Source organism: Thauera aromatica (assembly GCF_023093595.1).
Taxonomy (GTDB): Bacteria; Pseudomonadota; Gammaproteobacteria; order Burkholderiales; family Rhodocyclaceae; genus Thauera; species Thauera aromatica_A.
This window is the reverse complement of record NZ_JALLIK010000100.1, coordinates 1-57,671: the sequence shown is the minus strand read 5'-3', so window position 1 is coordinate 57,671 and position 57,671 is coordinate 1. Positions and strand designations below refer to the sequence as shown.

At 68.3% G+C, this 57,671-nt stretch carries 50 protein-coding genes, 1 CRISPR repeat array and 1 riboswitch (1 of these 52 running past the window's edge); of the genes, 28 read left to right on the top strand and 22 right to left on the bottom strand.

Translation table 11 applies throughout. The features are described from left to right. A protein-coding gene (ggpS, locus tag MXC99_RS09005) for a glucosylglycerol-phosphate synthase (protein ID WP_247725124.1) crosses the window boundary here: on the top strand, positions 1–1,188 show its 3' portion. 1,110 nt of this gene lie to the left of the window's left edge; 1,188 of the gene's 2,298 nt are visible here — the last part of the coding sequence; its start codon lies off the left edge, out of view; its stop codon occupies positions 1,186–1,188. A 43-nt stretch (positions 1,189–1,231) separates the two neighbouring features. After that, positions 1,232–2,059, top strand: a complete 828-nt coding sequence (locus tag MXC99_RS09000; RefSeq protein WP_247725123.1) for a mechanosensitive ion channel family protein — start codon at positions 1,232–1,234, stop codon at positions 2,057–2,059. A gap of 21 nt (positions 2,060–2,080) precedes the next feature. Here MXC99_RS09000 and MXC99_RS08995 read toward each other — a convergent pair whose 3' ends face one another. Then, positions 2,081–4,285, bottom strand: coding sequence for a putative bifunctional diguanylate cyclase/phosphodiesterase (locus MXC99_RS08995; RefSeq protein ID WP_247725122.1), 2,205 nt, complete (start codon positions 4,283–4,285; stop codon positions 2,081–2,083). Between the two features lie 247 nt (positions 4,286–4,532). Between MXC99_RS08995 and MXC99_RS08990 the strand changes: the two genes are divergently transcribed. The 4 genes from MXC99_RS08990 (at position 4,533) to MXC99_RS08975 (ending at position 13,241) form a co-directional block, all read left to right on the top strand. Continuing rightward, positions 4,533–10,262, top strand: a complete 5,730-nt coding sequence (locus MXC99_RS08990; RefSeq protein ID WP_247725121.1) for an EAL domain-containing protein — start codon at positions 4,533–4,535, stop codon at positions 10,260–10,262. 148 nt (positions 10,263–10,410) lie between these two features. Further along, positions 10,411–11,031 (top strand): DOMON-like domain-containing protein, encoded by a 621-nt coding sequence (locus MXC99_RS08985; protein ID WP_107221968.1) that lies wholly within the window; start codon positions 10,411–10,413, stop codon positions 11,029–11,031. Positions 11,032–11,035: 4 nt separating this feature from the next. Beyond that, a complete protein-coding gene (locus MXC99_RS08980) occupies positions 11,036–12,256 on the top strand; it encodes an exo-beta-N-acetylmuramidase NamZ family protein (protein WP_247725120.1) in 1,221 nt (406 codons plus the stop codon). A 40-nt stretch (positions 12,257–12,296) separates the two neighbouring features. Then, positions 12,297–13,241, top strand: a complete 945-nt coding sequence (locus MXC99_RS08975) for a ribose-phosphate diphosphokinase (protein ID WP_247725119.1) — start codon at positions 12,297–12,299, stop codon at positions 13,239–13,241. 112 nt (positions 13,242–13,353) lie between these two features. Here MXC99_RS08975 and MXC99_RS08970 read toward each other — a convergent pair whose 3' ends face one another. Further along, positions 13,354–13,872, bottom strand: a complete 519-nt coding sequence (locus MXC99_RS08970; RefSeq protein WP_247725118.1) for an O-acetyl-ADP-ribose deacetylase — start codon at positions 13,870–13,872, stop codon at positions 13,354–13,356. A 684-nt stretch (positions 13,873–14,556) separates the two neighbouring features. On the opposite strand from MXC99_RS08970, the gene MXC99_RS16990 reads away from it, so the two are divergent. Continuing rightward, positions 14,557–14,805: an amidohydrolase family protein gene (locus tag MXC99_RS16990; protein ID WP_348772094.1), complete on the top strand. Its 249-nt coding sequence runs from the start codon at positions 14,557–14,559 to the stop codon at positions 14,803–14,805. Beyond that, the gene (locus tag MXC99_RS16935) at positions 14,687–15,214 is read left to right on the top strand and encodes an amidohydrolase family protein (RefSeq protein WP_282100142.1); all 528 of its coding nucleotides are present in this window, start codon (positions 14,687–14,689) and stop codon (positions 15,212–15,214) included. The genes MXC99_RS16990 and MXC99_RS16935 overlap by 119 nt, the downstream gene beginning before the upstream one ends. A 35-nt stretch (positions 15,215–15,249) precedes the next feature. Here MXC99_RS16935 and MXC99_RS08960 read toward each other — a convergent pair whose 3' ends face one another. The 16 genes from MXC99_RS08960 to MXC99_RS08885 all read right to left on the bottom strand — a co-directional run bounded on the left by MXC99_RS08960 (position 15,250) and on the right by MXC99_RS08885 (position 33,141). After that, the gene (locus MXC99_RS08960) at positions 15,250–16,458 is read right to left on the bottom strand and encodes an NAD(P)/FAD-dependent oxidoreductase (RefSeq protein WP_247725116.1); all 1,209 of its coding nucleotides are present in this window, start codon (positions 16,456–16,458) and stop codon (positions 15,250–15,252) included. Positions 16,459–16,588: 130 nt separating this feature from the next. Continuing rightward, on the bottom strand, positions 16,589–17,131 hold the full coding sequence (locus tag MXC99_RS08955; RefSeq protein WP_247725115.1) for an RrF2 family transcriptional regulator: 543 nt from the start codon (positions 17,129–17,131) through the stop codon (positions 16,589–16,591). Between the two features lie 59 nt (positions 17,132–17,190). Beyond that, a complete protein-coding gene (locus MXC99_RS08950; RefSeq protein ID WP_247725114.1) occupies positions 17,191–17,841 on the bottom strand; it encodes a YbhB/YbcL family Raf kinase inhibitor-like protein in 651 nt (216 codons plus the stop codon). A gap of 67 nt (positions 17,842–17,908) precedes the next feature. Then, on the bottom strand, positions 17,909–18,754 hold the full coding sequence (locus MXC99_RS08945; RefSeq protein ID WP_247725113.1) for an enoyl-CoA hydratase-related protein: 846 nt from the start codon (positions 18,752–18,754) through the stop codon (positions 17,909–17,911). A 128-nt stretch (positions 18,755–18,882) separates the two neighbouring features. After that, positions 18,883–19,800 (bottom strand): bestrophin family protein, encoded by a 918-nt coding sequence (locus tag MXC99_RS08940; protein ID WP_247725112.1) that lies wholly within the window; start codon positions 19,798–19,800, stop codon positions 18,883–18,885. Between the two features lie 13 nt (positions 19,801–19,813). Further along, a complete protein-coding gene (metH, locus tag MXC99_RS08935) occupies positions 19,814–23,587 on the bottom strand; it encodes a methionine synthase (protein ID WP_247725111.1) in 3,774 nt (1,257 codons plus the stop codon). Positions 23,588–23,662: 75 nt separating this feature from the next. After that, positions 23,663–23,737: riboswitch (S-adenosyl-L-homocysteine riboswitch) on the bottom strand. A gap of 108 nt (positions 23,738–23,845) precedes the next feature. After that, positions 23,846–24,493 carry a hypothetical protein gene (locus MXC99_RS08930; RefSeq protein WP_247725110.1) on the bottom strand — a complete coding sequence of 216 codons (648 nt, stop codon included), beginning with the start codon at positions 24,491–24,493 and terminating at the stop codon, positions 23,846–23,848. Between the two features lie 13 nt (positions 24,494–24,506). Beyond that, positions 24,507–24,998: an outer membrane protein assembly factor BamE domain-containing protein gene (bamE, locus tag MXC99_RS08925; protein ID WP_247725109.1), complete on the bottom strand. Its 492-nt coding sequence runs from the start codon at positions 24,996–24,998 to the stop codon at positions 24,507–24,509. Between the two features lie 173 nt (positions 24,999–25,171). Beyond that, a complete protein-coding gene (locus MXC99_RS08920) occupies positions 25,172–26,377 on the bottom strand; it encodes an ABC transporter substrate-binding protein (protein WP_247725108.1) in 1,206 nt (401 codons plus the stop codon). Positions 26,378–26,434: 57 nt separating this feature from the next. Next, positions 26,435–27,382, bottom strand: coding sequence for a branched-chain amino acid ABC transporter permease (locus MXC99_RS08915; RefSeq protein ID WP_247725107.1), 948 nt, complete (start codon positions 27,380–27,382; stop codon positions 26,435–26,437). After that, positions 27,382–28,251: a branched-chain amino acid ABC transporter permease gene (locus tag MXC99_RS08910; RefSeq protein WP_247725106.1), complete on the bottom strand. Its 870-nt coding sequence runs from the start codon at positions 28,249–28,251 to the stop codon at positions 27,382–27,384. The genes MXC99_RS08915 and MXC99_RS08910 overlap by 1 nt, the downstream gene beginning before the upstream one ends. 14 nt (positions 28,252–28,265) lie before the next feature. Further along, entirely contained in the window at positions 28,266–28,970 is a 705-nt protein-coding gene (locus MXC99_RS08905) for an ABC transporter ATP-binding protein (protein ID WP_107221998.1), read from the bottom strand. Continuing rightward, on the bottom strand, positions 28,970–29,809 hold the full coding sequence (locus MXC99_RS08900; RefSeq protein ID WP_247725105.1) for an ABC transporter ATP-binding protein: 840 nt from the start codon (positions 29,807–29,809) through the stop codon (positions 28,970–28,972). Before MXC99_RS08900 ends, MXC99_RS08905 begins: the two co-directional genes overlap by 1 nt. Before the next feature lie 145 nt (positions 29,810–29,954). Continuing rightward, positions 29,955–31,154 (bottom strand): multidrug effflux MFS transporter, encoded by a 1,200-nt coding sequence (locus MXC99_RS08895; protein ID WP_247725104.1) that lies wholly within the window; start codon positions 31,152–31,154, stop codon positions 29,955–29,957. 125 nt (positions 31,155–31,279) lie between these two features. Then, positions 31,280–32,782 carry a YifB family Mg chelatase-like AAA ATPase gene (locus tag MXC99_RS08890; protein ID WP_247725103.1) on the bottom strand — a complete coding sequence of 501 codons (1,503 nt, stop codon included), beginning with the start codon at positions 32,780–32,782 and terminating at the stop codon, positions 31,280–31,282. 101 nt (positions 32,783–32,883) lie between these two features. Then, positions 32,884–33,141, bottom strand: a complete 258-nt coding sequence (locus tag MXC99_RS08885) for an accessory factor UbiK family protein (protein WP_247725102.1) — start codon at positions 33,139–33,141, stop codon at positions 32,884–32,886. Positions 33,142–33,413: 272 nt separating this feature from the next. Here MXC99_RS08885 and MXC99_RS08880 point away from each other — a divergent pair, with 272 nt between their 5' ends. The 3 genes from MXC99_RS08880 (at position 33,414) to MXC99_RS08870 (ending at position 35,841) form a co-directional block, all read left to right on the top strand. Then, complete coding sequence (locus MXC99_RS08880; protein ID WP_247725101.1) at positions 33,414–34,124, top strand: TorF family putative porin; 711 nt, start codon at positions 33,414–33,416, stop codon at positions 34,122–34,124. A gap of 27 nt (positions 34,125–34,151) precedes the next feature. Beyond that, a complete protein-coding gene (glnK, locus tag MXC99_RS08875) occupies positions 34,152–34,490 on the top strand; it encodes a P-II family nitrogen regulator (RefSeq protein ID WP_075147733.1) in 339 nt (112 codons plus the stop codon). A gap of 124 nt (positions 34,491–34,614) precedes the next feature. Beyond that, complete coding sequence (locus MXC99_RS08870) at positions 34,615–35,841, top strand: ammonium transporter (RefSeq protein ID WP_282100143.1); 1,227 nt, start codon at positions 34,615–34,617, stop codon at positions 35,839–35,841. A gap of 72 nt (positions 35,842–35,913) precedes the next feature. On the opposite strand, the gene MXC99_RS08865 is transcribed toward MXC99_RS08870, so the two are convergent. From MXC99_RS08865 to MXC99_RS08850, 4 genes are all read right to left on the bottom strand, one after another. Next, positions 35,914–37,920 carry an MtrB/PioB family decaheme-associated outer membrane protein gene (locus MXC99_RS08865; protein ID WP_247725100.1) on the bottom strand — a complete coding sequence of 669 codons (2,007 nt, stop codon included), beginning with the start codon at positions 37,918–37,920 and terminating at the stop codon, positions 35,914–35,916. 16 nt (positions 37,921–37,936) lie between these two features. Continuing rightward, positions 37,937–38,878 (bottom strand): DmsE family decaheme c-type cytochrome, encoded by a 942-nt coding sequence (locus tag MXC99_RS08860; protein ID WP_247725099.1) that lies wholly within the window; start codon positions 38,876–38,878, stop codon positions 37,937–37,939. Between the two features lie 94 nt (positions 38,879–38,972). After that, positions 38,973–39,545: a NapC/NirT family cytochrome c gene (locus MXC99_RS08855; protein ID WP_247725098.1), complete on the bottom strand. Its 573-nt coding sequence runs from the start codon at positions 39,543–39,545 to the stop codon at positions 38,973–38,975. 39 nt (positions 39,546–39,584) lie between these two features. Further along, positions 39,585–39,902, bottom strand: coding sequence for a c-type cytochrome (locus tag MXC99_RS08850; protein WP_247725097.1), 318 nt, complete (start codon positions 39,900–39,902; stop codon positions 39,585–39,587). A gap of 389 nt (positions 39,903–40,291) precedes the next feature. Here MXC99_RS08850 and csm6 point away from each other — a divergent pair, with 389 nt between their 5' ends. The 17 genes from csm6 (at position 40,292) to cas2 (ending at position 56,105) form a co-directional block, all read left to right on the top strand. Continuing rightward, positions 40,292–41,437 (top strand): CRISPR-associated ring nuclease Csm6, encoded by a 1,146-nt coding sequence (gene csm6 / locus MXC99_RS08845; protein ID WP_247725096.1) that lies wholly within the window; start codon positions 40,292–40,294, stop codon positions 41,435–41,437. A gap of 117 nt (positions 41,438–41,554) precedes the next feature. Next, positions 41,555–42,643, top strand: coding sequence for a hypothetical protein (locus MXC99_RS08840; RefSeq protein ID WP_247725095.1), 1,089 nt, complete (start codon positions 41,555–41,557; stop codon positions 42,641–42,643). 12 nt (positions 42,644–42,655) lie between these two features. Next, the gene (gene cas10 / locus MXC99_RS08835; RefSeq protein WP_247725094.1) at positions 42,656–45,655 is read left to right on the top strand and encodes a type III-B CRISPR-associated protein Cas10/Cmr2; all 3,000 of its coding nucleotides are present in this window, start codon (positions 42,656–42,658) and stop codon (positions 45,653–45,655) included. A 2-nt stretch (positions 45,656–45,657) separates the two neighbouring features. Next, complete coding sequence (locus MXC99_RS08830; protein WP_247725093.1) at positions 45,658–46,806, top strand: type III-B CRISPR module-associated Cmr3 family protein; 1,149 nt, start codon at positions 45,658–45,660, stop codon at positions 46,804–46,806. A gap of 9 nt (positions 46,807–46,815) precedes the next feature. After that, positions 46,816–46,959 (top strand): hypothetical protein, encoded by a 144-nt coding sequence (locus MXC99_RS08825; protein ID WP_247725092.1) that lies wholly within the window; start codon positions 46,816–46,818, stop codon positions 46,957–46,959. A gap of 19 nt (positions 46,960–46,978) precedes the next feature. After that, positions 46,979–47,905, top strand: coding sequence for a type III-B CRISPR module RAMP protein Cmr4 (cmr4, locus tag MXC99_RS08820; RefSeq protein WP_247725091.1), 927 nt, complete (start codon positions 46,979–46,981; stop codon positions 47,903–47,905). Positions 47,906–47,918: 13 nt separating this feature from the next. Beyond that, on the top strand, positions 47,919–48,353 hold the full coding sequence (cmr5, locus tag MXC99_RS08815; RefSeq protein WP_247725090.1) for a type III-B CRISPR module-associated protein Cmr5: 435 nt from the start codon (positions 47,919–47,921) through the stop codon (positions 48,351–48,353). A 10-nt stretch (positions 48,354–48,363) separates the two neighbouring features. Next, a complete protein-coding gene (gene cmr6, locus MXC99_RS08810; RefSeq protein WP_247725089.1) occupies positions 48,364–49,569 on the top strand; it encodes a type III-B CRISPR module RAMP protein Cmr6 in 1,206 nt (401 codons plus the stop codon). A 5-nt stretch (positions 49,570–49,574) separates the two neighbouring features. After that, the gene (rhuM, locus tag MXC99_RS08805) at positions 49,575–50,549 is read left to right on the top strand and encodes a virulence protein RhuM/Fic/DOC family protein (RefSeq protein WP_247725088.1); all 975 of its coding nucleotides are present in this window, start codon (positions 49,575–49,577) and stop codon (positions 50,547–50,549) included. Then, positions 50,546–50,842, top strand: coding sequence for a CRISPR-associated protein Csx16 (csx16, locus tag MXC99_RS08800; RefSeq protein WP_247725087.1), 297 nt, complete (start codon positions 50,546–50,548; stop codon positions 50,840–50,842). Before rhuM ends, csx16 begins: the two co-directional genes overlap by 4 nt. A gap of 47 nt (positions 50,843–50,889) precedes the next feature. Then, positions 50,890–52,026, top strand: a complete 1,137-nt coding sequence (locus MXC99_RS08795; protein WP_247725086.1) for a Card1-like endonuclease domain-containing protein — start codon at positions 50,890–50,892, stop codon at positions 52,024–52,026. Between the two features lie 20 nt (positions 52,027–52,046). After that, a complete protein-coding gene (gene cas6, locus MXC99_RS08790) occupies positions 52,047–52,991 on the top strand; it encodes a CRISPR system precrRNA processing endoribonuclease RAMP protein Cas6 (RefSeq protein ID WP_247725085.1) in 945 nt (314 codons plus the stop codon). A 92-nt stretch (positions 52,992–53,083) separates the two neighbouring features. After that, a complete protein-coding gene (locus tag MXC99_RS08785; RefSeq protein ID WP_247725084.1) occupies positions 53,084–53,584 on the top strand; it encodes a hypothetical protein in 501 nt (166 codons plus the stop codon). Positions 53,585–53,704: 120 nt separating this feature from the next. Continuing rightward, the gene (locus MXC99_RS08780; protein ID WP_247725083.1) at positions 53,705–53,989 is read left to right on the top strand and encodes a CRISPR-associated endonuclease Cas2; all 285 of its coding nucleotides are present in this window, start codon (positions 53,705–53,707) and stop codon (positions 53,987–53,989) included. A 3-nt stretch (positions 53,990–53,992) separates the two neighbouring features. Then, a complete protein-coding gene (gene cas1 / locus MXC99_RS08775; RefSeq protein ID WP_247725082.1) occupies positions 53,993–54,979 on the top strand; it encodes a CRISPR-associated endonuclease Cas1 in 987 nt (328 codons plus the stop codon). Continuing rightward, complete coding sequence (locus MXC99_RS08770; RefSeq protein ID WP_247725081.1) at positions 54,979–55,785, top strand: CRISPR-associated endonuclease Cas1; 807 nt, start codon at positions 54,979–54,981, stop codon at positions 55,783–55,785. The genes cas1 and MXC99_RS08770 overlap by 1 nt, the downstream gene beginning before the upstream one ends. Further along, positions 55,776–56,105: a CRISPR-associated endonuclease Cas2 gene (gene cas2 / locus MXC99_RS08765; RefSeq protein WP_247725080.1), complete on the top strand. Its 330-nt coding sequence runs from the start codon at positions 55,776–55,778 to the stop codon at positions 56,103–56,105. Before MXC99_RS08770 ends, cas2 begins: the two co-directional genes overlap by 10 nt. A gap of 118 nt (positions 56,106–56,223) precedes the next feature. Next, positions 56,224–57,514: a CRISPR direct-repeat array (repeat unit 37 nt; unit sequence GTCCGGACCGATGCCCTGAATTCAAAGGGATTAAGAC). Positions 57,515–57,671: the final 157 nt, after the last annotated feature.

Sequence of the window (57,671 nt, the reverse complement as noted above, 5' to 3'; positions counted from 1 at the left end):
GTATTCCTCAAGGTCAACCGCCTGTTCGCCGAACGCACCGCAGCCGAAGCCGCCGAAGGCGCGGTAGTGTGGATCCACGATTACAACTTGTGGATGGTGCCGGCGACCCTGCGCGAGCTGCGCCCGGACCTGAAGATTGCCTTCTTCCACCATACCTACTTCCCTTCGGCCGATGTGTTCAACGTCCTGCCCTGGCGCCGCGACATCGTCGGCAGCCTGCTGCAGTGCGACTACATCGGCTTTCACATCCCGCGCCAGGCCGAGAACTTCGTCGATGTCGCGCGCGGCACAGGGCCGCTGAAAGTGCTCGAGACCCGGGCCTGCGCACCGCGCTACCTCACCTACGGCTGCGCCGTCGGGCTCGATGAAGTGAGCACCGTGATCGAAGCCGGCGGTCGCCGCATCGGCCTCGGCGCCCACCCGGTGGGGCTCGACGTCGAGCGCGTGCGCGCGGTGCTGGCAGCACCGCAGACCACCGCGCGGCTGGCCACGCTGCGCCGCGAGCTCGCCGGCACCCGCGTGATCCTGTCGGTCGAGCGCCTGGACTACACCAAGGGCACGCTGGAAAAGCTCGTCGCCTTCGAGCGCCTGCTCGAAGCCCACCCCGAGCTGTGCGGCAAGGTGTCGCTGCTCGCGGTCTGCGTGCCGGCAGCGAAGGAGATGACCGTCTACGACGAGCTCCAGACCCGCATCGAGCAGGCCGTGGGCAAGGTCAATGGCCGCTTCGCCCGCGTCGGCTGGACGCCGGTGCAGTTCTTCTTCCGCGCACTGCCGTTCGAAGAGGTCGTGGCCTGGTATGCGATGGCCGACGTGATGTGGATCACCCCGCTGCGCGACGGCCTCAATCTCGTCGCCAAGGAATACGCCGCCACCCAGGGCCTGATCGGCGGCCAGGGCGTGCTCGTGCTGTCCGAATTCGCCGGTGCGGCGGCGGAACTGCACGGCGCGGTGCTGACCAACCCGCACGATCTCCACGACCTCACCGCCAAGCTCTACTTCGCGATCGCGATGAACCGTGCCGAAGCCGAAGCGCGCCTGCGCGAGTTGTTCGAGATCGTCTGCCACAATGACATCCAGCGCTGGGGACAGGACTTCCTCGACGCGGTGAATGCGCAACCGGCACCGCCGGCATCGACGGCCGCCTCCGTGCCGCCGCAGCCCGCCCCGGACGAAGTGCTCGCCGCCTGAGCGATCCGGCCAGCCGACCGATCATCGACCGCAAGGAAAGCCCATGCTCGACACCCTCACCAAACTCGACTGGATCGACGCCTACGCCCTGCCCTGGGGCATCAACCTGCTGTTCGCCCTCGGCATCTTCGTGCTCGGGCGCTGGGTGTCGCGCGGCATCGTCGCCCTCGTGCGCAAGCTGCTCGTCCGCGCCCGGCTCGACGACATCCTGGTGAATTTCATCGTCTCGATCCTGCAAGGGGTGCTGCTCCTGGTGGTGATCATCGCCGCACTCGACCGCCTCGGCGTAGACACCACCTCGCTGGTGGCGCTGATCGGTGCCGCCGGCCTCGCGATCGGCCTCGCCTTGCAGGATTCGCTGAAGAACTTCGCCGCCGGAGTGATGCTGATCGTGTTCCGCCCGTTCAAGGCCGGCGACTTCGTCGAGGCCGCCGGCACCGCGGGGGTGGTCGAAAAGATCAACATCTTCAGCTCCACCTTCCGCACCGTGGACAACCGCGAAATCATCGTTCCCAACGGTGCGATCTACTCCGGCGTGATCACCAATTTTTCCGCCCGCGCCACCCGCCGCATCGATCTGACCTTCGGCATCAGCTACGACGACGACATCCGCAAGGTGAAGGCGATCATCGAACAGGTGCTGCGGGACGAACCCCGCCTGCTCGCCGATCCGCCCCCCTTCATCGGCGTCGCCGATCTCGCCGACAGCAGCGTCAACCTCCACGTCCGCCCCTGGGTGGCCACGGACGACTACTTCGCGACGATGTGCGACCTGAAGGAAAAGGTGAAGATCGCCTTCGACGAGAACGGCATCACCATCCCCTACCCGCAGGTGGACATGCACCAGCGCATGATCCCGGCCCCGCGCTGAACGCGGGCGGCAGCGCCAAGCCTATGCCGTGAACCAGGGCAGGCGCGCGAAGGCCTCGGCCGGCAGCGGCCGGCTGAACAGGTAACCCTGGCCGGCATGGCAGCCGAGCGCGCGCAGGATCGCCAGCTGTTCTTCGGTTTCCACCCCCTCGGCCAGGGTGGTGAAACCCAGGCTGCGCGCCATGGCGATGGTGGCGGACACGATCGCCCGGTCATCGTCGCGGGCACCGAGCCCGCGCACGAAGCTCTGGTCCACCTTCAGCTTGTCCAGCGGCAGGCGCTTCAGGTAGGCGAGCGAGGAATAGCCGGTACCGAAATCGTCGAGCGCGAGGCTGACGCCGAGCGCACGCAGCGCCGCCAGCTTGGCCACCGCCAGTTCGACTTCGCCGATCAGCGCCGATTCGGTGATTTCCAGTTCCAGGCAAGCGGCGGGCAGGCCGGTTTCGCATAGCACCGTTTCCACCAGGGCGACGAGGTCCTGGTGCTGGAACTGGCGCACCGACAGATTCACCGCGATCCGCCCGAAGGGCAGGCCGGCATCGAGCCAGGCGCGGGTCTGGCGGCAGGCTTCGCGCAGCACCCAGGCCCCGATCGGCACGATCAGGCCGGTCTCCTCCGCCAACGGGATGAAATCGGCCGGCGGGATCATCGCCTGGCCTTCAGGCTGCCAGCGCAACAAGGCCTCGGCGCCGACGAAACCGCCGTCGCCCAGGATCATCTGCGGCTGGTAGAACAGGCGCAGCTCGGCGCGCTCGAGGGCGCGGCGCAGACGCATTTCGAGCTGCAGGCGCGCGCTGGCGGAAGCCCCCCACTCGGCGGCATAGAAGCAATACGCGTTCCGCCCCTGCTTCTTGGCCTGGTTGAGCGCGGCATCGGCACGCTGGATGAGCAGCGTGCCGTTGTCCCCGTCGCGGGGAAACAGGCTGATGCCGATGCTCGCGCTCACCATCAGCTCCTGCCCGCCAGGCAGAGCGAACGGCTGCTGGACCAGGGCACGGATCTTCTGCGCCACGCCGACGGCATCATCGGGGGTCTGGAGGTTCTCGGCCAGCACCAGGAACTCGTCGCCGCCGAGGCGTGCGACGCGGTCGCTGCCTCCCAGCCCCTGCTCGAAACGACGGGCGATCGCGCACAGCAGTTCGTCGCCGGCCGGATGACCGAGGGATTCATTGACGTTCTTGAAGCGGTCGAGATCGAGCAGCAGCACCGCGACCATCCCGGAATGGCCGCCCCCTGCCCGCTCCAGGACGTGGCTCAGGCGGGCATGGGCGAGCAGGCGATTGGGCAGGGCGGTCAGCGGATCGTAGTGGGCAAGGCGCTCGAGCTGCCTTTCCGCACGCAGCTTCTGCACCGCCAGCGCCGACAGGCGGGTGAACACCTCCATGAACTCGAACTCGCTGCGCCCCAGCGCGCGCTGCACGCCGTAGTACAGCGTGAAGGTGCCGAGGACCTGCCCGCCGGCATCGGCGAACGGAATCGAGCAGCAGCTGCGGATGCCGGCCCGGCCGGCATATTCGCGCAGCGCTGCGCTCCATTCGGGCTGCGCCAGCGCATCCTCGGCGATCACCATCTCGCCCCGCGCGGCCGCCGCCCCCGAGCACCCGCCGCCTTCGCCGACCTCGACGCTCTCGATAAGCGCACGATACTCGCCGGGCAGGCTCGGCGCCGCCGCCACCGAAAAACGCCGCGACGCGGGATCGACCAGCAGCACCGCCACCCTGACCTCCGGCAGCAGCGCTTCGACATGCCGCGCCGCCAGCCCGAGGACGTCGCCCAGCGCATTTCCGGCAAGCACGCAGTTGAGGACGTCGGTGCGGGCGCGCTGCAGCATTTCCGCCTGCCTGCGGACGGTGACGTCGGTCCACGAGCCGAGCGCCTCGAGCGCCCCGGTGCGCTCGTCGCGCACCAGGTTGAGTTCGTCGTGAATCCAGATCATGCGCCCGTCGCGGCAGCGGAAGCGGTACTCGTGGACCAGCCGTCCGGCCGCGAACAGCTCGGCCTGGCGCGCCCCGATCTCGTCCTTCATGTCCGGATCGACGTTGTCCCACCACCACCCTGGCGCCAGCGCCTGAGCACTGCTGTAGCCGGTGAGACGGGCGACGTTGTCGCTGACCCAGGTAGCGGACAGGCGCCCGTCGCGTTCGCGAAGGCTGTACAGGATCGTCGGACTTGCGCTCAGCAGGCGCCGCAGACGCGCGCCGTCCGATTCATACGGTTCATCGACCATGGAGAACGGCAATCCGGTTTCGAGGAGGGCGGTTGCCGATTGTATGTCACCTTTTGATGATCGCGCAGCGGCGGAGCCGTTGCGGCCAGTCCACAGTGACATGGCCGCCGCCGACCGGAATACGCGCAATGCGTGCGCCGCCCCGCCGAACTCTCTATCATCGCGTCCTGTTGTTACAACTTTGTGCATCCATCCGGCGACAGCAACGATACCGGCACGGCCCAGGGAAACGAACAGGGAAGAACCCATGAACCAGCACCCCGGTGAGCGCGCCGGACACATCGACGCCGCGCCCGGCGGCTCCGGCCATGGACGCACCGTCCTCCTCATCCTGGCCCTGTCCGTCGCCTACGCGCTCGCCGCCCATGGCGGGCGGCTGATCGCAACGTCGTCCGCCTTTCCACCACCGCTGGCGCCGGCCGCCGGGGTGGCGCTGGCGGGCCTGCTCGTCTTCGGTCTGCGCTGCTGGCCGGGCGTGTGGCTGGGGGCGATGGCGGCGGCCGCGGGGTTCGGTGCGGGGCCGGTCGAACAGACATCCGCCGCCGCGCTCACCGCCACCGCGGCCACGCTGCAGGCCGTGCTCGGCGCCACGCTGACGCGAACGCTCTTCCTCCCCGGCCTGCCGTTGGCCCGGCCCTCCGCGGCGCTGCGCTTCCTGCTGCTGGCCGGACCGCTGAGCTGCCTGTTCTCGGCCGGCCTGCTCACCCTCGCCAGGGCCGGATTCGGGGTCTCGCCCGGCCCGCTGCCCGCGTTCGACCTGTGGCTGCTGCTGTGGTCCGGCGAGGCCCTGGGCGTCATGCTGTTTACCCCCTTGCTGCTGCTCGCCTGGCCCCGCATGAGCGCGGTCTGGCACGGCGTGCGCGCCCACGTCGCGTTGCCGCTGCTGGCCACCGCCGCGGTCCTGGCCACCGCCGCCGCCGTCGTTCAGCAGATGGCCGACGCCCAGCGCCAGGCCTACCTCGCCGACGTTGCCGAGTACGTTTCCCGCGACGCCCAGTACGCCCTCAACGCCGCCCACGAGCGGGTGCGCGGGGTGGAACGCTTCCTCGCCGCCAGCCCGGACGTGGACGCGGCCGATTTCGCCGCATTCACCGCCCCGCGCGGCAACGCCATCGACCTCAAGGGCATCGCCTGGGCGCCGCGCGTGGCCCCGCAGCAGCTCGCCGCCTTCGAGGCCGCAGCCCGCCAGCAGCTGGGCCTGCCCGGCTACCGGGTGTTCGAGCCCGACTACGAATGCCGCCCGGCGCCGGTCGCCCCCCGCGCCGAGCACTTCCCCCTGATCTATATCCAGCCCGATATCCGCTTCCGCAAGTTCGCCGGACTCGACCACGGTTTCGAGCCGGCACGGCGCGGGGCGATGGCCGAAGCACTCGACAGCGAGCGCGGCTTCGGCGTCGCGGTGGCGATGACCTGCCTCACCGGGGATGTCGAACTGCTGATCGACGTGCCCCACTTCGCCGCCGGCTTCGATCCGCGCAACGCCACCCCCGAAGCGCGCCGCGCCGCCCTCACCGGCTACGTCGTCGGCATCGTCGACACCGGCGCCCTGTTCACCACCCAGCTCGACGCCGTGCGCAAGAGCGGCCTGGCGCTGCGCGCCGCGCTGGTGCGCACGGCGGGAGAAAAAGCGCTGCGGCTGGTCGACAGCTTTCCCCCCGGCCATGCCCCGGAGTGGAGCACGGACATCGACAGCGCGCAATTCACGCTGCGCATCGAGCTTGCCGCACTCCATGCCCAGGGCATCCCTTATCCACTCCTTCCCGTCGCCGCCCTGCTCCTCGGGCTGTACGTCGTCGCCTTCAGCCTGATCACCGCCGGACGCCAGGCGCTCACCGAAGTCGAGGTCGCGGCACGCACCCGGGCGCTCGGCGACAGCGAATCGCGCCTGCGCAGCCTGGTGGACAACATGGCCGCCTTCGTCGGGGAAACGACGCCGGACGGCACCATCACCGAAGTCAACCGCGCCGTCCTCGCCGCCGGCGGATTGCAGCGTGAGGCCGTGATCGGCCAGCGCCTCGACACCCTCTTTTGCTTCGCTCACTCCCCCGAAGCCCAGGCCCGGATCCGCGCCGACATCGAGCGCGCGGCGCGCGGCGAGGCCGTCCACCACGACGCCGACCTGTGTGCCGCCGACGGCACGATCATTCCGATCGACTTCATGCTGACGCCGGTGCTCGATGCCGACGGGCGGGTCGCCAAGCTCATTCCGTCCGGCGTCGACATCCGCGAACGCAAGGCGGCGGAGAAGGCGCTGCAGTCACTGAACCAGAACCTCGAAGCCCAGGTGCAGGCACGCAGCGCCGCCCTCGCCGCCAGCGAAGGGCACCTGCGCACGGTCCTGCAGAACCTCAACGGCATGGTCTACCGCTGCCGCAACACCCCCGACTGGCCGATGGAGTTCATCAGCAACGGCGCCCGCGAGCTGCTCGGCCGGGATCCGGCGGAACTGCTCGCCGGGCACCCCTCCATCGCCACCCTGATCCACCCCGAGGATGCCGGGCGAGTCTGGCGGGAAACGCAGCAGGGGGTCGAGGCGCGCACCCCGTACCAGCTCGAATACCGCCTGCGCCATGCCGACGGCGGCTGGCGCTGGGTGATGGAAAAAGGCCATGGCTCATGGGACGAGCACGGCCGGCTGCAGTACCTGGACGGGTTCATCACCGACATCAGCGCGCGCAAGGCCGCCGAGCAGGCGCTGGAGGAAACCAACCGGGACCTCGAGCGGCGCGTCGCTGCCGGCACCGCGGAAGCGGTCCAGGCACGCCGCGAAGCCGAACAGGCGAACCAGGCCAAGTCGGCCTTCCTCGCCACCATGAGCCACGAGATCCGCACGCCGATGAACGGCGTGCTCGGGATGCTGGAAATCCTCGAACACAGCGAGCTGAACGAGCACCAGCGCGAGCAGGTGCAGATCATGCGCGACTCCGGCACCACCCTGCTCGCCCTGATCGACGACATTCTCGACTTTTCCAAGATCGAGGCCGGCCGGGTCGAACTCGAGCACGCCTCCGTCTGCATCGCCGAACTGGCCGAAGGCCTGTGCGGCTCGCTGCTGCCGGTGGCCCGGCGGCGCGGCTGCGCGCTGCGGGTGTTCGTCGCCCCCGAGGTCCCCGAGCGCGTGCTCGCCGACGACACCCGCCTGCGCCAGGTGCTCTACAACCTGCTCGGCAACGCGATCAAGTTTTCTTCCGGCAACCCCGACCAGCCGGGACGGGTATCGCTGCGGGTCACCATCGAGGAGTCGCAGCCGCTGCGCCTCGCCTTCCGGGTCGAAGACAACGGCATCGGGATGGGCGAGGCGACGCAGGCCCGCCTGTTTACCCCCTTCACCCAGGCCGACACCACCACCACCCGCCGTTTCGGCGGCACCGGCCTCGGCCTGGTGATCTGCAAGCGGCTGGTGGGCCTGATGGGCGGCGGCATCACCGTGGAAAGCCGCCCCGGCCTCGGCAGTATCTTTACCGTAAGCCTCCCGTTCGAAGCGGCCGCCGAACAGCCGGCCCGGGCGCAACCCGATCTGGCCGGACTGAACTGCTTCCTGCTCGAGCACCCGGAGCTCGATGCCGAAGCCTTCGCCCGCTACCTCGCGCACGCCGGCGCCACCGTACATCGCACCGCCGATCCGACCGAGGTGCTGCGCTTCGCCTTCGCCGCCGCCGCGCCGATCGTGCTCGTTCACACCGAAGCGCAGCACGGCCTCCTGCACGACGGGACGGCACCCGGCAGGTTGCGCCGCGTGCAGATCGGCCACGGCCGCCGCCGCCAAGCGCGGCAGGACACCGCCGACGGCGTCGTCATCGACGGCGACGCGCTGCGCCGGGAGGCCTTCCTCAACGCCGTCGCCGTCGCCTCCGGACGCGCTTCGCCGGAACGCCCCGGCGCCCGCGCGACCGACCTGGGGCCCGCCACGGCCCTGCCACCACCCACCGTCGCCCAGGCCCGCACCGACCGGCGCCTGATCCTCGTCGCCGAGGACGACAGCGTGAACCAGATGGTCATCCTGCAGCAGCTCGCCCTCCTCGGCTATGCCGCCGAAGTCGCCAACGACGGCGCCGAGGCCCTGGCCCACTGGCATTCGGGCGGGTTCGCGCTGTTGCTCACCGATCTGCACATGCCGAACATGGACGGCTACCGGCTGACCGAGGAGATCCGCCGCCAGGAGCACAGCGGGCAGCACCTGCCCATCATCGCCCTCACCGCCAACGCCCTGCGCGACGAAGCCAGCCGCGCCCGCGCCGCGGGCATGGACGACTACCTGACCAAGCCGGTGGCGCTGGCCAAGCTGCGCGCGGCGCTCGAGCACTGGCTCCCGCAGCGCGACGGCGGGAGCACCAGGCCCGAAGTGGCGCCGCCCAGGCAAGGCGGTGCGCTACCCGTGGCCCAGCCGGCGCCCGAAATAGCGCAGCCGGTGTTGGACGTCGCGGTGCTCGAGCGCCTGGTCGGCGAAGACATGGGCGCCGTGCGCGCCCTGCTCGCGAAATACGCCGGCACTGCCAGCGCGATCGCCGCCGAACTGGACGAGGCCGCCGGGGCGGGGGATTTCGCCCGCCTCGCCGCGACTGCCCACCGGCTCAAGTCGTCGTCACGCTCGGTCGGTGCGCTGGCGCTCGGCGACCGCTGCGCCGAACTGGAGCTCGCCGGCAAAGCCGCCGACGCGCAGGCGGTCGAACGCCACCTGGCGCAGTTCAGGATCCTGTTCGAGCGGGTCGACGCCGAACTGGCCGCAATGCTGAGGGCGGCCGACGCCCCCGCCGCCGAAGATCCGGAGCACGCCCTGCAGATCCTCCTCGTCGATGACGAAGCGTTCGCCCTGGAACTGCTCACCCGCCAGCTCGCCACGCTCGGCTTCAACCGGGTCACCGCCACCGGGGGCGCAGCCCAGGCCCTGGCGCGACTGGCCGACCGCAGCGTCCATTTCGACATCGTCTTCAGCGACCTGCAGATGCCGGGCATGGACGGCGTCGAATTCGTGCGCGCCCTGGCCCAGGCCGGCTTTACCGGAGAGTTGGTGCTGGTCAGCGGCGAGAACGAGCGCATCCTGCAAACCGCGAACCAGCTCGCCCGGGCCCACGGTTTGCGCGTCCTCGGCAGCCTGAGCAAGCCCGTCGCCCCGGAGCGCCTGCGCAGGCTGCTGGCGCGGCACACCGAGGCGTCGGCGCCGCAGCCGCGCAGCGAACGCAAGATCTACGCCCCGGAGGAACTGCAGCGGGCGATCGCCGGCGGCGAGTTGCTGTGCCATTGCCAGCCCAAAGTGAGCCTCGCCACCGGCGCGCTCACCGGAGTGGAGATCCTGGTGCGCTGGCAGCACCCCGAAGACGGGCTGGTGTTCCCCGACCGCTTCATCGGTGTGGCCGAAGAGCACGGCCTGATCGACGCGCTGACGCGCGCCGTGCTCCTCGCCGCGCTGCGCCAGGCGCGCATCTGGCACGAAGCCGGGCTCGACTGCCCGGTCGCGATCAACCTGTCGATGGACAATCTCGGCTATCCGGAATTCGCCGACTTCGTCGTCGACGCGCTGGCGCAGGCCGGCGTCCCCCCGGACAGTCTGGTGCTCGAAGTCACCGAGAGCCGGCTGATGAAGGACGCCCGCACCGCACTCGACGTCCTCGCCCGCCTGCGCCTCAAGCGCATCGAGCTGTCGATCGACGATTTCGGCACCGGGCACTCCTCGCTCGCCCAGCTGCGCGACCTGCCGTTCAACGAGCTCAAGCTCGACCGCGGCTTCGTGCACGGCGCCGGCCGCGACCCCAACCTGGCGGCGATCCTCGCCTCCAGCCTGGACATGGCGCGGCGGCTGGGAATGCGCACGGTGGCCGAAGGCATCGAAGACCGCGACGACTGGAACTTCCTGCGCGAAAGCGGCTGCGATGCCGCGCAAGGCTACTTCATCGCCCGCCCGATGCCGCTCACGGCGCTGGCCGGCTGGCTGCCGCAATGGGAAGAGCGCCGGCGCGAGCTGGGCCTGTCCGCGCCGTGACCGGCGCGCCCCCCGCGCCGTGATCGGCGCCCCTCCACGCCCGCCGTGACCGGCGCGACGTGCGCACGGCACCGTCGAACCGGCTACCATTGCGCCTGGCACGGCCTTCGGCCGGCCCCCTCCCGCCCCCGCTACCATCCCGATCACCGTGAGCCTTCCCCACCACGCCCCTCCCCGCGTTCCGACCATCACTGTCGGTCTGCGCCCCCACCCTTTCAGCCCGGATGCGGCCGCACCCGGCGGCGGTCCGGTCGGCCGCGTGCTGGCGACGATGTATGCCCCGGCCGAAGGCGGCGCGGTGTTCGAGTTCCGCCTCGAAGACTGCCGCGTCGACGCCTTGAAGATCCCCGCCGCGCAGCCGCCCGGCCCCGCCGACGGGCTGTGGCGCCACACCTGCTTCGAGGCCTTCCTCGGCATCCCCGGCGAAGACGGCTACCGCGAGTTCAACTTCTCGCCCTCCGGACAATGGGCGGCCTACGCCTTCCGCGCCTGGCGCGAGCGCATCGCCGATTTCCGCCCCGGCGCCGAACCGCAGCTTCGCTGCGCGCGCCACGGCGACGGCCTCGCGCTGACCGCGCACGTTCCCGCCGCGCTGCTGCCCGCGGTGCCCGCCGGCACCGAACTGCCGGTCGGCCTCGCCGCGGTCATCGAGCGTGCGGACGGGCAGCACGAATACTGGGCGGTGCGCCACGTCGCCGCCCAGCCCGATTTCCACGCCCGCGAAACCTTCGCCCTGCGCCTGACCACGGCGCACCGGGATGCGGGCTGAGCCGATGCCCGCGTCGATCCGCTTCGGCCTCGAGCGCCTGATCGCAGACCCGGCGCTGCGCCGCCCGCTCGCCGGTCGCCGCATCGCCCTGCTCGCCCACCCCGCGTCGGTGACGCGCGACCTCACCCACGCCGTCGACGCCCTCGCCGCCCTGCCCGGCCTGCACCTCACCGCCGCCTTCGGCCCGCAGCACGGCCTGCGCGGCGACAAGCAGGACAACATGGTCGAGTCGCCCGACTTCGTCGACCCGGCGCACGGCATCCCGGTGTTCAGCCTGTACGGCGAAGTGCGCCGCCCGAGCGCGGCGATGATGGACACGTTCGACGTGCTGCTGGTCGACCTGCAGGACCTCGGCTGCCGCATCTACACCTTCATCACCACGCTGCGCTACGTCCTCGAAGAAGCGGCGAAACACGGCAAGACGGTCTGGGTGCTCGACCGCCCCAACCCGGCCGGCCGGCCGGTGGAAGGCACGCTGCTGCGCGCCGGCTGGGAAAGCTTCGTCGGCGCCGGGGCGCTGCCGATGCGCCACGGCCTGACGATGGGGGAACTCGCGCGCTGGTTCGTCGCCACGCTGCGACTCGACGTCGATTGCGCGGTGATCCCGATGGACGGCTGGCAGCCCGCCGCCGCCCCCGGCTACGGCTGGCCGCTGGGCGCACGGAGCTGGATCAACCCCAGCCCGAACGCACCGAACCTGTCGATGGCGCGCTGCTATGCCGGCACCGTGATGCTCGAAGGCACGACCCTGTCCGAAGGCCGCGGCACCACCCGCCCGCTCGAGCTGTTCGGCGCCCCCGATCTCGACGCGCGCGCCCTGATCGCCGAAATGCGCCGCCTGGCGCCGCACTGGCTGCAGGGCTGCGTGCTGCGCGAGTGCTGGTTCGAGCCCACCTTCCACAAGCACGCCGGGCGCCTGTGCCGCGGGGTGCAGCTCCACGTCGAGGATCCGGCGCACTACGACCACGCCGCGTTCCGCCCCTGGCGCCTGCAGGCACTCGCCTTCAAGGCGATCCGCGCGGTCCATCCCGGCTACCCGCTCTGGCGCGAGTTCGCCTACGAGTACGAGTTCGACCGCCTCCCGATCGACCTCATCAACGGCTCCCCGCTGCTGCGCGAATGGGTGGACGACACCGCCGCCGTCCCCGCCGATCTCGATGCGCCCGCCCGCGCCGACGAAGCCGCCTGGGACGAGACGCGCCGCCCCTTCCTGCTCTATCCTTGAGCGCCCGCAGCCACCCCGGCACGACAGGAGGCCTCGACCGATGATCAAGCACGGACTCCAGATCTTCGCCTGCAACGCCAGCCGCGAACTCGCCGGCGACATCAGCCAGCGCCTCGGCCTGCGCCCGGGCGCACTCGACATCTCGCGCTTTTCCAACGACAACCTGCGCGTCCAGGTGCGGGAAAACGTGCGCGAACGCGACGTCTTCGTCGTGCAGTCGTTCACCGAGCCGGTCAGCGAGCACATCATGGAGCTGCTGATCACGCTCGATGCGCTGCGCAGCGCTTCGGCGCAGCGCATCACCGCGGTGATTCCCTATTACTCCTACGCGCGTTCGGACAAGAAGGACGCGCCGCGGATCTCCATCACCGGGCGACTGATCGCCGATCTGCTGCACACCGCCGGCGCCGACCGCGTGCTCACCATGGATCTGCACGCCGACCAGGTGCATGGTTTCTTCAGCGTGCCGGTGGACCACCTGACCGCGGTGTCGATCATCGCCGAGCATTTCCGCAACCGCCACGACCTGTCGCGGATGGTCGCGGTCGCCACCGACGCCGGCGGCGCCAAGCGCGCCGGGCGCTTCTCCGAGGCGCTCGGTATTCCGCTGGCGATCATCGACAAGCGCCGGGTATCGGACACCGCGGTGAAGCAGGGCCACGTGGTGGGCGATGTCGCCGGCCGCGACGCGGTGATCTTCGAGGACGAGATCGCCACCGGCGGCACCCTGCTGTCCTCGATCGCCACCCTGCACGCCGCCGGCGCGCGCAGCATCCACGCCGCCGCCACCCACGGCGTGCTGTGCGGCCTGGCGATCGAACGCCTGCGTGAGGCGGCGCTCGACTCCATCGTTGTCACCAACACCGTCCACCTGCCGGCGGAAAAGCGCCTCGACAAGCTCACCGTGCTCGACGTCGCGCCGCTCTTCGCCGCCGCGATCGAACGCATCCACAGCGGCCAGAGCGTGGGCGCGCTGTTCGAATAGCGGCCCCGCGCCCGGCCTGCACAGCGGGGCCGCAACGCAGCCGCACGCCGCCCCGGCAGCGCCCTAGAGCGCTCGGGACGGTGGCGCGGGCGGGATTCACCGCGGCCGCGACTCAGGCCGCGGCGGCGCCGAGCAGAGCTTGGTAGATCCGCAGGTCGGCCGCCGAGAAGCAGCAGAACACGACCTCCCGCACCGTATCCTGCGCCGCTGTCGCCGCGCGCACGGTATCGACCGCGATGCGCGCGGCCTCCTCCACCGGGTAGCCGTAGACGCCGGTGCTGATCGCCGGAAAAGCGAGCGAGCGCACCCCGGCGGCGACCGCGAGCTCGACCGCATGCCGATAGCAGGAAGCGAGCAGCGCAGCCTCACCGGCACCGCCACCGTGCCATACCGGGCCGACGGTGTGGATCACGAAGCGCGCCGGCAGGCGAAAGCCCGGCGTCAGGCGCGCCTCCCCGGTCGGACAGCCGCCCAGGAGACGGCAGGCGGCAAGCAGTTCCGACCCCGCGGCGCGGTGGATCGCCCCATCGACACCGCCGCCGCCGAGCAGGGTGGCGTTCGCAGCATTGACGATGGCATCGACCGCGAGAGTGGTGATGTCAGCCTGGATGGCACGTAGCAAGGTGGTCATGATGCGGTCTCCACGGATGCGAGAGTCCCCCTTCGCGAGTAGGCATCCGCAGAGGGTATCGAGGGCTACACCCGACAACGGCGGAAGGGGTGGCGAGCAGGATCGATGCTACTCCGCAGCGCTTACACCGTCACCGCCGGCCGGCCGTGCAGAGTGCCAGGACCACCAAGGCGATGCCCCCGGCAGTACATCGAATCCCCTCGATTTGCCCCCTTGTTCAGACTTCCAGTGCCTTCACGTGGGTGATGACCTCCCCGATCGCCTCCTGTGCGCTGCCGTACAGCATGCGGCAGTTGTCCTTGTAGATCACCGGCAAGGCGGTCGCCACGCTGCGCCTGCCTGCCGGGGAGATCGCGCACCGCAACCTGCCGCTGCCTTTCCCAATCGACGAGAACCTTGTCTATGACGGCACCAAGATCGACCGCCTGTTCGGCTTCGAGCACACGCCCTTCCACGTCGGCCTGCGCGAAGCGCTGAAGTACTACCTGATGGTCAAGCGGCGCGAGGTGGCCGCCGCCGACGCGCAATGAATACCGATCTGATTCTGTACAACCCGTCGCCTTCACGCCCGAACGCTTTTCCGGCGGGCGCGGCGCCGATCTGGTCGCGATCAAGGACGACTGGATCCTGCACGTCGGCGACCGCGCCGCGCGTACCGCCCTCACCGGGTCGCATACGCGGCTCGTGGACTGCCAGGGCGCGACAGTGATTCCGGGGTTCAACAACACACACTGCCATCCGGTCGCCTTCGTGATGACGACCCGCTACGCCGACTGCTCGCCGCCGCACGTGCGTAGCATCGCCGATCTCATCGATGCGCTGCGCGCCCGGGCAACTGGCTGCGGGCGGCGAACTGCGATCCGGCAGCCCTGGCCGAAGGACGGTTACCGACGCACTGGGAGCTCGACCGCGCCGCACCCGTGCATCCGGTGATCGTCGTTGCGCAACCCACGCTTCTGCTACTGGCCGCGCCAGCCCTGGGCATAGTTGCTCCCGACCCATCGCAGCCCCCACTCTTTCCGTTCCGCTCGCATTCGGCTCCGATGCGCCTCTGGTGCCCTGCGCGCCGCTCGAAGGCCTGAAGGCGGCCGTCGCGCGCTGCGACGACGCGGGCCGAGCCGTCGCAGCCGAGGAAGCGATCCCGCTCACCGACGCGCTGCGCCTCTACACCTGGGGCGGCGCGCATGCGGCCGGCGAGGAGGGCGCGACTGGGACGATCGAAGCCGGCCGGCGCGCCGATCTGGTCGTGATCGAAGGCGCCGGCGACTGGGCGACGGCCGAAGATCTCGCGCGCACGCGCGCCGTCATGACGCTGATCGACGGAAAAATCGTCTGGGCGTGATAAACGCGCAAGGCATCAAAAGATTCCGAGAGCGTTCACGGGACGATGACGAAGTCGGGATTGGCGACCGCGAATGCTGCCTCACGATCCGGGGCCGGCGGATAAATCCATTTGGTCGTGATCTCCCGCTTGAGTGACTTGGCGTCCTCCCGCACCAGAGAGACTTGCTGGTCCCAACCCTCGGTGTAGAGGGCGCCCCAGGGACCCAGGTCCAGGCACGTCACATACTTCGGCTGGCGATAGGAGTACAGCGGCAAATCGACGAGTTCCGCAGCCGCGTTATGACCGGCGACTCGACCAAGGCTCATTGCGTGTTGGCAGGACATCAGTGCAAAGTTGCCGAGATCGTCCGTGGGCGCGCGGGCGACATCGCCGGTCACGAAAATATCCGCCGTACCCTGGGCATGCAGGCAGGCGTCGGCCACCAGACGGCCAAGCCGATCATGTTCTCCGGGTATCTGGGCGGCCAAGGCATGCGCCCTTGCACCGGCAGTCCAGACGATGGTGTTGCACTCGATAAATTCCCCCGACGACAACTCGACGCCATGCTCGTTCATCGACACGACGGCAGCACCGACCTTGAACTCGACCCCGCACTCGGTAAGCGCCTCCTCGACCACGGCACGGGCGGCGGCGCTCAGGTGCGGGGCGATGGTCAATGCCTGTTCGACGACAATGACCCGGATCCCGGCAACGTCACCCAGCACTGCCTGCAATCGTCCCCGCATGTCCGCAGCAGCCTCGATGCCGGTCAACCCGCTTCCAGCGATCACCACGGTATTGCGCGCCTGGGTCGGCGTACGGGCCGACAGCGAATTGATGTGTGCTTCGAGCTTTCGCGCATTTTCCAGTTGGTCCACGTTGAACGAATGTTCCTGGAGGCCCGGAATGGGCGGGGTGAACAGTTGGCTACCCGCGGCAAGCACGAACTTGTCGTAGTGCATCGGCACCGCTTTGCCATCGGCCTTGGCAACGACCACCTGATGCGCCTCAGGTCTGATTTCGGTCACCGTACCCGGCATGTGCTGCACGCCGACCGCGTCGAGCAAAGGCTTGATATCGGGGTTCATGTCCTCGATCACCGCTTCATAGAGGCGGGGGCGAATCACGAGGTTCGCGGAAGGTGAAACGACCGTGATCGCGACTTCCGCCTCCTTGCCGGCCAAGGTGACGGCGCGAGCAGCCGAGATCGCGGCCCACGTGCCGGCGAAGCCCGAGCCGGCGATAAGGATGTGTTTTCGCATGGGTGTTTTCCTTTGAAGAATTCCGGACGAAGGAATCCCTGTCGCAGAGGCGCGACAGCACACTTCCGGCCCGTCCGGCGAAGGACCAGGAGTTGGATCTGAGTTGCAGGGGGGCCAAACCCGGGTGGGGTCAGGAAGGCGGCTTGGAGGCCTTGGGGGGACGTCCCGGTTTGCGGCTGTCGATACGATCGCTGACCCAGTCCTGGACCTGGACAAGGAATTCGGCCGGCGCCTTGCGTTCGAAGGTGTCGGCGACATCGGCCAGGGTGTTCGCGGCCAACTCTGCACGCATCGCCCGTTCGGCCTTCAGCATGACGGCGTGGATTGCGCAGACGCCTGAGACGGCCCACTGGGGCGGCTCGTCGTCGAAGACTGCGCAGCGGTTTCGGATTTCCTGGCAATCGAACAGCGGCTTTTCGCCTTCGATTGCATCGACGATCTGAAGAAAACTGATCTGCTCAGGCGGGCGCGAAAGGCGATACCCGCCACGAACGCCTTCATTCGCGACGACAACACCCGCCTTTTCCAGCTTTGGCAGAATCTTTGCCACGAAACTGGAGGAGATTCCCTGCAGCTCCGCGAGATCCCGGCTGCTCAGGGCTCTGCCATCCGAGCCGACGAGCCACAGAAGGCAATGAATCGCGTATTCAACGCTGGTTGTGATATGTGCCATAACTAGGACTATATAACTCCGCGTTTAACCGCGCAAGAAAAACGTGGAGTTATACAGTCTCAGTTATTAACGCACGCCACCTCGGTCAGCCCTGCCCCGGGATTAAGCGTATACCACCCCGTCAGTGAGGCCTCGCCGAGGACATGCCCCTCGATGGCCCGTAGCACATCAGGGCCGGTGAATCGCCCTTCGACCGGGCAACACTCCAGATCCACGGCGTACAGTGTGAACACGTAACGGTGCACGCGCTCATCGTTCCACGGCGGACACGGACCGTCGTAGCCGAAGTAGTCGCCCGCTATCTGCGGGTCCTGGGCGAAGCCGCGGGTGAAATCGTTGAGGCCGTGGCGCGCACCGTGCCGGGTCGCGGGGCCGGGTTTTCCGCGCGGCACGGCGCCATCGGAGAACTCGCCCTCCCTGACGCCACGGCAGGTGGCGGGAAGATCAACGAGCGCCCAGTGGAAGAAGACGCCCCGCGGCATCGACTCCGGAATCACGACGTCGTCGCGGTTGATGTGGTCAAAACGGCTCGGCACGCCCGGATCGTGGCACACGAGGACAAAGGAGCGCGTACCCACGGGCGGCCTATCCCAGGTGAAGCCGGGACTGCGGTTGGCGCCGAGGCGGAAGTGCGTCTCGGGATCGGCCACCGCGAAGGCGTGGATTTCCGGCAGTGGCCGGTTGTCGTCGAAACTGCTCGTCAGACGCATCGTTCCTGTCTCCTGTGCGCGGGGCGGCCGGTCGATTGCCGCCCCGCCATCGGTCTGCCCGCGGCCCTCAGGCACCACGGAACGCCGGCGCGCGCCGTTCGCCGAAGGCCTTGAAGCCTTCTTTGCGGTCTTCGGTGTCGCGCAGCACACCCCACAGCAGGTGCGAGTACAGGATGCCGTGCTCGAGCGGCATGTCCTTGCCGAGCACGGCGGCCTGCTTGGTCGCCTGCACACTCAGCGGCGCCGCGCTGACGATCTTCTCCGCATACGTGCGGGCGAGGCCGGCGAGCGCCGACGGCTCGACGACGTCGCTGACGAGGCCGTAGCGCAGCGCCTCTTCGGCGCTGATCATCTCGCCGGTGAGCAGCATCTTCATCGCCACTGCTTGCGGAATCGCGCGCGGCAGCGCCTGGGTGCCGTTGAGGCCGGCGAGGCTCGCGACCTTGACTTCGGTGAGGCCGAACTTGGCGTTCGTCGAGGTGATGCGCAGATCCTTGTGCCCCTGATCCGACTTCCACGCGGTGAAATAAAGCTGCAGGCGAACCTGCTTGAGCTCGACGGTCAAATCGGCAATCCAGTTCTGCACCGACTGGCGGTCGGCGAGGGCGACGCCGAAGGTTTTCCGCAGGTTCGCCTGGTCGATCATCATCTGGATCAGCCGCTCGGCCATGCCGATGCAATGCGCCGCGAGCTCGATCCGGCGCACGCCGAAGCGGTTCTGCAGCGGAATGAAGGCGTCACCGACCTCGCCCAGCACCGCATCGTCGCCGACGCACACGTTGTCGAGGTGCACCGACCAAGTCGGCATCACACCGATCACCGGAATTTCAGCTCCGATGCGCAGCCCCGGGGGAGCCTTGTCGAGGATGGACGCGGTGAAGCGACGCTTGGTCGAGGCTTCTTTGTCGGTCACCGCAATACAAGTGAAAAACAGTTCGACGTGGTCGCAGTGCCGGCCCGACAGTGGCAGGGGCTATTCAGCCCTCATTTCAGGTCCGGCAGATGGCAGGCAGAATGGACAGCCGGAGTCCGCACGGCCCCTCAGGTCAGGATGAACTCGGCGTCCGGCCGCGGCGGCGGCGGCGGGGTTTCGCCAAGCATCTCACGCAGGCTGGCGTCGACGCCGGCGACGATGGCGTCGAGGGCGAGATCGTTGGCCATCGTGCCGAACGGCTCCTCGATTTCGTCGCTCAAGGCTTCGAGAGCGAAGAAGGTGTAGGACACGAAGGCCACCACCAGCGGGGTCATCCAGCCGATCGAATCGACCAGGCCGAACGGCAGCAGCATGCAGTACAGGTAGCAGCTGCGGTGCAGGATCACCGAGTAGGTGAACGGCAGCGGCGTGTTGGCGATGCGCTCGCAGCCGCCGAGTGTCTCCGCCAGGCGGTCGAGCGAAGCTTCCATGTGCTGCGCCAGCATCGGCGTCAGCTCGCCGGCCTCGCGGCGCGCGCGCAGCCAGGCGCCGAGCCACAGCAGGATCAGGTTGGGCGCCGAGCGCGCGGCGGGCATGCGCGCGAGCACTTCGGCCGGCAGCAGGTTTCCCAGCCCGTCGGCCGCGGGGCGGCCGCGCAATTCGTTGCGCATCGTGGCGGCGAAGGCGATCAGGCCGAGGACGAAAGGACGCGCTTGCACGCTGCTGCCGTCTCCGCTCAGGGTCAGCGCCTGGCGGGCCAGGTTGCGTGCCCCGACCAGCACGTGGCCCCACAGCCTGCGCGCTTCCCAGTAACGGTCGTAGCTGGTGTTGATGCGAAAACCGAGGAAGATCGCCAGCGCCACCCCCATCAGCGAGAACGGCGCCGAAGTCAGCGTGACCTTCCAGTGGAACAGCTCGCCGTGCGCGAGCACGACCGCGCAGGCGAGAAAGAACACGAACAGCTGCTGCGACAGGATGCGCCGCAGCAGCGAGCCGCGGCGCACGAACAGCAGGCGCACCCAGTGCGGGCGGGGACGAACGATCACGCAACTCCCCCCGTCAGAGCAGCGGCGCCAGCCAGCGCGCGGCCTCGTCCACCGCCATGCCGGTGCGGCGCGCCCAGTCTTCGAGCTGGTCGCGGCCGATTTTCGGGATGGCGAAGTAGTGGGCTTCGGGGTGGGCGAAGTAGAAGCCGCTCACCGCCGCCGCCGGGGTCATCGCGTAGCTCTCGGTGAGGTCCATGCCGGTACGCTCGCGCGCGCCGAGCAGTTCGAACAGCGGCCCTTTCACCGTGTGGTCGGGGCAGGCCGGATAGCCCGGCGCCGGGCGGATGCCGCGGTACTGCTCGGCGATCAGGGCCTCGTTGTCGAGCGTCTCGTCGGCGGCGTAACCCCAGCATTCGCGGCGCACGCGCTCGTGCAGCCATTCGGCGCAGGCCTCGGCGAGGCGGTCGGCGAGGCTCTTCAGCAGGATCGCGCGGTAGTCGTCGTGCGCGGCCTCGAACTCGGCGAGCTTGGCCTCGATGCCCAGCCCGGCGGTGACGGCGAAGGCGCCGATCCAGTCGGGCACGCCGGAGTCCTTCGGCGCGACGAAGTCCGCCAGGCACCAGTGCGGTTTGCCCGCCGGGCGTTCGTGCTGCTGGCGCAGGCCGTGCCAGACCATGGCGAGGTGCTTGCGGTCCTCGCCGGTGTAGATCTCGATATCGTCGCCGACCGCGTTGGCGGCAAACAGGCCGAACACGGCCTTCGCCTGCAGCCAGCCCTCGGCGACGATCTTGTCCAGCATCGCCTTGCCGTCGGCGAACACGCTGCGCGCGGTCTCGCCCACCACGGCGTCGTCGAGGATGGCGGGGAAGCGGCCGGCGAGGTCCCAGGTCTGGAAGAAGGGCCCCCAGTCGATGTAATCGACCAGGTCGGTCAGGTCGACGTCGATCGCCTGCACACCGAGCATGTTGGGGCGCGGCGGCGGGTAAGGCGCGTAGCCGGCCTGGCGCGCGGTGCTGCAGGCGGCCACGGGCTCGGCGCTCCAGTCGGTGCGCAGCGCATTCGCCCGCGCCGCCTCGAGGCTCACCAGCTGCATGCCCTTCTTGCCGGCGTGCAGCGCGCGGATCTTCTCGTAGTCGGCGGCGACTTCGGCCTTGAAGGCTTCGCTCCGGCCTTCGGACAGCAGCGCGGTGACCACGCCCACCGCGCGCGAGGCGTCGGGCACGTAGACCACCGCCTGGTCGTAGTGCGGTGCGATCTTGATCGCGGTGTGGTTGCGGCTGGTGGTGGCGCCGCCGATCAAGAGCGGCACCGCGAAGCCCTGGCGCTTCATCTCGGCGGCGACGTGGGCCATTTCTTCCAGCGAGGGGGTGATCAGCCCGGACAGGCCGACCGCCTGCGCGCCGTGCGCCTTCGCCGCCTCCAGGATCTTCGCCGCCGGCACCATCACACCGAGGTCGATCACCTCGTAGCCATTGCAGCCGAGCACCACGCCGACGATGTTCTTGCCGATGTCGTGCACGTCGCCCTTGACCGTGGCAATGACGATGCGGCCCTTGCTGGTGGCGCCGGTGCGCAGCTTCTCGGCCTCGATGTAGGGAATCAGGTGGGCCACCGCCTGCTTCATCACGCGCGCCGACTTCACCACCTGGGGCAGGAACATCTTGCCCGCGCCGAAGAGGTCGCCGACCACGCTCATGCCCGCCATCAGCGGGCCTTCGATCACCGCCAGCGGCGGCTTGCCTTCGGCTTCGAGCCTGGCGCGCACTTCCTCGGTGTCGGCGACGACGAACTCGGTGATGCCCTTGACCAGTGCGTGGGAGAGGCGCTCCTCGACCGGCCACTCGCGCCAGGCCAGGTCCTGCGCCGACTCCTTGGCCTGGCCCTTCACCGTCTGCGCGAATTCGACCAGCGCCTCGCCGGCGCCGCCTGGTTTGCCAACCTCGCGGTTCATCACCACGTCCTCGACCTTGTCGCGCAGCGCCGGATCGAGTTCGTCATAGACGCCGAGCTGGCCGGCGTTGACGATGCCCATCGACAGCCCGGCCTGGATCGCGTGGTACAGGAACACGGTATGGATCGCCTCGCGCACCGGGTCGTTGCCGCGGAACGAGAACGACACGTTGGAGACCCCGCCCGAAGTCTTGGCGTACGGCAGGTTCTCCTTGATCCAGGCCACGGCGTTGATGAAGTCGACAGCGTAGTTGTCGTGCTCTTCGATGCCGGTGGCGATGGCGAAGATGTTGGGGTCGAAGATGATGTCCTCGGGCGGGAAGCCGGCGCCGCCTTCGGCGACCGGCTTGACCAGCAGCCTGTAGGCGCGCTCGCAGATGTCGGTCTTGCGCCGGAAGGTGTCGGCCTGGCCCTGCTCGTCGAAGGCCATCACGATCACCGCGGCGCCGTAGCGGCGCGCGAGCCGGGCCTGGCGCAGGAACTCGGCCTCGCCCTCCTTCATCGAGATCGAGTTGACTACGCCCTTGCCCTGGATGCACTTGAGGCCGGTCTCGATCACCGACCACTTCGACGAGTCGAGCATGATCGGCACGCGCGAGATGTCGGGCTCGGTGGCGATCAGCTTGCAGAAGCGCTCCATGGCGGCGGCCGAATCGAGCATCGCCTCGTCCATGTTGATGTCGATGACCTGGGCACCGTTGTCGACCTGCTGACGTGCCACCGCGAGCGCGTCGTCGAAGCGGCCTTCGAGGATCATGCGCGCAAAGGCCTTGGAACCGGTGACGTTGGTGCGCTCGCCCACATTGACGAAGAGGCTGTCGGCGCCGACGTTGAAGGGCTCCAGGCCGGACAGGCGCAGCTTCTTGTCGATGGTGGGCACGGCGCGCGGGGCGAGGCCGTCGACCGCTTGCGCGATCGCGGCAATGTGCGCCGGCGTGGTGCCGCAGCAGCCGCCGACGATGTTCACCAGCCCGCTGCGCGCCCACTCGCGGATCTCGCCGGCGAGGTGCTCGGGCGTTTCGTCGTAGCCGGTGGGCGACAGCGGGTTGGGGAGGCCGGCGTTGGGGTGGGCGGACACATGGGTGTCGCACACATTGGCCAATTCTTCGACGTACTGGCGCAGCTGGTCGGCGCCGAGTGCACAGTTGAGGCCGAAGGAAATCGGCCGCACGTGCGACAGCGAGTTCCAGAAGGCTTCCGCGGTCTGGCCCGACAGCGTGCGCCCGGAAGCGTCGGTGATCGTGCCGGAGATCATCACCGGCACCCGCTGACCGCCGCTTTTTTCCATCTCGTCGAAGAGCTTCTCGACCGCGAACACTGCCGCCTTGGCGTTGAGGGTGTCGAACACGGTCTCGATCAGCAGGATGTCGGCGCCGCCTTCGAGCAGCCCCCGCGCCGAATCGTAGTAGTCGTCGGCGAGCGCATCGAAGCTGATGTTGCGGTAGCCGGGGTCGTTCACGTCGGGCGAGATCGACAGCGTGCGCGAGGTCGGCCCCAGCACGCCGGCGCAAAAGCGCGGCTTCGCGGGATTTCGCGCGGTGTATTCGTCGCACAGCCGGCGCACCAGGCGCGCGCCCTCGACGTTGAGTTCAAACGCCAGCGCTTCCAGGCCGTATTCCGCCTGCGACACCCGGGTGGCGTTGAAGGTGTTGGTCTCGATCAGGTCCGCGCCGGCTTCCAGATAAGCGCGGTGGATGGCAGCGACCACCTCCGGGCGGGTCAGCACCAGCAGGTCGTTGTTGCCCTTGAGGTCCTTCGGGTGATCGAGGAAGCGCTCGCCGCGGTAGTCCGCCTCACCCAGTTTCTCCTGCTGGATCATCGTCCCCATCGCGCCGTCCAGGATCAGGATGCGCTCGGCGAGTAGCTGGCGGAGTTCGGTGCTGCGATCGGCTTGCATGGGGTGTCCTCGGTCGTTCGACGGTCGCCGGGCAACGCCACGCACAAAAGCGGACGGCGCCACAAACCGGCTGAAGGTTTGTGAGCGCCGTTGGTCGGTTGCCGAGCCTGGCCCCGGGTCGGTCACGGGGTCGCAGCGCTCCTCGGCAGAGGCAGGATTCTATCGGCAGCACACCCCCCTGCCAAGGGCGGGACAAACACGGGACAAACTTCAGCGCGCCGGAAACCGGGCAGCGAAGCCGCACTCGAGCCGCGGCCGCTACCAGAAGAACGGATACCCGAACGGATAGGGGTGGAAAGGCCGCGGATAGCCCCAGCCGACCCCCCAGCCCCAGGGGTAGCCGTAATACCCGCCCCAGGCGCCATGCACCGCCCCTTCGCGCGGGAAGACGTAGGTCTGGCTGGTGCGCACCACTTTGCCGTCGATGAAATGGACGTTGAACAGGGTGGCGATGCCGGGGCCGTCGTTGCGGATATTCCAGTCCCACACTTCCTCGCCCGAGTTGCGGAAGCGCTGCTCGGAACGGTGGCTGCCGAGCAGGCGCGAGACCTGTTCCTTGTCCAGGCCGGGCGCGACGCGGGCGAGATTCTCGGGGGCAAGCGCATCCCACTGGCGCAGCACGACGCCGCCCTGATCGACCTGCACCATCAGGCAGGTGTCGCCGTTAGGCTGGGTGGGATATTCCAGCGTGGTCGTGCCGTCGTCGTTGGCCCAGCGCCGGGCGGGCTCGCCGCGCGCGGCCCGGGCTTCCGCCTCGGTGGTGTAGGGCCGGGGCGGCGCAAGCGTCGTGCACGCGCCGAGCTGGAGCAGCGCCGCAGCCAGGCACAAGCCGCACAGCAGCAGCCGGAAAGCGCTATGCCCCCCGCTGCGACCCCGTTCTCCAGCCCGGGAAATGGCGTCCATCATGATAGTGCTCCGGTCAGCGTCCGCGATACCGGGTGTAGCGCCCGGTGCCCGTCACCCGACCGTCGTTGTTGAAGGATACGGTGAAATAGACCGGCTCGCCGCCGGCCTGGCCGTCGTCGATCTTCCATTCCCACACCGTTTCCCGCTTGCGCTGGAAGAACTGGCTGGAGGCCGGCTTGCCCAGCAGGCGGCGCACCTGGTCGCCGTTCATGCCGTTTTCGACCCGGGCGAAGGTCTCCTCGTTCAATACCTGATCGATTCCGCGCAGGACGCCGTCGCCGCCGACGGTGATCATGAAGCACTCCACCCCTTCGGGCTGGCGGCTGTATTCCCAGGTGGTGGAGCCGTCCTCGTTGCGCCACTCCATGTGCGGCGGGCCGAAGCGCTCACGCACTTCGGCCGCAGTGGACACCCCGGGCTGCAGCTGGCGGACATTGAGGTAGTCGCAGGCGGTGATGCCGATCGCCGACAGCAGGGCACACAGGCAGCCGAGCAGGCGTTTCATGGTGCGTTCTCCAGGACGGGGGGCGCTGGCCGCGATCGCCGCGGAACACCCCTCGGTCAAGCATCGACGATGAGCGCCGGATTTTCAATGCCAGAACGGTGACGCGATGCAAACGGCGGGGGCCGGGCCGGCCGGGCTCTCGATGCGTGCCGGGCCAGCGCCTGGCGCCGCGCCTACTTCATCTCGGCGATGGCCTCGTAGGTGCCGCCGCTCACTTTGAAGAAGGCGTAGCGCCCGGGGACGTCCCCGGCCGGGTCGAACTCGTGGTCGCCGGCCGCGCCCTTGTAGTCGATGTCCTTTCCTGCGGCGATCAGCCTCCTGGCCTTCGCCCACTCGCCGGCGAGGATCGGCTCGCCCGGTGCCGAAGCCACCGCGCGCAGGGCGGCGGACAGCTTGCTCCGCTCGCCGCCGGCCTGCTCGATCGCAAGCGCGACGAGGAAGGCGGCGTCGTAGGAGGTGGTGACGAAGATCGCTTCCGGATCGCCGCCAGCGGCGCGGAACGCGGTGCGGAAGGCGTCGAGCGAGGCCGAAGCCTCGCCCACCGGCGCGGAGCTGAAGAAGGTGCCCAGGTTCTGCTCGCCGAGCGCGCGGATCACCGCTTCGGACTTCATCCCGTCGGCGCCGATGAAGGTCTTGAAGAAATTGTTCTCCAGCGCCTGGCGCAAAATGGTGAGGCCGGTGCCGTCGCCGTAGTCGAAGATCACCAGGGTGTCGGCACCGCCGCGGGCGAGCTGGGCAAGGTCGGAGCGGTAGGAGGCCTTGCCGTCCTCGTGCCCGGAATAGCCCGCGAGGGTGCCGCCGCCGGCCTCGAACTCGGCCTTGAAGGCTTCGGCCAGGCCCTTGCCGTAGTCGTTGTTGAGGTAGGCCACCGCCACCTTGGTGATGCCGCGTGCCTTGAGCGTGCGCGCCAGGGCGCGGCCCTGGTAGTCGTCGGAGGGCACGGCGCGGAACACCAGGTCCTTGTCCTTGATTTTGGTGACTTCCGGCGAAGTGCCCGAGGGGGTCACCATCAGCACCCCGGCCGGCACGGTCACCGAGTTGGCCGCGGCCAGCACCGCCCCCGAGCAGTGCGGGCCGACGGTGGCGAGGATGCGGTCGATGTTGACCGCCTTGGTCGCGGCGTCGGTGGCATTCTGCGGGTTGCAGGCGCTGTCGCCGACCACCACTTCGAGCCTGCCGCCCTTGAGGATGCCGCCCTGTTCGTTGATCTGCGCCACCGCCAGCTGCGAGGCCTGGATCATCGGCGGGGCCATCGCCGCGATCGGCCCCGAAATTCCGCCGAGGAGGCCGATCCTGACGTTCTGCGCATGGGCGGGCGCGACCGCCACGGCGGCACCGAGCGCCACACCGACGAAGCTTGCGATGGACTTTTTATTCACTTTGTCACCTCCTGGATGTGCCGGGGCACGGGATGGATGGAAAAACCGCGTGCGGCCTTACCCGGGCGGAGGCGCACCGCCGGCCCGGCGTTCGGGCAGCAGGCCGGCGGGGCGGAAGCGCAGCACCAGCTGCAGGGTGAGGCCGATGAGGAACACGCGCACGTATTTGGCCTGGATGGCGATCTCGGTCGGCAGGCGGTCGGTGAGCAGTTCGGACACCGACCAGACGAGCCAGATCAACGCCGCGCCGAGGAGGGCGCCGCGGTTGTTGCCCGCACCGCCGAGGATCAGCATGATCCAGATAAGGAAGGTGGCGATCATCGGATCGATCGCCTCGGGCGTGATCGAGCGGTTGAAATGGACGAACAGCGCCCCCGCCAGCCCCATCAGCGCGGAGCCGAAGACGAAAGCCTGCAGGCGGCGTGCGGCGACGTCCTTGCCCATCGCCGCGGCGGCGTGCTCGTTGTCGCGGATCGCGCGCATCATCCGCCCCCAGGGCGCTTTCAGCTGGCGCTCGACGAGCAGGTAGGCGGCCGCCACCAGCGTTGCGACGAGCGCCAGATAGGCGAGCTGGGACGGCATGTAGTCGAGATCGCCGAACGGGCGCGGCACCCCGGTGACGCCGCGCACACCGCCGGTGAGCCAGCCTTCGGTGCGGATCACGAGGCGGATGATCTCGGCGACGCCGATGGTGGCGATGGCGAGGTAGTCGGAACGGAAGCGCAGGCAGACCTTGCCGATCGGCCACGCGATCAGCGCTGCGGCCGCCATCGCCGCCGCCCAGCCGGCAAGCAGCGGCCACTCGAAGCCGCCCACCCGCCACGCTGCCGGCACGCCGGTGAGGATCGCCGAAGTGTACGCGCCGACCGCGAAGAAGCCGGCGATGCCGGCGTTGAACAGGCCGCTCAAGCCCCACTGGATGTTGAGCCCGAGCGCGAGCAGGCCATAGATGCCGATCAGGATGGCGACGAAGACGGCGTAGTTGGCGAGGCCGAGGAGATCCATCACAGCACCTTGCCGTTGAGCAGGCCGCGCGGGCGGACGAGCAGGATCAGCAGCAGCAGGGCGAAAGCGGTCGCCGCCTTGTACTGCGCCGGCAGGATGAAGATCGACAGTTCTTCGGCGAGGCCCACGATCAGACCGCCGAGCACCGCACCCCCGACCCGCCCCACGCCGCCGACGATGGCGGCGGCGAACATCGGCAGCAACAGCTCCCAGCCCATCATCGAATGGACTTCGGCATTGATGCCGAGCAGGAACCCGGCGGCCGCGCACAGCGCACCGACGATCGCCCAGGTGAGCATCGCCACCTTGCGGGTGTCGACGCCGGACAGGCGGGCGAGGTCGGGGTTGTCGGACATCGCCCGCATCGCCTTGCCCCATTTCGTCCGCCCCAGGAAGAGCGCGAGGCCGACCACGATCAGTGCGACCGCCGCCAGCGTGTACAACTCGCGCGGGCGCAGCAGGAGGCCGAAATAGTCGTCCGGCCGGACGATGCCGGTGGCGTAGGCCTTGGGATCCACGCCCCACACCACCTGCACCACCGAGCGCAACATCAGCGCGACGCCGAGCGAAGCCATCACGGTGACGATCTTCGGGCGCTCCTTCAAGTAGTCGTAGAAGGCCTTGTCCACCCCGATCGCCACGCCCGCGGTCACCGCCATCGCCAGCGGCAGCGCAGTCCACGGCGCCATGCCGGCGGACACCAGGGCAAGCGCGGCGAAGGCGCCGGAGGTGGCCATGTCGCCGTGGGCAAAGTGGGCGAAGCGCAGGATGCCGAACACCAGGGTGATGCCGATCGCGCCGACCGCGTAGATGGCGCCGAGGACGATGCCCGGCACCAGGTAGAAGTTGAGGAAGTCGAGCAGGGGCATGGACCAGGGCTCCGTCAGCCGCCGAGAAACATCTCGGCCACTTCACGATCGGCGAGCAGGGCGCGGCCCGTGCCCTCGTGGCGATTGGCGCCGGTGGCGAGAACGTAGCCGCGGTCGCAGAAGGCGAGCGCCTGCCTGGCGTGCTGCTCGACGAGCAGGATCGACACCCCGGCGTCGCGCACGTCGCGGGCGATGCGGAAGATCTGCTCCATGTATTTCGGCGACAGCCCGGCAGTGGGCTCGTCGAGTAGCAGCAGCTTCGGCGAAAGCATCAGCGCGCGCCCCATCGCCACCATCTGGCGCTGGCCGCCGGAGAGGTCGCCGGCGAGACTCCTCCGTTTGGCCTTGAGATCGGGAAAGAGGCCGTAGACACGGTCGAAGGCGGCGGCGAGCTCGCCGCGGCGCAGGAAGGCGCCCATCTCGAAGTTCTCGTGCACCGTCATTTCGCGGAACACGTTGTCCACCTGCGGCACGTAGCAGATGCCGCGCTGGACGATGCGGTGGGGAGCCCAGCCGGTGATGTCCTCGCCATCGAAGACGACGCTCCCGCCACGGACGCTGAGCAGGCCGAACACCGCCTTCATCGCGGTGGACTTGCCCGCACCGTTGGGGCCGACGATGACCACGATCTCGCGCTCGCCGACCGCGATCGACACCCCCTGGAGGATGTCGGCGTCACCGTAACCGCCGCGCACGTCCTTCATCTCGAGCAGCGCCATCACAGCTCATCCCGCGGCAGGGCCTGCGCGCGCAGGGTCTCCACCGCCGGCTCGTGCCCGGCCGCATTGCGCGCGACCGCGACCGGGGTCTCGCCGAGGTAGGCCTCGAGGACGCGCGGGTCCGAGCGCACGGCATGGAAATCGCCTTCGACCAGCACCTTGCCTTCGGCCATGCACACCACCGGCCGGCACAGCTTCTCGATCATCTCCATGTCGTGCTCGATGAGGATGAAGGTGTAGCCGCGCTCGCGGTTGAGGGTCAGGATCTTGTCCTCGAGCTTGCGCAGCAGGGTGCGATTGACCCCCGCAGCGGGCTCGTCGAGCAGCACCAGCCGGGCCTCGGTCATCATCGTGCGCCCGAGTTCGAGCAGCTTCTTCTGGCCGCCGGAGAGGTTGCCGGCGCGCTCGTCGGCGACGTGGGTCAATTCGAGGAAGGCGAGCGTCTCGTCGGCCCTCTCGCGCACCACCGCTTCGGCGCGCTGCACCCGGCCCCAGGCCAGCCAGTTGGCGAACAGGCGTTCGCCCGGCTGCTGCGGCGGCACCATCATCAGGTTCTCGCGCACGCTCAGGTGGTGGAATTCGTGCGGGATCTGGAAGGTGCGCACCAGCCCCTTATGGAACCGGGCGGCGGTGGTCAGGCCGGTGACGTCCTCGCCGCAAAAGCGGATCGTCCCCGCGGTGGGCGGCAATGCGCCGGCGACGAGGTTGAACAGCGTCGTCTTGCCCGCGCCGTTGGGGCCGATCAGACCGAGAATCTCGCCCTCATTGACCCGCATCGTGCACCCATCGACCGCACGAAAGCCGCCGAAGGCCTTCACCAGGCCGTCCACTTCGAGCATGTGTGGTGTTTTCCTTGTATGCACCGGCCCGTCTCCACGGCCGTCGCGCTTCTGCAAGGACGCGCAGGAGCGCCGCTGAAGTCTTGTTGGAGGAATTACCGGGCAGAGTAGCGCAGGCCCGAACCGGGCGTAAAGTCGGGAGCCCTCAGCGCCTGACCGGAAAACCGCCTCTCAGCCACAGCGCGAACGCGAGCAGCCCGAAGGCGACGAACAACCCCATGCCCACCGCCAGCGACACTGTGCTGCCCCACAGCAACGGCGCCAGCACGCCAGCGGTGAACGCGTTCAGCCCGAGCTGGAGGAAGGCCTGGCAGCTCGAAGCCAGGCCGCGCCGGGCCGGAAACAGGTCGAGTGCGAGCAGGCTCAGGCTCGGGCTCACCAGCGCCAGCCCGAGGGTGAACAGCCCCACCGGCAGCACCGACTGCGGCACCCCGGCCGGCAGCAGCACGGCCACGCCGAAGTTGAGCGCGGCGGCACCGACCATCACCGCAAAGCCGACGCCGATCGTGCGCCGCGGCGACCAGCGCCCGGCCATGCGCTCGGACAGCATCGAACCGATCATCATCCCCCCGACGCTGGGCACGAACAGCCACGCGAAGCCCGTTTCCGACAGCTGCAGATGCTCCAGGACGAAGACCGGCGCCGACATCAGGTAGATGAAGAAGCCGTTGAAGTTGACCGCCGCGACCACCGCCAGCAGCAGGAACGCGGGGTGGCCGAGGACGCTCGCATAGCCGCGCAGCAGCGACGCCGGGTGCAGCGCCTGGCGCGCGCCAGGGTCGAGCGTTTCGGGCAGGTAGCGCCAGGTCAGCCAGGCGAGGCCGGCACCGAACGCGGCGAGGAACAGGAAGATCGCACGCCATCCGGCCAGCGCCAGCAGGGCCGCGCCGAGCAGCGGCGCCACCGCCGGGGCGAGGCCGAAAATCATCATCACCCGCGCCATCAGGCGCTGCGCCTGGGCGCCGTCGTGGAGGTCGCGGATCACCGCGCGCCCGACCACCATCCCGGCACCGCCGCTCATGCCCTGCAGGGCGCGCCCCGCCCACAGCCACTCGATCGTCGGCGCCAGCGCGCACGCCAGCGAGGCCAGGGCGAACACCGCGGTCGCGGCGAGCAGCACCCGGCGCCGGCCGAAACGGTCGGCCAGCGCCCCGTGCCACAACACCATCAGCGCCAGCATCGCCATGAACACGGTCAGGGTCTGCTGCACCTCGATCTGGCTGGCGCCCAGCTCGGCGCGGATATGGGGGAAGGCCGGCAGGTAGGTGTCGACCGCGAACGGGCCGATCGCGGCCAGCGCCGCGAGCAAGGCGGCCAGCCGCACGGGAATCGGGCTTGGAGTCACGGCAATGGCATCAGGGAGTCGGAGTCAGGGAGCTGAAATCAGGGAGTTGGAGTCGGCGCGGCCGGCGCGGAGTCGCTGCGGTCGGCCCGCAACGGGCGGGCGGCAGTGGGTATCCGTGGCGGGGATCAGCGGGCATCGAGGCTGCGCCGGTACTGGACCGCCTCGGCGACCTGGGCCGCGCCGGGGCGCTCGCACCCGGACAGATCGGCCAGCGTGCGCGCCACCCGAAGGACGCGATGATACGCCCTCGCCGACAGCGCGAGCTGTTTCATCGCCTGGCGCAGCAGGGCCTCGCCGCGGTCATCGGGGGTGCAGTGGCGCACCACCTCGGCCGGCCCCAGGTGCGCGTTCGGCCCGCCCTGGCGGGCAAGCTGGCGCTCCCGCGCCGCCTGCACCCGCGCCCGCACCACCGCCGAGCGTTCCCCCGCCGGACTGCCGAGCAGGGCCTCGGTGTCGATCGCCGGCACTTCGACGGTGAGATCGATGCGGTCGAGCAAGGGCCCGGACAATCGCCCCCGGTAGCGCGCGACCTGATCGGGCGTGCACCGGCAGGCCCGGCGCGGGTCGCCGGCATGGCCGCAGGGGCAGGGATTCATCGCCGCGACGAGCTGGAAGCGGGCCGGGAACTCGGCCCGCCGGCGCGCCCGCGACACGGTGACCGTGCCGCTTTCGAGCGGCTCGCGCAGCGCCTCGAGGACGCGGCGGTCGAACTCGGGCAGCTCGTCGAGGAACAGCACGCCGTGATGGGCGAGCGAGATTTCTCCGGGGCGGGGAATCGCCCCGCCACCGACCAGCGCCGCCGCCGAAGCCGAGTGGTGGGGGGCGCGAAACGGCCGCCGCCCCCAGTCGCGGGGGTCGAAACCGCCCTCGATGGAAGCGAGCGCTGCCGCCTCCAGGGCCTCGTCCTCGCCCATCGGCGGCAGCACCCCGGCCAGGCGCTGGGCGAGCATCGACTTGCCGGTGCCGGGCGGGCCGAACAGCAGCAGCGAATGCGCCCCGGCCGCCGCCACTTCGAGCGCGCGCCGCGCCTGCAGCTGGCCGCGCACCTCGGCGAGATCGGGCACCGCGCGGCCGCCCTCGGCCGCGGGTGCGGCGGGTGGCTGCGGTTCGAGCGCGGTGTGAGCATTCAGGTGGGCGCATACGGCGAGCAGGCTCGCCGCCGGCAGCACCGTCGTGCGCCGCGCGAGCACGGCCTCGGCCGCATTGCCGGGCGGCAGCACCAGCGCGCGCTGCTCCCGCCCGGCCGCGAGCGCCGCCGCCAGCACGCCGCGCACCGGGCGCAGCGCGCCGTTGAGCGACAGCTCGCCGCAGAACTCGAGCGCCTCGAGCCGCTCCGCCGCAACCTGGCCGGAGGCGACGAGAATCCCCACCGCAATCGCCAGATCGAAGCGTCCGCCTTCCTTGGGCAGGTCGGCCGGCGCCAGGTTGACGGTGATGCGGCGCTGGGGAAATTCGAACTGGGAGGACAGGATCGCCGCCCGCACCCGGTCACGCGCTTCGCGCACCTCGGTGTCGGGCAGGCCGACCAGACTGAACGCGGGCAGGCCGTTGGCGAGATGGACTTCGACCGCGACCTCGGGCGCATCGAGGCCATCGAGGGCGCGGGCGCGCACGAGCGCAAGCGACATCGGCTTCTCCGGACTGGACGGACGCCCAGTCTAGCGAACACGCCGACAATGACAAAAGATTATTCCGGAAAAGTTCCCGGGGAAGTCGACAGGACGCGACTTCAGCCCTTGTCGCGGCCGCCGGCGGCGAGCCGGGCTTCGAGTTCGGCGACGCGCGCCTCCAGCTCGGCGAGCTTGACCCGCGCCTGGGCAAGGACTTCGCGCTGCACCTCGAACTCCTCGCGCGTCACCAGATCGAGCTTGCCGAAGGCGCTGCCGAGCAAGGCCCTGGCGTTCTTCTCGATGTCGCGCACCGGGCTGTTGGCGGCGAGCTCGGAAAGCTTGGCGCCGAGTTCATCGAAGATGCGGGGAGTGCTCATGATGGCGTGCGATGAAGGGTTGGAGATGCGGCGAAGTCTAGCACGGCCGCTACCTCCCGCCGGAAGCGGGCACGGTGGGCAGAAGCACATGCACCGCATTGGTGCAAACCGGGCCGAATCCGTGCATTCCTCAGCGCCCTCACATCGCCGCACTCCGCTCCAGCGCCCTCTGGCCGCCTTATTCCCTTGACGATGCAAGGCTTTTGAAAACCTGGCACGCGATCTGCTTAGGAACAGGCGTGAAAACCCCGCGCCCTTCTCAGGAGACCACCATGCGCTTACCTCTTGCCGCTGCCGCCCTCGCCGCCGCCCTTCCCGTCGCCGGCTCCGCTTACGCCGAAGACGGTCCGTTCAGCGCCAACATCGCCCTGGTCTCCGACTACGCCTTCCGCGGCATCAGCCAGACCGACGAGCGCCCGGCGCTGCAGGGCGGCTTCGACTACGCCCATGCCAGCGGCCTCTACGCCGGCGTGTGGGGGTCGAACGTGTCCTGGCTGGCCGATGCCGCCGACGACGTCCGCAACAGCCTGGAAGTGGACCTCTACGCCGGCTACGCCGGCGAGGCCGGCGCCATCGGCTACGACGTCGGCCTGCTGCAGTACTACTACCCGGGCAGCTACGGTCCGCTCTACCGCGCCGGCGCGGAAAAGCCGCACACCCTGGAGGCCTACCTCGGGCTGTCGTGGGAGTTACTGAGCTTCAAGTATTCCCACAGCCTCACCGACCTGTTCGGCTACACCGACTCCGACGGCTCGCAGTACTACGAGCTCGGCGCCGAACACGACCTGGGCAGCGGCTTCATCCTCACCGCCCACGCCGGCTACAGCGACATCCGCGGCCAGGACAACTATACCGACTGGAAGGTCGGGGTAAACAAGGAGTACGGCGGCTTCGACTTCGGCCTGCACTACGTCAACACCGACCTCAACGGCGTGGACGAGGCCGAGGAGCGCGTCGTCTTCTCGATCGCCAGGTCCTTCTGATCCGCCCGAACGCACTGGAGAACCACCATGAAATTCATCGCCGCCATCATCAAGCCCTTCAAGCTCGACGAAGTGCGTGAAGCACTGTCGGCCATCGGCGTGCAGGGCATCACCGTCACCGAAGTCAAGGGCTTCGGCCGCCAGAAGGGGCACACCGAGCTCTATCGCGGCGCCGAGTACGTCGTCGACTTCCTGCCCAAGGTCAAGATCGAGGCCGCCGTCACCGACGACATCCTCGAACAGGCGATCGAGGCGATCGAGAAATCCGCCGCCACCGGCAAGATCGGCGACGGCAAGATCTTCGTCTTCGAGCTCGAACAGGCGATCCGCATCCGCACCGGCGAGACCGGCCCGGACGCGCTGTAAGGGAGGCCCCACCATGAAGAAGAAACTGTTCACGCTGCTGCCGGCCGCGCTCGCCGCCGGGCTCGCCGGCAGCGCCTTCGCCCAGGAGGCGGCGGCCGTCGCCGCCGAAGCCGCCACCGCGGCGGTGCACAAGGGCGACGTCGCCTGGATCATGACCGCCACCCTGCTCGTGCTGATGATGGCCCTGCCCGGCCTGGCGCTGTTCTACGGCGGCATGGTGCGCTCGAAGAACATGCTGTCGGTGCTGATGCAGGTCACCGTGGTGTTCTCACTGAACGCGGTGCTGTGGCTGTTCTACGGCTACAGCCTGGCATTCACCGAAGGCAACGCGCTGATCGGCTCGTTCGACAAGCTGTTCCTGTCCGGGGTCGGCATCGATTCGCTGGCCGACACCTTCACCGATACGGTGAAGCTGCCCGAGTTCGCCTTCATCGCCTTCCAGGCCACCTTCGCCGGCATCACCGGGGCGCTGATCGTCGGCGCCTTCGCCGAGCGGATGAGGTTCTCCGCGGTGCTGATCTTCTCGGTGATCTGGTTCACCCTGTGCTACCTGCCGATCTGCCACATGGTGTGGGGGCCGGGCGGCTACCTGCTCGAGGACGGCGCGCTCGACTTCGCCGGCGGCACCGTGGTGCACATCAACGCCGGCATCGCCGGCCTGGTGGGCGCCTACCTGGTGGGCAGGCGGATCGGCTTCGGCCGCGAATCGATGGCGCCGCACAGCCTGACCCTGACCATGGTCGGCGCCTCGCTGCTGTGGGTGGGCTGGTTCGGCTTCAACGCCGGCTCCAACCTCGAAGCCACCGCCGGCGCTGCGCTCGCCTTCATCAACACTCTCGCCGCCACCGCCGCCGCGGTGCTGGCGTGGTCGATCGGCGAGGCCCTGTTCAAGGGCAAGCCGTCGATGCTGGGCGCGGCCTCGGGCGCGGTCGCCGGGCTGGTGGCGATCACTCCGGCCTGCGGCTCGGTCGGCCCGATCGGCGCCGTCGTCATCGGCCTGCTGTCGGGCTTCGTCTGCCTGTGGGGAGTCAATGGCCTCAAGCGCATGCTCGGCGCCGACGACGCCCTCGACGTGTTCGGCGTGCATGGCGTGGGCGGCATTCTCGGTGCGGTCCTCACCGGGGTATTCACCGCCCCTGGCCTGGGCGGCACCGGCGGCGAGGACTTCTCGATCGCCAGCCAGGTGTGGATCCAGACCTGGAGCGTGATCGTCACCGTCGTGTGGTCGGCGGTGGTCGCCTTCGTCGCCTACAAGATCGCCGACCTCCTCGTTGGCCTGCGCGTGCCGGAAGACGAAGAACGCGAAGGGCTCGACATCACCGCCCACGGCGAATCGGCCTACCGTCTCTGAGCCTGTCGGGTAGCGCACGCCTTGGCGTGCGCTACCGTCCCGGAGCCTGCGCCGAAACCTCGGCGCGGGCGATCAGCGCCAGCGGTAGTGCACCGAGACGCCGACGAAAGTGACGTTCTGGCGCTCGTCCTGCTCGAGCGTCGTGCCGTCCGCATACTGATAGACCGCCCACAGCCAGTCGTTGGTGCGCCAGCGCTCATGCACCGCGTCGATGCGCAGCGCCAGGTCGCGTTTCATCTCGTACTCGGCGAACAGCTTGAACGTCTTCAGCGTGTATTCCACATCGGGCAGGACGGCGGTGGCGGTCGGCGTCCCGCTCAGCCCGTAGTTGGAGCGGTCGCGCGAGTACTGGAGGTCGCCGCCGAATTTCCAGCGCTCGCCCCGGCTTCCGCGCAGGCCGACGCCGAACGCCCGGGTGCGCTGCGCGACATCAGCGGACCAGCCAACCCCGCCGGCGACCGTGTCGTTGTCGATCCGCACCGACTCCCGCGAGGCCCACGCCAGCGCCTGCCAGGCGTCGTTGAAGCGGTACGCAGCGTCGATCGACCAGAACGTGGCGCGACCATCGTCGAGGCCGAGGTAGGCGCTGCGGTAGTCGTCGCGCGAAAGATCGCCCATGAATTGCACCGACAAGGCCTCGAGCGGCTCCCAGTCGAGCTTCAGGCGCAGCTTGTCGCGTTCCCGGTCGGCCAGGTGCAAAGGTGCGACCGGTCCGGTGGCGGGAACCACGTCGGCCTGAAAACGCGACCCTTCGCGGTCACTCTTCACCGCGGCAATCGAGCCGTTCAAGGTCTCGGACAGCGCGCGGCGCAGTTCCAGGCGGTAGGCGGTCTCCTGCGTCTGTTCGCGATAAGTCACCTGCCGCACCGGAACGACGGTGCGATCCCGCTCTTCATGGTCGACCCCGCCGACGACGCGGAAACCGGCGGGCAGCAGGTAGTTCGCCTCGAGCTTGCCGACTTTCGACTGGAGAGAGCGCGGCTCGTTGAAAGCGTTGACCGTACCCGGGGTGGCGTTCGGAAAGTACTGCCGCACCGGCGTCTTGTCGTCACGATCTTCGTACTTGAAGTTCGCCAGCAGCGACAGCTTGCTGAACGGGCGCGCGCTGAGACCGGCCTGGATCAGGGTGGTGTCGACACGGCCGTCGAGATCGGCTCGCCCCGGCACCGATGCGACCACGAAGCGGTCGTCCTGCGTCGCCATTCCGCGTGCGAGCTTGAAGTTGGCGCGCGTCGTCGGAGTGAAGCTGTAGCCGCCGCTCAGGTAGAGCTGATGGGCCTGGTTGTCCGGCGGCAAGGCGATCGGGCTCAAGTTGTTGGCGACGTTGCCGGCCGCGAAGGGGAAGACCGTCAGCGCACGCTTGTCGTTTTCGAAGAAGGAGCCGTAGTACCCGCCCGACAGCTGCAGTTTGTTTCCGGTGTAGCCGAGAATCACGTCGAGCTGGCGCATCGTGTGGTCGATCGGCTCGGCGAGGAACTGACGCTGATCGAAGCGCCCACGACCGAACAGACGGTCGCCTTGCTTGCTCTCGTTCTTGAACCGGACCTGGATATCGAGCCCGCTGCCGAGGAACTTCTGCCCTCCCAGCGTGACGCCCTCGCGCTCGGTCTTGAGCCGGGTGTCGAAGCCCGCCCCCGCCGCGACCGGCGTCACCGTCTGCACATCGTGGCCGATACCGAGCAGGCCGGTATCGACCTCATACTGCGAATAGCGCGGCGTCTTGGCGTACTCGATCGAGTAGCGCCAGTCGCCCTGGCGCTCGCGCTCGAAACGCAGCTCGCGGCTTTCCAGCCCGAGGTTGCGAGCATCGAAACGCAGCCAGGTGCCCGAAGCGTCGTCGCGGCCGACGAACTCGATGTTGCCGATGCCGTACAGTCCGGAGGCCTTCAACCCGCTGTACTGGCCGAAGCGGATCGCGTCGTCGCTGAGATGGCCGGCGCCGAATTCGAGCGTGCTCTCCGGGCGGACGAGGCGGAACACTTCGTCGTCCTCCTGCGCGAGGGCGGGACCGAAGGCCGCAGCCATCGAGGCCGCGAGCACACCGAGGCTTGCGCCACGAAAACCGTTCGTCTTGCTCATGATCGTCCTCCCCGTTTCAACGGCGCAAGCCGCGGCCATCCGCCGTCGATGGATTGTTGGAACCATGGATCTGGGTATGGCAATTGGTGCAGCCGCGGGCGAGGGCGAAGGCCGAGTTGCCGGTGGTGGTGGGCACCGTGCCCTGGTGCGTGCTCGGCTCGTGGCACTGCTGACACAGGAACGGCGAGCGCTGCTTGAGCAGGTTGTCGTTCATCGTGCCGTGCGGGTTGTGGCAGATCGAGCAGTCTTCGGTGACCGGCTGGTGGCTGCGCACGAACGGCCCGCGCTTCTCCATATGGCAGCTGTAGCAGGTGTCGACGACGCTGTCCCGCACCATCATCTTCTCGCCCGCAGTGCCGTGCGGATTGTGGCAGTCGGAACAGGCGACCTTGCCTTCCTTGATCGGATGGCGCGACGGGCGGTCGATCTGCGCGCGTTGTTCCTTGTGGCACGCAAAGCACACCTCCGCCTGCGCCTGCTTGTCGCGGACCTTGTCGTGCTGCGCATGCACTTCATGGCAGGAAGTACAGGCGACATCGCGCGCGGCGTGCAGATTGGTCTGCCAGTGGGTCCGCTTGCCGCCCTGGTGGCAGCTCAGACAGGCCTGGTTGCGCTGTTCGACGGGTGTTTTCGAGTGCTCGACGAAGTTGATGTCCGGCTTCGGCCGCTCGACCACGCCTTCCGGCTTGTTGATGTGGGTCGGGCTCTCGCCGTGACAGCTCGTACAGCTCGGCGTGCGGCCGTCGGCGACGGTGCCGTGCTTGGTCTTGCCGATCGACAGCACCGGCTTCTCCTCGCCTTCGTCATGACAGCGGGTACACACCGCGTCCCCGGCACGGACGATATCTTTCCTTTCGTCCGCATTTTCCCGGGCCCACGCCCGGCCTCCACCGAGCAGGGCGACGCTCAGCAGCGCAAGCGAAATCCAGCGCCAAAGGTTCTTCGACCCGACTTTCATGTGTGTGCCCCCCTTTGAATGCGTCCTTCCCCTGGCCGGCTTGCCCGACCCACTTGCCGAGGCATCCCGGCCGGCAACCGTTTTAATGTACATGTCATTTTCCCGCAAACTCGATTTCCTGCGGACCAGGCCCCTCGGGCTCCTGGTGGGCGATGCCGAAATGACAATCGATGCAGGTCAGGTTTTCGCGCTGCGCGCGGGCGTGCCGCGTCTGCGCACGCTCGCTCTGCAGTTCGGGAGCCATCGCGCGCTCGGTGTGGCAGCTGCGGCATTCGCGCGAATCGTGGCGCTTCATGCTCGCCCACACCCGCATCGCAAGCTCATGCCGATGGGCCTCGAACTTTTCCGCAGTGTCGATCTTGCCGGTGAGCTTGGCCCACAGCTCGCCGCTCGCCTGCACCTTGCGGATCAGCATCGGAATCGTTTCGCGTGGGACGTGGCAGTCGGCGCACACCGCCCTCACCCCGGATGCGCTGCGGTCGTGCACCGAATCCCGGTACTCGGCATAGACGTTGTCGCGCATCTCGTGGCAGCCGATGCAGAACGCCTCGGTGTTGGTCCATCGCAGGCCGGCGATCGCTCCGCCGCCGAGGACGAGTGTCGCCAGAGCCCCGGCCGCGAGCAGCAGCCAGGGCGACCGACGGCGCAGCCTGTCGCTGATTGTCATGAAAACCTCCCCCGGCCCGGCTCCCTCGGCCGCTGCCCGTCAGAGCGAAAGGATCCACCGCACGACGTTGCCGACCGCTTCCGGGTCCTTGGTCTTGAGCGTCTCGTGCTCTTCTTCCTTGCCGTCGACCTCGACCTTGCTCGGCACGGTGACGTGCTGGACGAGCGTTTCCTCCGCCGCCGGGTCGCCCCTGTATTTGGCTGCGATCTCCTTGTAGGACGGGCCGTCCTTCTTCTTGTCGAGCGCATGGCAGGTCAGGCACTTGCTCTTGCGCACGAGGGCATTGGCGGCGGCGGCATCGACTTCGGCGACGGCGGACGGGCTCGTCGCAGCGGCGGCAAGGATGGCTGCGATCATGCAAAGGCGCTTCATTTCACCCCTCCGGAAACATCGACCGTGCATCGGGCAGCCCGCCCGGCCTGTCCGGCCGGCGCCGGGCGAAACACTGGGGGTTGGGCCAAAGGTGAAGCGATCAGCATCGCGGACGTGCCTGCGGCCATGGCGCCGCGGGCGTCCTGTTCTTTTATCGGGTATTCCGCTGGCAGCACCGCTGGCGAATCGACGCTGCAATACGGTTTCTACAAAACCACCATAGAACATTGATGGCCGACATAAAAATTCGTCATGTCATTTTCAGGCGGCACCCACCACTACGGTGGCATTGGCACGGCAAGCTTGCGACCGCGGCACCGCGCAGTGTTTGCGGCTATAACGTCGGCATCTGTTCAAAATTTCATCGCATCCCAATGGAAAATCTGCCTCCCGCCGGCTACGCCCGCCGCATCCTGCTCGCCGTCACCGGCCTGTCGCCCCAGATCGTCACCGAAACGCTGTACGCGCTGGCCGTCGATGCAAAGCCCGCCTTCGTTCCCACCGAAATCCATCTGATCACCACCGCCGAAGGCGCGGAGCGCGCACGGCTCGCCCTGCTGTCGGACAAGCTCGGCTGGTTCCACCGCCTGCGCCACGATTACGCGCTGCCCGAGATCACCTTCGACGCCCACCACATCCACATCCTGCACGACGCTGCCGGCCAGCCGCTCGCCGACATCCGCAGCCCGGCCGACAATCTCGCCTGCGCCGATTTCATCACCGAAAAGGTGCGCACCTTCACCGCCGCCCCCGACACCGCACTCCACGTCTCGATTGCGGGCGGGCGCAAGACGATGGGCTTCTTCCTCGGCTATGCGCTATCGCTGTTCGGCCGCGCGCAGGACCGCCTGTCGCATGTACTGGTCTCCCAGCCGTTCGAGAGTTCCTGGTCTTTCTTCTACCCTACGCCCTATGAACACATCATCGAAACCGCAGACAAGCGGCTCGCCGATGCGCGCGACGCACGCCTGTCGCTGGCCGAGATCCCCTTCGTCAGCCTGCGCCACGGCCTGCCCACCGCGCTGCTCGACGGCAGCGCCGGCTTCGAGGCCGCGGTCGACGCTGCGCGCGCCACGCTCGGTCCGGCACGACTCGAACTCGACCTGCCCGCACGCACCGTCACCGCCGCGGGCCAGACCTTTCGCCTGCCACCGGCCGAACTCGCCCTGCTCGCCGTATTTGCGCGACGGGCACGGGAGAATGAACCGGCGCTGTCCGCCCCGCACAAGGAAGTGCCGGACGCAGCCTGGGCCGAACGCTACCTGCACGAACTGCACGCCATCGTCGGCCCGATGGGCGACTCCGCATCAGCGGAACACGCCTTGCGCGACGGCATGGACGGCAGCTATTTCTCGTCACGACTATCGAAGCTGCGTCGCACGCTCAAGCGTGAACTCGGACCGGCCGCCGGACCGTATCTGATCGAGGACGGCGGCGGCAGGCCGCATCGGTACCGGTTGGCATTGGCGCCGGATGCCGTGCGAATGGTCGGCCCGGGGCGCCTCGCAAGCTTGCGATGAGCGGGAATAAAATTCCGTTGGCCTAGAATGCGGTAAAGCAGACGAATATCACCGATCGATCGGCAGGCTCGCTTCGCACGGGACTCGCCATTCGGGCCGACAAACCAGGGACGAACGATGATCAAGAAAACCTACCACCTCCGACTGGCCACCCCTGCCTTTCTGGGCGACGCCGATCAGCATGGAGCCTGGCGCACACCGCCGCTGAAGGCACTGATCCGCGAATGGTGGCGGATCGCGGTCGCCCCCGGGCTGCGGTACGACCCGCACGCGCTCAAGCAGCACGAGACCGCATTGTTCGGCACCGCGGCCGACGAAGCCGGCGGCGACAACCGCCGCAGCCGGATCCGGCTCGCGCTGGCGCACTGGAACGAAGGCACGCTCACCGACTGGAGCAAGGTCAACCCGGCCATCAACGGCAAACCCGGACAAGACCCGAAGGTCCGGCACAACGAGGTCGACTTCGCCGGCGGCATGGTCGGCAGTCAGCTGTACCTGGGCTACGGCCCCCTGATACTCGAGAAGGGCAACCCGAACACCCGCCTGAAGAAAAACGCTGCCCTGCAGGCCGACGAAACCAACCAGCTCCGGCTTGCGCTTCCCGAAACCGATCTGGCCGCACTCGCGCGCGCGATCACCCTGGCCCACTGGTTCGGCACCGTCGGCGGGCGCAGCCGCAACGGCTGGGGTTCGCTGCTATGGACCGCCGCTGAAGGGACCGCACCGCTCGATACGCTGTCCCGCAGCGCGCTCGAACAAACCGGCTGCACCCGCGGGCTGGGGGACTGCCTGGCGCTGGACTGGCCCCACGCCATCGGCAGCGACGCCCAGGGGGTCCTGGTGTGGCGCAGCCGTGAAGCCTTCACGACCTGGCGCGAAGCCATGAAATTCCTTGCCCAGATCAAGATCGGCTTCCGGACCGATCTCGGGTTCGACACGGGCAGGAACAGCCCCCGTATCGAAGCGCGCCATGTGCTGGCCTATCCCGTCACCAATCATTCCGTGCGGGACTGGGGGAACAACGCCCGCCTCGCCAACACCCTGCGCTTCAAGCTGCACAGGGACACCGACGGCCGCCTGCGCGCATTGATCTACCACACCCCCTGCAAGCCGACCCTGCCCCACCCCAGCGTCGACCTGCTCGACACCTGGCGGCGGGCGCACCGCTTCCTCGACGCACGCCCCGAACTCGCCCGCCTCGCCTGACCCGGAACCGCCATGACCGACACCTCGCAAAACATCTGGCTCGCCAAGCTGGCCGCCTGGACCCACGATCCTGCCGAAAAGGCCCTGGTGCTGCTGCGCGACCCGGCCGGCCACGAAGGCGGCACCGTGCGCGCGCTCCAACGCGCCCTCTTTCCCAACGGCCTGCCCAAGCCGCTCGCCGCCCACGTCAAACGCGCCGACCACTGGGCCAGCGCCGCCGACCGGCCGCAGTTTCCGCGCAGCGACAAGGACGGGCGCTACGCCGCATGGACGCAGGTCCGCTTCGACCAGCAGCCGGTGCTGATCCACCCGCTCTCGGGCACCCGGTTCGACCTGAAAACGCTCGACATTGGTGCGGCCCAGATTCGCAGCCTCTCCACCGATCATTTCCAGCAGCTCATCGAACGCAACGCCGACGGCCGGCCCGACGCCCGCCGCACCGCCCTCGCCTTCTGGCGCTTCGGCCCCGAGCTCGGCGCGGATGCGCTGCGCGCCCTGTGGCAACTGCTGCCGGCCGACACCCGCATCCCCGACCACACCATCTGGACGCATCTGGACCTGTCGGCCGCCTTCGCCTCGTCCTTCGCCGCCGATGCTGACCCCAACCCGGCGCTGCTCTCGATCGCCTTCGGCCCGGTGCAGGATTTCATCGCCCAGGCCCGCACCACCTCCGACCTGTGGGCCGGCTCACACCTGCTGTCGCGCATCGCATGGGAAGGCCTGAAGGTCCTCTGCGCGCGGCTCGGCCCGGACGCGGTGATCTTCCCGCAGCTGCGTGGCGTACCGCTGGTCGACCTGTGGCTGCGCGACGAGATGGGCGTCAACGCCAAGCGTTTCCTGGACTGCGAATGGACCGGGCAGCGCACCGACGCCAACCCGCTGTTCGCCGCCGCCCTACCCAACAAGCTGGTCGCCATCGTCCCCGCCGGCCAGGCACAAGAACTGGCCGAGGCGGTCACCCGCGCGGTGCGCGACTTCGTGCGCGGCACCGCCCAAGGGATGCTCGCCGATCTGCTCGAGGCCGCCGGCATCGCCAACCACCCCGAGCTGCCCTGCCACGCCCAACTTGCCGCCCAGCTCGACGGCTTTCCGGAGGTCCATTGGGCCGCCGTGCCCTTCGCCCCGCTGGTGAAGGAAGGCGACGGGGCCCCGGACACGACCGAGCTGGCCAAAGCCGGCGCGCCCTTCTTCGGCGAGGGCGGCTTTCTCGCCGGCCCCGCCTGGCAGCGCCTGCAAAAACCGCTCGAGCTCGAAGGCACGCGCTTCTATCGCCCCAACGCCGGCGTCCTCTACCCTGCGCTCTACGCGCTGCTCGACCGCGTCGCCGCCAGCGCCAAGAGCGTGCGCACGGCCCCCCAGCGCCCCAACGGCGGCGAGCAGGGATATCGCTGCGACCTCACCGGCGAAGCCGAATGGCTCACCCATGACCGCGCCCACCTCGCCATCCCCAAGGGCGAACGCAAGAACGTCGACACCCTGTGGAACCGCGCCATCAACCAGCGCCCCAGCCTCAGCCGCAAGGACGAGCACCTCTCCGCACTCGCCATGCTCAAGCGCATGTGGCCGCGCCGGTTCGTCGAACACGAGCTGGGCAAGTGCGACATCGACGTGCGCCGCTTCGTGGTGTCCACCCACACCCTGGCGGTATCGACCTCGCTGGAACGCTGGCTGGAACAAGGCGCCCCCATGGGCCGGATCGGCGAACAATTGCTTGCCAAGGCAAAGGCGGAAGCCATCGACGCCGCCGCGCTTCCGCGCAGGCTGATGAAGCGGCTTTTTGCCGGCCCATACAGCGACAAACAGCGTGAGCTCGCCCGCCTGCTTCCCGCGCTGATGGAGGCTGGCAGCAGCCTCAAGGACGATCCCGAAGCGGAAAACCGTCATGAACGCGATGTGCGTGCCCTCCTCGACGACAAACCCGAAGCCTATTACGCCCTCATCCTGCTCGACGGCGACAGGATGGGCGCGTGGATTTCCGGCGGCAGCGAAGCTCATCAGCTGCCCACCCGCGACACCTTCCACCCGCAGATCCGCGAGCGGATGAAGGCCCACTTCACCGGTCCCGAGCACGTGGCCTATCTGGACGCCGCACGCGCCGTCTCCCCCAGCCGCCACATGGCGATTTCCAGCGCGCTCAACAGCTTCGCCCTCACCCTGGCACAGGACATCGTGGAAAATCGTTGCAAGGGCAAGCTGATCTACGCCGGTGGCGACGACGTGATGGCGCTCGTGGCGGTCGACGATCTGCTCGCCTGCCTCACCCTGCTGCGTGCCGCCTACGGCGGCTTGCCGATCCCCGACGCGCTCGGCCGCACGCTCGGGCTCGACCCAGAGGTCGAACTGCGCAGCCTGCGGCTGGGTGGCGGACATGCACTGCTCGACGGCAAACTGCTGCGTCTGATGGGCGAACACGCCACCGCCAGCGCCGGCGCCGTCATCGCCCACCACAGCGCGCCGCTCGGCGCCGTGCTGCGCACCCTGCGCGAAGCCGAAAAGCGCGCCAAGGGCAAGGGCGGGCGCGACGCCTTCGCCATCACCTTGCTCAAGCGCGGCGGTGGCGCCACCGAACTCACCCTGCCCTGGCGGCTGGACAATCCGGAACCCGCCGCGCGCACCGGACAGCCCGCCCCCGAAGACAAGTCCTCCGGGCCGGACCTGAACCACTCCCCGATGGGCGTGCTGGCCGGGCTCACCACCCTGTTCGCCGGCGACGACACATCGCGCAAGGCCGCCTATGTCACCCAGGGCTGGATGCCGCACTTGCCCGCCCAGATGGACAAGACCGCACTCCACGAACTGCTGGCACGCAACCTCGCGCATCGCTTCAAACGGCAAGGGGCATCCGACGCACAAGGTAATGAACAGGGTGACAAGCTTGCGACCCTCGCCCTGCACCCCCGGCTGACCGATACTGACCCGGCCGAAGTGATCACCGATGTGCTCGCCGTAGCTGAATTTCTCGCCCGCGAAAGCCGCGCCTTCAAGAACCGGCCGACCCTCCAGGAACGTTGACCATGCACACTCCCGCCGACGCCCTGCTGATCGAGCCCCTGGACGTGCTCATCCTGCGCGGCAACAAGCTCTTTGCCGACGCCGGCAGCCACGGCGAGGCGCTGATGCCCCCCTGGCCCTCGGTGGCCGCGGGCGCCGTACGCAGCCGCATGCTCGCCGATGCCGGCATCGACCCGGCCGCATTCGCCCGCGGTGAAGCCCGCCTCGACGCCGCGCTCACTAGCTGCCTGGGCAGCGTGGCCAAACCCGGCACCTTCCGCATCGCGCATTTCGGCCTTGCCCGCAATACAGGCAGCGATCAGGCCCCCCGGTTCGAAGCGTTGCTGCCACTGCCGGCCGACCTCAGCATCGACCAGGCCGAATGCGCCACAGCACTGCAGCCCACCACACTGAACACGGCGCTATCGAGCAGTTACCCACTGCCGCAAGTCCCTACCCTGCGCCAGTCAGAAGCCGGCAAACCCAAGGGCGGCCTCTGGCTCACGGCCGCGGGGATCGCCGCCTGGCAAAAAGGGGCACCGCTCGACGCGCAGCAAGGCCACTGGGTGCCCTCATCCGCACTCTGGAAACTGGACAGCCGGCTGGGCATCGCGTTGCAGGCCGGCCTCAACACCGTGGTCGAAGGCCAGCTCTACACCAGCGAGGCCGTTGCCCTCCGGAACAAAGTCGCCCTGCTCGTGCACGTGCGGGGTGCCGCGGGCCGACTGCCGAAAGGCGGTCTGCTGCGCTTCGGCGGAGACGGCCACGCCGCCCGCATCCAGCCCACCGACTGCGCCCTGCCCACACCCAACACGACCGCACTCGGCGGCCAGCGCCGCTTCCGGCTCCTGCTCACCAGCCCCGGCCTGTTCCCGGATGGCTGGCGCCTGCCCGGAATGGACAGCGAAGGCCGGTGGCACTTCCACGGCGCCTCGGCCCGTCTGGCCTGCGCCGCGCTGCCGCGGCTGGAGACGCTCTCCGGCTGGGACCTCGCCCGCCGCCAGCCCAAACTGGCGCTGCGTGCCGTCCCCACCGGCAGCGTCTATTGGCTGGACGATTTCCAGGGCGACCCGGCCGCGCTCGATGCCCTGCAGCGCGATGGTCTGCCCCAGCCCGACGCCACCCGCCGTGCCGAAGGCTTCAACGCCTGCCTGCTCGCACACTGGAACTGAGGAGACACCATGTACGCCTACAAGCTCGAAACGGTCGTTCCCCCCGATCACCGCGTGTCGATCACGCTGCCGGAAAGCTTCCCGGCGGGCGAAGCCGAAATCATCTTTCCGGCGACGGTCGAGGCACATGCCCTGCCGCGTCGGACTCTTTGAATCGCATCGAGGAAAACACATGTTCCAAGCCCACGCCGCCCTTTTCCTGTACGCCACCAGCCCGGTTCACATGGGCGCCGGCCAAGCCTTCGGCCTCATCGACAACCCCATCGCCCGCGAGCGCCATTGCGAGCATCCGGTGTTCCCGGGCTCCGGCCTCAAGGGCGCCATCCGCCACCGCTTCCATGCCCTGCCCGGCTGGCGCGAAGGGCAGAAAGGCGAACACCTGCTCGACCGCCTGTTCGGCCCCGAATCGCAGTCCGGCACGCTGCACGCCGGCGCGATCAGCCTGGGCGACGCCCAGCTCGTGGCCTTCCCGCTGCGCTCGGTGAAACAAGGCTATGTGTATGCCACCAGCGCCCATGCGCTCGCACGCACCGCGCGCCTGCTCGCCCAGCTCGGCATCGCCGGCATGCCCACCACGCCCGACGCCCCGGCTGCTGGAAAAGCCTGCGTGGCAAACGCCGAACTGCTCAGCGGCGACAAGCTGCATCTGGAAGCCTTCGAATACCACAACGACTCGACCCAGGCCGGCAAGCTCGCCGCAGTCGCCGACTGGCTGGCTGGCCACGCCTTGCCTACCGGCGAAGCCCACGCCTTTTTCCGCGACAAGTTCGCCCGCGACCTGGTGCTGCTCGCCGACGAGGACTTCAACTGGTTCAGCAAGAACGCCACCGTGGTGGAACCGCACGTGCGCATCGACGACGACACGGGTGCTGCCGCAAAAACCGGCCTTTTTTACACCGAGAACCTGCCCCCCGAGACGCTCATGCTCGGCAGCCTGATGGCCAGCCGCGAACGCAGTGGCAAGGGTGAGCTGGAGGCAGACGCGGTGCTTGCCCAGGTCACCGGCGCAATCGACGGCCAGCTGCTGCAGATCGGCGGCGACGCCACCACCGGACGCGGACTGGTCGCCGCACGCGTGCTCAAGCACGCCAGCCTCTGACAAGGGAGCCCCCATGAGCACACTCACCCTCAGGGACAAGAACGGCCCAGCCTCCACCAACGGCACTGGCGGCGGCAATGCGTCGGCCGCAGCGGTCACGCTCGAGCAACGGCGCGCACAGTTCGCGTGGCACTGCGCCCAGGAAGGCACCCAGGTCGCCGGCGACGAATACCGCAATCTCGCCAAGGCTGCACCGGCGTTGATCATGAACAACGGCCTGATGCAGACGCTCGCCTTTTATCAGGACAAGGGCAAGCCCCAGCACCTCGCCCTGGCCGCCCACCTGCGCCGCTGGATAATGCAGCGCGCCGGCGGTAACGGCCAGGACCCCGGCTTCCAGCCGATGATGGAAGCACTGCTGCGCGCCCAGCCCGGCCAATACCGTCAGGCCACCGACGAAGCCCTGCTGATCCTGCGCTGGATCCGCCAGTTCGCCGCCGCACTGTGAGGACGCCTTGATGACGCTCGCCCTGCCCGACTATCTCGGCAACAACGCCCGCTTCGACGACTGCCCGCCGGGGCACCGCTTCGGCCTGTATTTCGACGGCTGGACGGACAGTTTCGCACTCCCGCGGGACGGCAAGACCGGCCTGTTCCGCAAGGTCGCCAACGCACTGCCCACCCACAGCCGCGCAGCGCTCGATGCGCTCTGCCGGCGCCAGCGCACCCTGGCCGAAGGGCTGGGAGACGCCGTCTTCAGCCACCCGGCCCGCCTCACCGCCCCGCTCTCCACCGGGCTCGGTAACGAGCATCCGCTGGAAAACGGCTTCGCCTTCCTCACCCCGCACGGCCTGCCGTATCTGGCCGGCAGCGGCGTCAAGGGCGTGATCCGGCGCGCCGCCGAAGAGCTGGTCAGCGGCGAATGGGGCGACAGTGCGGGCTGGACCGAAGACGCGATCCGCATCCTGTTCGGCCCCGGCGAGGACGACCCCACGCGCGACACCCACGCCCGCCGTGGCGCGCTGATGTTCTGGGATCTCTTCTTCAGGCCCGCCGACGAACGCCAGCCGTTGCTCTCGGTCGAGATCATGACCCCGCATCACACCGACTACCTGCAAAAAAACAGCACTCCGCACGCCAACGGGCAGCCCAACCCCATCCCCTTCCTCGCCGTCGCTACGGGCTGCGAATGCACGCTCTACGTTCAATGCCACCCGGCGCTGATCCCGGCCGACGCGGCCGCGCTGCGCAACGACTGGCAAAACCTGCTCGCGGCCGCCATCGAGCACGCCGGCGACTGGCTGGGTTTCGGCGCCAAGACCGCCGTCGGCTATGGCCGGATCGGGATCGACCCCAAGGTGCAGGCCGCGAGAGCCGCCCGGCATGAGGCCGAAGCAGCGCAACGCCGCGCACAGGAAGCCGAAGCCGCACTCGCCGGCATGCCGCCCGACCAGCAATTGCTGAACCGTCTCGATGCCCGGCTTGCGAGTTTGCCGACCGATCCGCGCAAGGAAACCCCGATCCTTCAGCTCACGTCCGGCAAAGACTGGCTCCCGACGCTGGAACTCATCGACGCGCATGTCGCACCACTCGCAGACCTTGCCAAGCCCCGACGCGAAGCCCTGGCCAGCGAGATAAGGAAGCGGCTTGGCGCGCATTTCAAGGTTGAAGGCAAGGCCGACAAGGCCATGAAGGAACGGCTCGCGGCAGTGCGCGGAGGGTGAGCGCCATGACCGACATCGCCATCTTCGAAGCCACCTCCGGCCAGATCGACGTGCGTCTGGAGAAGGACACTGTCTGGCTGAGCCTGTCTCAACTCGTCGCACTCTTCGGTCGCGACAAGTCCGTCATTTCCCGGCACATCCGCAACGTGTTCGCCGATGGCGAGTTGGGCGCCGAGGCAGTTATTGCAAAATTTGCAACAACTGCCTCGGACGGCAAGGTGTACCAAGTCGAGCACTACAATCTCGACCTCATCATCTCCGTCGGCTACCGGGTCAAGTCGCGCGAGGGCATCCACTTCCGCCAATGGGCCAGCCGCATCCTCAAGGAGCACCTCACCCGCGGCTACACCCTCGACCGCCAGCGTCTCGAACACAACGCACGCGAGCTCGAGGCCGCGCTGCTGCTGGTGCGCCGCACGCTGTCGAATGCAGCGCTGGCGCACGACGCCGGCAGCGGCCTGGCCGAGATCGTGGTGCGCTACACGCAGACCTTCCTGTGGCTGCAGCGCTACGACGAAGGCTTGCTCACCGAGCCGCACGGCCACCCCGGCGGCGCACTGCCGCCGGTGGACGAAGCGCGCGCAGGCATCGCCGCACTCAAAGCCGACCTGATGGCCAAAGGCCAGGCCAGCGGACTGTTCGGCAACGAACGCGAGGACGGCCTCGCCGCCCTGCTCGGCAATCTCGACCAGACCGTGTTCGGCGAGCCGGCCTACCCCACGCTGGAATCCCGTGCCGCCCACCTGCTGTACTTCGTGGTCAAGAACCACCCGTTCTCCGACGGCAACAAGCGCATCGGCGCCTTCCTGTTCGCCGGTTTCCTGCACCGCAACGGCCGACTGTTCGGCGCCGACGGCAGCCCGGTGGTCAACGACGTCGGCCTCGCCGCGCTGTCACTGCTGGTCGCACAGTCGCGCCCGGACGAGAAGGACGTGCTGATCCGCCTGGTCATGAACATGCTCGCCGGAGAGCCCGCATGACCACCTTCTTCGTCACCCGCCACCCCGGCGCCATCGAATGGGCGCAGCGCAAGGGGCTGCACGTCGATCGGCAGATCACCCACCTGGACCCCGAGACGATCTTGCCCGGTGATACGGTGATCGGGATCCTGCCGGTACACCTTGCCGCCCAAGTCTGCGAGCGCGGCGCGCGCTATCTGAGCCTTGCGCTCGATCTTCCACCCGATGCGCGTGGGCGGGAACTTTCCGCCGACGAACTCGAGGCCTGCGGCGCGCGACTCGAAGCGTACGAGATCACCCGCGCCATCCGCTGAACCCGGCCACACAACCAGACCGCACCCACCACCACCGACTCGACGCCATGACCCGCCCTACCCGCCACCTCTGCATCGCCACCGGCCAGAACCTCGCCAACCTGATTCCATCACTGCAGCTCGGCGCCACCGAGGTCATGATCCTCGAGACGCCGGCGATGCGCGACGCCGCCACCAACCTCAAGCGTGCGCTCGAAGCCCGCGGGATCGCATGCACACGCATCGCATTCGACGACGCCACACCCGAAGCGATCCGTACCAGTGCCGAGGCCATCGCGATGGAACTCGGTACCGAACCCCTGGTGTTCAACGCCACCGGCGGCCACAAGCTGATGACGCTGGCACTGGCCGGAAACCTGGAAGCGCTCGCCGACGACCTGCACCTGGTCTACGCCGAAACCCGGCATGACCGGCTCGACTGGCTCAAGCCGCTGCCGGCGATGGACCCCATGACCGACGTGCTCGGCATCGACGACATTCTTCGCGCCCAAGGCTACCGGCGCACCGCCGACGGCAATCGGGACGCCTTCTGGCAGGCCGACGCCGACGCGCGCGCCAATCTCACGCGCAAGATGGGCGACGATGCCGAGCGCTACGAGCGCTTTTTCGGCACGCTCAATCGCCTGGCCGATTACGCCCTTGCCGACGAAAACCGCTTCGCCCCCCGGCAGGAGTTCGAATACGCCCCTGGCGGACGCAACGCCGAGCTGCTGAGCGAGGCACGCCGCATCGGTCTCGTGCGCTGGGACGACGACACCGTGCTGACCTTCGCCTCACCCGAAGCCGCAGCCTATTTCCGCGGCGGCTGGCTCGAAGAATACGTCTGGTACAAGCTGCGCGGCCTGCGCCCCCACGACTGGGCCGTCAACCTCAAGACGCAGTCGTACGCGACCCAGGTCGAGAACGAATGCGACGCCGTGGTCGCGCATCGCAACCGCCTGCTGGTCATCGAATGCAAGACCTCGGGCTTCGGCAGGAACGAGACGCGCGACGTCGGCTACATCTACAAGCTCGCCCAGTTGAGCGACCAGCTCGGCGGTTCGATGAGCCGGAAACTGCTCCTGTCGGCGCGGCCGATCAATGACGATATCCGCCACCGCGCCCGCGACTACCGGGTCGACATCCTCGCCGCGGCGGACGTCCGTGAACTGGTCGATTACCTCAAGCGCTGGATGCGAGGGTAAAGCCGATGGATTTCCCAAGGGTGCCGGCGCTCCCCCTCGCCCGCTACCGCTTCACCTTCCGCATGGCCGAGGCGCTGCGTCTGCCCGACTACGCCGGCTCCCTGCTGCGCGGCCAGTTCGGCGCCGCGCTGCGGCGGACGAGCTGCATGACTCGCGCCACCACCTGCGACGGCTGCCCGCTGCGCACCACCTGCCCCTACCCGGCAATCTTCGAAGCACCCGCGCCAGCCGCCCACGCGTTGCAGAACTTCAGCCACATCCCCAATCCCTATGTCATCGAACCGCCACCGCTCGGCACCCGCGCCATCGCCGCCGGCGAGTCCCTGCAGTTCGGCCTCGTGCTCTTCGGGCGCGCGCTCGAGCACCTGCCGCTGATCAGCTTCGCGCTCCAGCGCGCAGCCGAAGGCGGCCTCGGCAGGGAGCGCGCGCACGGCACACTCGAAAGCCTGGACGTGCAGGATGGCAACGGCACCACCTTCACCTGCATCTGGCAGGCGGGCGACAGCGCAATCGACGCCCACGACACCCAGGTGCGCCTCGACCCCGCCCCATCCTCAACGCCCCCGGCACGCCTCGACCTCCACCTGCACACCCCGCTGCGCCTGCAGCACCAGGGCCAGCCGGTACGCCCGCACGCCCTCACCCCGCGCAAGCTCATCGCCGACCTGCTGCGCCGCATCACCCTTCTGGCCGAATTCCACGCCGACCGCCCCGGCCTGCTCGCCGACGCCCCCGCGCTCGTTCGCCACGCCGACACCCTCGGCCACCATCCGCAGTTGCGCTGGCACGACTGGTCGCGCTACTCCAGCCGCCAGCAGCGCGAAATGACGCTCGGCGGCGCGCTCGGCACGTGGACGCTCGAAGGCGAGCTCACCCCGCTGCTGCCCTGGCTGCGCCTGGGCGAATGGCTGCACGTCGGCAAGAACGCCACCCTCGGCATGGGTCGCTACGTCCTCTCGTCGTGAGCCTCCCCCAAGGACCGCAAGCTTGCCAACAGCACAGATGCAAAAGCCCCGCACGACAATGTCTTCGTCATCAACCCGACGAGGACACCTCGATGCACCACTCCGTACCCCCGCTCATCCTGAGCTTTTGCGCCCTATCCACCGGCTGCGCGTCGATCACCACCGGCCATAACCAGAGCCTCAGCGTCGAAACCCGTGCCAACGGCCAGCCGGTGGCCGGCGCCAGCTGCAAGCTCGAAAACGACAAGGGCACCTGGTACGCCACCTCCCCCGGCACGGCCGTGGTCCGTCGTTCCTACAACGACCTCAACGTGCGCTGCGAGAAAAGCGGCCACGAAGCCGGTGTCACCGCCGCCCAATCCAGCACCAAGGGCATGGCGTTCGGCAACATCCTGTTCGGCGGCATCATCGGCGCCGCCGTCGACGTCGGCTCGGGCGCCGCCTACGACTACCCCAGCATCATCAGCGTCGAGCTGGGCCAGCAGCGCATTCAACAACCCGCCCCGGCGCCGGCGGCGGCCGATTCCAGCGCGTCCCCCTCCGGACACACGGTCAGCAATCCGGCGCCCGGCCCCATCAGCCGCACCGACTGAGCAAGCCTCCGCAAGCTTGCCGCTGCCTGCCGAGCGCAGCAGCGGCAAGCTTGCCGAACCTTTCCCCGACCGGCGCAGCACGGCATCCTCCAGTCATCGCCAACAGCCCGCCCCACCACCATGTCCACGCGCGACCTCTACCTTGCCGCCTATGACGTTTCCGATCCGCGCCGGCTCGCTGCGGCGCTGGCGCTGGTGCGCGGCTACGCCACCGGTGGGCAAAAATCGGTGCATGAAGTCTTCCTCACCCGCGGCGAGCGCTTCGAGCTGCTGCACGACATGGCGCTGCTGCTCGACGAGGACGAAGACCGCTTCTTCCTCCTCCGCCTCGACCCCCGTGCCCGCACCTACGCTCTGGGCATTGCCGCCCAGCCTGCCGATCCCGACTACTTCTACGTGGGGTGATCAATGGCCACGCTGCTGCTCGACCGTGCCGATCTCGAAGTCCGCGTCAGCGACGGCGCCCTCGCCCTGTACGAAAACGGCACCCGCAGCCAGACCGTACCGCTGCGCCTGGTCGATCGCGTCATCATCCAGGGCGCGCGCACCCGGCTCGACAGCGCGGTCCTGCTCAAGCTGGCCGAAGCCGGCGCGGCCACCCTGCTGCTGAGCCCGCGCGCCAGTCGCCAGGTCGCCATCGTGCTCGGGCCGGCGCACAACGACGCCGCCGTGCGCCTGGCACAGGCACGGCGGGCAATGGACCACCGCTTCTGCAACGACTGGGCGCGCGGGCTCGTCATCGCCAAGCTGCGCCGCCAGCACCGCCTGCTGCTGGAGGCCGAAAAGCGCCGCCCGGACCAACGCAAGCCGTTGTTCGACGCCCGCAAGGGCATCGCCGACGCCCTCGCCCAGGCCAGCGCCGACCCCGATACCGCCTGCCCACGCCTGCGCGGCCTCGAAGGCAGCGCCGCACGCGCCTATTTCCACGGCTACTGCGCCCTGTTCGCACCCGAACTGGGCTTCACCGGGCGCAACCGCCGCCCGCCGCGCGACCCGGTCAATGCCTGCCTGTCGCTGGCCTATACCCTGCTGCACTTCGAAGCGGTGCGCACCGCCCATGGCGCCGGGCTCGATCCGCTCATCGGCTTCTACCACCGCCCGGCCTTCGGCCGCGAATCGCTCGCCTGCGACCTCATCGAGCCCCTGCGCCCGGCGGTGGATGGCTGGGTCTGGCGCCAGTTCAACAGCGGGCAGCTGCGGGCCGACCATTTCGGCACCGACAAGGGCGCCTGCCTGCTCGGCAAAGCCGGCCGCGGCCACTTCTACGCCAGCTGGGAGCACTACGCTCCGCGTCCCCGGCGCTGGCTGCGGCAGCGTTGCGCGCAGCTCGTCCGCCAGTTGCGCGCCGAAGGCGAACCCTGGCTCTCACACTTCGAAGACGAGGAGGATTTCTGATGCCCACCCTCGCCTCCCGCCGCCCCGCCGCGTCCCCACCCGATACCCCGGACCGCAAGCCGCTCTACCTGGTCGGCACCACCCGTGCGCGCATCGACGCCGGTGCCGATCACCTGCTGCTGCGCCGCGACGCCGCAGCCGTGCAGCGCTTTCCGCTCACACGCATCTGCCGGATCATCTGCAACCAATGCTTCATCTGGAGCGGGGAGGCGCTTGCGCGCTGCCTGAGCATGGGCGTGCCGATCATCTGGGTAGACGGCCACGGCCATGCCCTGGGCTGCACCCAGCCGCGCGACACCGCCGCGCAGCCCTTTTCGACCCTGGTCGAAACCTATCTCGAGCTGCCCGACTGGCCCGCCCGCTTCACCAACTGGAGCGCCCGGCGCCGGCTCGAAACCCTCACCACCTGCGCCCAGCGTGCCGCCCTCACCGGACACGGCCTGGCCCCGGCCAGCTTCGAGACGCTGAAGCGCGAATTCGTCTATAACGGCATTCACCCTTGCGCATTCGACGCCGCCGGCGAAGCCTGGTGCCACGCCCTGGCCGTCGACCGCCTGCAGCGCGAGGGCCTTCACTCCTGCTACTGGGGCTTCGATGCCAGCCGCCTCGATCTGGCCGGGGCCTTGTCGGCATTGCTGTGGGCCGAACTCAATCTGGATTGCGGAACCCTGCCGGCCAGCGCCGAGCATGGCATCGTGGTGGCCCGGTTGTTCGAGGCCTGGGCACGACAGCGTGAAAGCCGCCTGCTGCTCCACCTGGGCGACCTCAAACGCCACCTGGCCAGGGAGGTCGAGTCATGGCACTGAACGCGCCACGCAGCTGGCTGATCACCTACGACATCACCGATCCCAGGCGGCTTGTGCGCCTGCACCGTTTCCTCGTCAAAGCGGCGACGCCGGTCCAGTATTCGGTGTTCCACTACGAAGGCAGCCCCGCACAAATGGGCCGGCTGATGGCTGCGATCGAAACCCGCATCGACCCGCGCACCGACGACGTGCGCGGCTATCAGTTGCCTGCCCAGCTCAGCGTCGACACCTTGGGGCGCGGCGGTTTGCCAGGAGACACCTTCCTCCTCTCCCCCGACTCTCCCGCGCTGCAACCCCTGCTCCAGGCAGCAGGACGGTGATACCATCCGGTTTCTGAACGCACACCAGTCACCGTGACAATCCGCTCCAGCCATCCCGGCCAACACCGGAAACCGCAAGGCCAGGCCATTGATTTCACGTTGTTTTATCGTGCGAGCAGTCCGGACCGATGCCCTGAATTCAAAGGGATTAAGACGGTAATGGCTTGGTCAGGCCATCAATCCCGTTTGGTCCGGACCGATGCCCTGAATTCAAAGGGATTAAGACAATTTAAGCGGATGGCATGACGCCATCCGGCGCGTCCGGACCGATGCCCTGAATTCAAAGGGATTAAGACGCAGGGGCTTTGTAAGCCCTTCAAGGCCGTTCGTCCGGACCGATGCCCTGAATTCAAAGGGATTAAGACGATCCTTGCCCCTATTGCAGGCCGGATTTTTAAGTCCGGACCGATGCCCTGAATTCAAAGGGATTAAGACAGGGGTTTCAGCAGGAGTTTCAGCCTTCTTGGGTCCGGACCGATGCCCTGAATTCAAAGGGATTAAGACATAACGGCGACCGGGACGTGGGCGGTCTTTTGGGGTCCGGACCGATGCCCTGAATTCAAAGGGATTAAGACCGGAAGACGAGCGCGAATACATCAAGCAACTAATGTCCGGACCGATGCCCTGAATTCAAAGGGATTAAGACCTGTTGCACGTCGGCTGTGGTCGGCTGATGAGTCCGGACCGATGCCCTGAATTCAAAGGGATTAAGACCGTGGTACGATCGCGCAGTTTGCGCGCAATCTGAGTCCGGACCGATGCCCTGAATTCAAAGGGATTAAGACGGTACGACGTGATCAAGTAGATCAGGCCGCGCGGTCCGGACCGATGCCCTGAATTCAAAGGGATTAAGACTTCGGCCTTTTTAGGGGCCGTGCCGACCTTTTGTCCGGACCGATGCCCTGAATTCAAAGGGATTAAGACCCACAACCTGACCGGCAAAACGACCGCTGAGTCCGGACCGATGCCCTGAATTCAAAGGGATTAAGACTCGGGTTCGCCTTCGAACTGCGGAGCGGTGTTGTCCGGACCGATGCCCTGAATTCAAAGGGATTAAGACCCTTGAGCTTCTCGTAGGTGTCGGTGTCCCAGTCCGGACCGATGCCCTGAATTCAAAGGGATTAAGACAAGAACAGATCAAAGATCAAATCAATATTCTAAGTCCGGACCGATGCCCTGAATTCAAAGGGATTAAGACGACATCCCACTGACTGAGATCACCGTTGAACTGAGTCCGGACCGATGCCCTGAATTCAAAGGGATTAAGACCAAAGCATGCCCGGCTATCTCCTTTGATGAAAGAGTCCGGACCGATGCCCTGAATTCAAAGGGATTAAGACTTCGTGGTCATGGCAGTATCTCCGAGAAAGTTGTCCGGACCGATGCCCTGAATTCAAAGGGATTAAGACACCTGTTCCGGCCCTCCTTCTCCACCGTACAGATGTCCGGACCGATGTAACCGGTCACTGAGCGGCGTCCTTCTCGCTGCGTAGCCATCGTTGGACAATTCACGCCATGTTCAACGACGACGGGATTGGCAGTGACGGCATCGGCGGAGAGGCGCAA

Bases quoted from the DNA above. Each gene is read 5' to 3' on its own strand.
- MXC99_RS09000 (WP_247725123.1), top strand. From the start codon at position 1,232: ATGCTCGACACCCTCACCAAACTCGACTGGATCGACGCCTACGCCCTG.
- MXC99_RS08995 (WP_247725122.1), bottom strand. From the start codon at position 4,285: ATGGTCGATGAACCGTATGAATCGGACGGCGCGCGTCTGCGGCGCCTG.
- MXC99_RS08990 (WP_247725121.1), top strand. From the start codon at position 4,533: ATGAACCAGCACCCCGGTGAGCGCGCCGGACACATCGACGCCGCGCCC.
- MXC99_RS08980 (WP_247725120.1), top strand. From the start codon at position 11,036: ATGCCCGCGTCGATCCGCTTCGGCCTCGAGCGCCTGATCGCAGACCCG.
- MXC99_RS08975 (WP_247725119.1), top strand. From the start codon at position 12,297: ATGATCAAGCACGGACTCCAGATCTTCGCCTGCAACGCCAGCCGCGAA.
- MXC99_RS08970 (WP_247725118.1), bottom strand. From the start codon at position 13,872: ATGACCACCTTGCTACGTGCCATCCAGGCTGACATCACCACTCTCGCG.
- MXC99_RS16935 (WP_282100142.1), top strand. From the start codon at position 14,687: ATGCGCTGCGCGCCCGGGCAACTGGCTGCGGGCGGCGAACTGCGATCC.
- MXC99_RS08960 (WP_247725116.1), bottom strand. From the start codon at position 16,458: ATGCGAAAACACATCCTTATCGCCGGCTCGGGCTTCGCCGGCACGTGG.
- MXC99_RS08955 (WP_247725115.1), bottom strand. From the start codon at position 17,131: ATGGCACATATCACAACCAGCGTTGAATACGCGATTCATTGCCTTCTG.
- MXC99_RS08950 (WP_247725114.1), bottom strand. From the start codon at position 17,841: ATGCGTCTGACGAGCAGTTTCGACGACAACCGGCCACTGCCGGAAATC.
- metH (WP_247725111.1), bottom strand. From the start codon at position 23,587: ATGCAAGCCGATCGCAGCACCGAACTCCGCCAGCTACTCGCCGAGCGC.
- MXC99_RS08930 (WP_247725110.1), bottom strand. From the start codon at position 24,493: ATGATGGACGCCATTTCCCGGGCTGGAGAACGGGGTCGCAGCGGGGGG.
- bamE (WP_247725109.1), bottom strand. From the start codon at position 24,998: ATGAAACGCCTGCTCGGCTGCCTGTGTGCCCTGCTGTCGGCGATCGGC.
- MXC99_RS08915 (WP_247725107.1), bottom strand. From the start codon at position 27,382: ATGGATCTCCTCGGCCTCGCCAACTACGCCGTCTTCGTCGCCATCCTG.
- MXC99_RS08910 (WP_247725106.1), bottom strand. From the start codon at position 28,251: ATGCCCCTGCTCGACTTCCTCAACTTCTACCTGGTGCCGGGCATCGTC.
- MXC99_RS08905 (WP_107221998.1), bottom strand. From the start codon at position 28,970: ATGGCGCTGCTCGAGATGAAGGACGTGCGCGGCGGTTACGGTGACGCC.
- MXC99_RS08900 (WP_247725105.1), bottom strand. From the start codon at position 29,809: ATGCTCGAAGTGGACGGCCTGGTGAAGGCCTTCGGCGGCTTTCGTGCG.
- MXC99_RS08890 (WP_247725103.1), bottom strand. From the start codon at position 32,782: ATGTCGCTTGCGCTCGTGCGCGCCCGCGCCCTCGATGGCCTCGATGCG.
- MXC99_RS08885 (WP_247725102.1), bottom strand. From the start codon at position 33,141: ATGAGCACTCCCCGCATCTTCGATGAACTCGGCGCCAAGCTTTCCGAG.
- MXC99_RS08880 (WP_247725101.1), top strand. From the start codon at position 33,414: ATGCGCTTACCTCTTGCCGCTGCCGCCCTCGCCGCCGCCCTTCCCGTC.
- glnK (WP_075147733.1), top strand. From the start codon at position 34,152: ATGAAATTCATCGCCGCCATCATCAAGCCCTTCAAGCTCGACGAAGTG.
- MXC99_RS08865 (WP_247725100.1), bottom strand. From the start codon at position 37,920: ATGAGCAAGACGAACGGTTTTCGTGGCGCAAGCCTCGGTGTGCTCGCG.
- MXC99_RS08860 (WP_247725099.1), bottom strand. From the start codon at position 38,878: ATGAAAGTCGGGTCGAAGAACCTTTGGCGCTGGATTTCGCTTGCGCTG.
- MXC99_RS08855 (WP_247725098.1), bottom strand. From the start codon at position 39,545: ATGACAATCAGCGACAGGCTGCGCCGTCGGTCGCCCTGGCTGCTGCTC.
- MXC99_RS08850 (WP_247725097.1), bottom strand. From the start codon at position 39,902: ATGATCGCAGCCATCCTTGCCGCCGCTGCGACGAGCCCGTCCGCCGTC.
- csm6 (WP_247725096.1), top strand. From the start codon at position 40,292: ATGGAAAATCTGCCTCCCGCCGGCTACGCCCGCCGCATCCTGCTCGCC.
- MXC99_RS08840 (WP_247725095.1), top strand. From the start codon at position 41,555: ATGATCAAGAAAACCTACCACCTCCGACTGGCCACCCCTGCCTTTCTG.
- cas10 (WP_247725094.1), top strand. From the start codon at position 42,656: ATGACCGACACCTCGCAAAACATCTGGCTCGCCAAGCTGGCCGCCTGG.
- MXC99_RS08830 (WP_247725093.1), top strand. From the start codon at position 45,658: ATGCACACTCCCGCCGACGCCCTGCTGATCGAGCCCCTGGACGTGCTC.
- MXC99_RS08825 (WP_247725092.1), top strand. From the start codon at position 46,816: ATGTACGCCTACAAGCTCGAAACGGTCGTTCCCCCCGATCACCGCGTG.
- cmr4 (WP_247725091.1), top strand. From the start codon at position 46,979: ATGTTCCAAGCCCACGCCGCCCTTTTCCTGTACGCCACCAGCCCGGTT.
- cmr5 (WP_247725090.1), top strand. From the start codon at position 47,919: ATGAGCACACTCACCCTCAGGGACAAGAACGGCCCAGCCTCCACCAAC.
- cmr6 (WP_247725089.1), top strand. From the start codon at position 48,364: ATGACGCTCGCCCTGCCCGACTATCTCGGCAACAACGCCCGCTTCGAC.
- rhuM (WP_247725088.1), top strand. From the start codon at position 49,575: ATGACCGACATCGCCATCTTCGAAGCCACCTCCGGCCAGATCGACGTG.
- csx16 (WP_247725087.1), top strand. From the start codon at position 50,546: ATGACCACCTTCTTCGTCACCCGCCACCCCGGCGCCATCGAATGGGCG.
- MXC99_RS08795 (WP_247725086.1), top strand. From the start codon at position 50,890: ATGACCCGCCCTACCCGCCACCTCTGCATCGCCACCGGCCAGAACCTC.
- MXC99_RS08785 (WP_247725084.1), top strand. From the start codon at position 53,084: ATGCACCACTCCGTACCCCCGCTCATCCTGAGCTTTTGCGCCCTATCC.
- MXC99_RS08780 (WP_247725083.1), top strand. From the start codon at position 53,705: ATGTCCACGCGCGACCTCTACCTTGCCGCCTATGACGTTTCCGATCCG.
- cas1 (WP_247725082.1), top strand. From the start codon at position 53,993: ATGGCCACGCTGCTGCTCGACCGTGCCGATCTCGAAGTCCGCGTCAGC.
- MXC99_RS08770 (WP_247725081.1), top strand. From the start codon at position 54,979: ATGCCCACCCTCGCCTCCCGCCGCCCCGCCGCGTCCCCACCCGATACC.
- cas2 (WP_247725080.1), top strand. From the start codon at position 55,776: ATGGCACTGAACGCGCCACGCAGCTGGCTGATCACCTACGACATCACC.